This window comes from Marinomonas fungiae, assembly GCF_001418205.1.
Taxonomy (GTDB): Bacteria; Pseudomonadota; Gammaproteobacteria; order Pseudomonadales; family Marinomonadaceae; genus Marinomonas; species Marinomonas fungiae.
In genome coordinates this window covers 148,168-204,676 of sequence record NZ_LIQF01000007.1, presented here as the reverse complement: position 1 = coordinate 204,676, position 56,509 = coordinate 148,168, and the positions used below count along the sequence as shown (strand labels likewise).

At 48.3% G+C, this 56,509-nt stretch carries 63 protein-coding genes (2 of these 63 running past the window's edge); 31 read left to right on the top strand and 32 right to left on the bottom strand.

The annotated features are described in order from the left end of the window. The 3 genes in view from ASC49_RS12355 to ASC49_RS12345 are tightly spaced (at most 1 nt apart) and all read right to left on the bottom strand, a layout consistent with a single transcriptional unit that may run on beyond the window. On the bottom strand, positions 1-357 hold the 5' end (the start) of the coding sequence (locus ASC49_RS12355; protein ID WP_055463559.1) for a type II and III secretion system protein. The gene continues 843 nt to the left of window position 1, outside the view; only the first 357 of its 1,200 coding nucleotides appear in the window; its start codon is at positions 355-357; the stop codon falls past the left edge of the window. A gap of 1 nt (position 358) precedes the next feature. Then, positions 359-1,039 carry a hypothetical protein gene (locus ASC49_RS12350; protein WP_055463558.1) on the bottom strand — a complete coding sequence of 227 codons (681 nt, stop codon included), beginning with the start codon at positions 1,037-1,039 and terminating at the stop codon, positions 359-361. Next, positions 1,036-1,908, bottom strand: coding sequence for a hypothetical protein (locus ASC49_RS12345; RefSeq protein WP_055463557.1), 873 nt, complete (start codon positions 1,906-1,908; stop codon positions 1,036-1,038). The genes ASC49_RS12350 and ASC49_RS12345 overlap by 4 nt, the downstream gene beginning before the upstream one ends. 189 nt (positions 1,909-2,097) lie before the next feature. Here ASC49_RS12345 and ASC49_RS12340 point away from each other — a divergent pair, with 189 nt between their 5' ends. After that, entirely contained in the window at positions 2,098-4,545 is a 2,448-nt protein-coding gene (locus tag ASC49_RS12340) for a penicillin-binding protein 1A (protein WP_055463556.1), read from the top strand. Positions 4,546-4,621: 76 nt separating this feature from the next. Here ASC49_RS12340 and ASC49_RS12335 read toward each other — a convergent pair whose 3' ends face one another. From ASC49_RS12335 to ASC49_RS12290, 10 genes are all read right to left on the bottom strand, one after another. Further along, positions 4,622-5,416: an HAD family hydrolase gene (locus ASC49_RS12335; RefSeq protein ID WP_055463555.1), complete on the bottom strand. Its 795-nt coding sequence runs from the start codon at positions 5,414-5,416 to the stop codon at positions 4,622-4,624. Further along, positions 5,403-6,179 (bottom strand): DeoR/GlpR family DNA-binding transcription regulator, encoded by a 777-nt coding sequence (locus ASC49_RS12330; protein WP_055463554.1) that lies wholly within the window; start codon positions 6,177-6,179, stop codon positions 5,403-5,405. The genes ASC49_RS12335 and ASC49_RS12330 overlap by 14 nt, the downstream gene beginning before the upstream one ends. A 1-nt stretch (position 6,180) precedes the next feature. Next, positions 6,181-6,912: a glycerophosphoryl diester phosphodiesterase gene (locus ASC49_RS12325; RefSeq protein ID WP_055463553.1), complete on the bottom strand. Its 732-nt coding sequence runs from the start codon at positions 6,910-6,912 to the stop codon at positions 6,181-6,183. Next, positions 6,909-7,982, bottom strand: a complete 1,074-nt coding sequence (locus ASC49_RS12320; RefSeq protein ID WP_055463552.1) for a sn-glycerol-3-phosphate import ATP-binding protein UgpC — start codon at positions 7,980-7,982, stop codon at positions 6,909-6,911. The genes ASC49_RS12325 and ASC49_RS12320 overlap by 4 nt, the downstream gene beginning before the upstream one ends. Before the next feature lies 1 nt (position 7,983). After that, on the bottom strand, positions 7,984-8,826 hold the full coding sequence (gene ugpE, locus ASC49_RS12315) for a sn-glycerol-3-phosphate ABC transporter permease UgpE (RefSeq protein ID WP_055463551.1): 843 nt from the start codon (positions 8,824-8,826) through the stop codon (positions 7,984-7,986). After that, positions 8,826-9,701 carry a sn-glycerol-3-phosphate ABC transporter permease UgpA gene (ugpA, locus tag ASC49_RS12310; protein WP_055463550.1) on the bottom strand — a complete coding sequence of 292 codons (876 nt, stop codon included), beginning with the start codon at positions 9,699-9,701 and terminating at the stop codon, positions 8,826-8,828. The genes ugpE and ugpA overlap by 1 nt, the downstream gene beginning before the upstream one ends. 92 nt (positions 9,702-9,793) lie before the next feature. After that, the gene (gene ugpB / locus ASC49_RS12305; protein ID WP_055463549.1) at positions 9,794-11,092 is read right to left on the bottom strand and encodes a sn-glycerol-3-phosphate ABC transporter substrate-binding protein UgpB; all 1,299 of its coding nucleotides are present in this window, start codon (positions 11,090-11,092) and stop codon (positions 9,794-9,796) included. Between the two features lie 119 nt (positions 11,093-11,211). Continuing rightward, entirely contained in the window at positions 11,212-11,562 is a 351-nt protein-coding gene (locus ASC49_RS12300; RefSeq protein ID WP_055463548.1) for a DMT family protein, read from the bottom strand. 45 nt (positions 11,563-11,607) lie between these two features. Then, a complete protein-coding gene (locus ASC49_RS12295; protein ID WP_141656842.1) occupies positions 11,608-11,958 on the bottom strand; it encodes a hypothetical protein in 351 nt (116 codons plus the stop codon). After that, complete coding sequence (locus ASC49_RS12290) at positions 11,958-12,533, bottom strand: DUF502 domain-containing protein (RefSeq protein ID WP_055463546.1); 576 nt, start codon at positions 12,531-12,533, stop codon at positions 11,958-11,960. Before ASC49_RS12290 ends, ASC49_RS12295 begins: the two co-directional genes overlap by 1 nt. 183 nt (positions 12,534-12,716) lie before the next feature. Between ASC49_RS12290 and ASC49_RS12285 the strand changes: the two genes are divergently transcribed. From ASC49_RS12285 to ASC49_RS12220, 14 genes are all read left to right on the top strand, one after another. Beyond that, complete coding sequence (locus ASC49_RS12285) at positions 12,717-13,619, top strand: LysR family transcriptional regulator (RefSeq protein ID WP_055463545.1); 903 nt, start codon at positions 12,717-12,719, stop codon at positions 13,617-13,619. 106 nt (positions 13,620-13,725) lie between these two features. After that, entirely contained in the window at positions 13,726-14,526 is an 801-nt protein-coding gene (locus ASC49_RS12280) for a putative hydro-lyase (RefSeq protein WP_055463544.1), read from the top strand. A gap of 91 nt (positions 14,527-14,617) precedes the next feature. Continuing rightward, entirely contained in the window at positions 14,618-15,580 is a 963-nt protein-coding gene (locus ASC49_RS12275) for a TRAP transporter substrate-binding protein (protein ID WP_055463543.1), read from the top strand. A gap of 70 nt (positions 15,581-15,650) precedes the next feature. Further along, positions 15,651-16,166, top strand: coding sequence for a TRAP transporter small permease (locus tag ASC49_RS12270; RefSeq protein ID WP_055463542.1), 516 nt, complete (start codon positions 15,651-15,653; stop codon positions 16,164-16,166). Between the two features lie 2 nt (positions 16,167-16,168). After that, complete coding sequence (locus tag ASC49_RS12265) at positions 16,169-17,476, top strand: TRAP transporter large permease (protein ID WP_055463541.1); 1,308 nt, start codon at positions 16,169-16,171, stop codon at positions 17,474-17,476. Between the two features lie 11 nt (positions 17,477-17,487). After that, on the top strand, positions 17,488-18,222 hold the full coding sequence (locus ASC49_RS12260; protein WP_055463540.1) for a 5-oxoprolinase subunit PxpA: 735 nt from the start codon (positions 17,488-17,490) through the stop codon (positions 18,220-18,222). Position 18,223: 1 nt separating this feature from the next. Then, a complete protein-coding gene (pxpB, locus tag ASC49_RS12255; RefSeq protein WP_055463539.1) occupies positions 18,224-18,934 on the top strand; it encodes a 5-oxoprolinase subunit PxpB in 711 nt (236 codons plus the stop codon). Further along, a complete protein-coding gene (locus ASC49_RS12250) occupies positions 18,924-19,847 on the top strand; it encodes a 5-oxoprolinase subunit C family protein (protein ID WP_055463538.1) in 924 nt (307 codons plus the stop codon). The genes pxpB and ASC49_RS12250 overlap by 11 nt, the downstream gene beginning before the upstream one ends. A 278-nt stretch (positions 19,848-20,125) precedes the next feature. Further along, entirely contained in the window at positions 20,126-23,974 is a 3,849-nt protein-coding gene (locus ASC49_RS12245; RefSeq protein WP_055463537.1) for a response regulator, read from the top strand. An 11-nt stretch (positions 23,975-23,985) separates the two neighbouring features. Next, positions 23,986-25,053 (top strand): HD domain-containing phosphohydrolase, encoded by a 1,068-nt coding sequence (locus ASC49_RS12240; protein ID WP_055463536.1) that lies wholly within the window; start codon positions 23,986-23,988, stop codon positions 25,051-25,053. Positions 25,054-25,186: 133 nt separating this feature from the next. Further along, positions 25,187-25,744 (top strand): alkyl hydroperoxide reductase subunit C, encoded by a 558-nt coding sequence (gene ahpC / locus ASC49_RS12235; RefSeq protein ID WP_055463535.1) that lies wholly within the window; start codon positions 25,187-25,189, stop codon positions 25,742-25,744. Between the two features lie 201 nt (positions 25,745-25,945). Next, on the top strand, positions 25,946-27,493 hold the full coding sequence (gene ahpF, locus ASC49_RS12230; protein WP_055463534.1) for an alkyl hydroperoxide reductase subunit F: 1,548 nt from the start codon (positions 25,946-25,948) through the stop codon (positions 27,491-27,493). Positions 27,494-27,606: 113 nt separating this feature from the next. Further along, positions 27,607-27,999: a DUF3465 domain-containing protein gene (locus ASC49_RS12225; protein ID WP_055463533.1), complete on the top strand. Its 393-nt coding sequence runs from the start codon at positions 27,607-27,609 to the stop codon at positions 27,997-27,999. A 121-nt stretch (positions 28,000-28,120) separates the two neighbouring features. Continuing rightward, positions 28,121-28,789, top strand: coding sequence for a YoaK family protein (locus tag ASC49_RS12220; protein ID WP_055463532.1), 669 nt, complete (start codon positions 28,121-28,123; stop codon positions 28,787-28,789). A gap of 17 nt (positions 28,790-28,806) precedes the next feature. Here the strand turns inward: ASC49_RS12220 and ASC49_RS20050 are convergent, their stop codons facing one another. The 3 genes from ASC49_RS20050 to ASC49_RS12210 are packed head-to-tail and all read right to left on the bottom strand — an operon-like array spanning position 28,807 to position 30,151. Continuing rightward, positions 28,807-29,415, bottom strand: a complete 609-nt coding sequence (locus tag ASC49_RS20050) for a protein kinase (RefSeq protein ID WP_245624705.1) — start codon at positions 29,413-29,415, stop codon at positions 28,807-28,809. Further along, positions 29,381-29,860: a leucine-rich repeat domain-containing protein gene (locus ASC49_RS20045; RefSeq protein WP_245624704.1), complete on the bottom strand. Its 480-nt coding sequence runs from the start codon at positions 29,858-29,860 to the stop codon at positions 29,381-29,383. Before ASC49_RS20045 ends, ASC49_RS20050 begins: the two co-directional genes overlap by 35 nt. Before the next feature lie 12 nt (positions 29,861-29,872). Next, a complete protein-coding gene (locus ASC49_RS12210) occupies positions 29,873-30,151 on the bottom strand; it encodes a hypothetical protein (protein WP_055463531.1) in 279 nt (92 codons plus the stop codon). 173 nt (positions 30,152-30,324) lie between these two features. Here ASC49_RS12210 and ASC49_RS12205 point away from each other — a divergent pair, with 173 nt between their 5' ends. Then, positions 30,325-31,227 carry a DMT family transporter gene (locus tag ASC49_RS12205; protein WP_055463530.1) on the top strand — a complete coding sequence of 301 codons (903 nt, stop codon included), beginning with the start codon at positions 30,325-30,327 and terminating at the stop codon, positions 31,225-31,227. A gap of 2 nt (positions 31,228-31,229) precedes the next feature. Here the strand turns inward: ASC49_RS12205 and ASC49_RS12200 are convergent, their stop codons facing one another. Further along, positions 31,230-32,297, bottom strand: a complete 1,068-nt coding sequence (locus tag ASC49_RS12200; RefSeq protein WP_055463529.1) for a helix-turn-helix domain-containing protein — start codon at positions 32,295-32,297, stop codon at positions 31,230-31,232. A gap of 141 nt (positions 32,298-32,438) precedes the next feature. Between ASC49_RS12200 and ASC49_RS12195 the strand changes: the two genes are divergently transcribed. Further along, positions 32,439-32,786: a DUF805 domain-containing protein gene (locus ASC49_RS12195; RefSeq protein WP_055463528.1), complete on the top strand. Its 348-nt coding sequence runs from the start codon at positions 32,439-32,441 to the stop codon at positions 32,784-32,786. Then, the gene (locus tag ASC49_RS12190) at positions 32,783-33,298 is read left to right on the top strand and encodes a hypothetical protein (protein WP_055463527.1); all 516 of its coding nucleotides are present in this window, start codon (positions 32,783-32,785) and stop codon (positions 33,296-33,298) included. The genes ASC49_RS12195 and ASC49_RS12190 overlap by 4 nt, the downstream gene beginning before the upstream one ends. Here the strand turns inward: ASC49_RS12190 and ASC49_RS12185 are convergent. Together ASC49_RS12185 and ASC49_RS12180 are read right to left on the bottom strand one after the other, a co-directional pair. Beyond that, complete coding sequence (locus ASC49_RS12185; RefSeq protein ID WP_055463526.1) at positions 33,295-34,548, bottom strand: MFS transporter; 1,254 nt, start codon at positions 34,546-34,548, stop codon at positions 33,295-33,297. The two genes, ASC49_RS12190 and ASC49_RS12185, sit on opposite strands and share 4 nt — an antisense overlap. 126 nt (positions 34,549-34,674) lie before the next feature. After that, positions 34,675-35,181, bottom strand: coding sequence for a glycine cleavage system protein R (locus ASC49_RS12180; RefSeq protein ID WP_055463525.1), 507 nt, complete (start codon positions 35,179-35,181; stop codon positions 34,675-34,677). Positions 35,182-35,506: 325 nt separating this feature from the next. Between ASC49_RS12180 and ASC49_RS12175 the strand changes: the two genes are divergently transcribed. Together ASC49_RS12175 and ASC49_RS12170 are read left to right on the top strand one after the other, a co-directional pair. Further along, positions 35,507-37,417 (top strand): putative bifunctional diguanylate cyclase/phosphodiesterase, encoded by a 1,911-nt coding sequence (locus ASC49_RS12175; RefSeq protein WP_055463524.1) that lies wholly within the window; start codon positions 35,507-35,509, stop codon positions 37,415-37,417. A 97-nt stretch (positions 37,418-37,514) separates the two neighbouring features. Further along, complete coding sequence (locus ASC49_RS12170; RefSeq protein ID WP_055463523.1) at positions 37,515-38,045, top strand: DUF3750 domain-containing protein; 531 nt, start codon at positions 37,515-37,517, stop codon at positions 38,043-38,045. Between the two features lie 21 nt (positions 38,046-38,066). On the opposite strand, the gene ASC49_RS12165 is transcribed toward ASC49_RS12170, so the two are convergent. Next, positions 38,067-38,327 carry a YheV family putative zinc ribbon protein gene (locus tag ASC49_RS12165; protein ID WP_055463522.1) on the bottom strand — a complete coding sequence of 87 codons (261 nt, stop codon included), beginning with the start codon at positions 38,325-38,327 and terminating at the stop codon, positions 38,067-38,069. A 369-nt stretch (positions 38,328-38,696) separates the two neighbouring features. Continuing rightward, entirely contained in the window at positions 38,697-40,727 is a 2,031-nt protein-coding gene (gene prlC / locus ASC49_RS12160; protein ID WP_055463521.1) for an oligopeptidase A, read from the bottom strand. A gap of 166 nt (positions 40,728-40,893) precedes the next feature. On the opposite strand from prlC, the gene ASC49_RS12155 reads away from it, so the two are divergent. The 4 genes from ASC49_RS12155 to ASC49_RS12140 all read left to right on the top strand — a co-directional run bounded on the left by ASC49_RS12155 (position 40,894) and on the right by ASC49_RS12140 (position 42,817). After that, positions 40,894-41,445: a gamma carbonic anhydrase family protein gene (locus tag ASC49_RS12155; RefSeq protein WP_055463520.1), complete on the top strand. Its 552-nt coding sequence runs from the start codon at positions 40,894-40,896 to the stop codon at positions 41,443-41,445. After that, positions 41,445-41,897 carry a hypothetical protein gene (locus ASC49_RS12150; protein ID WP_055463519.1) on the top strand — a complete coding sequence of 151 codons (453 nt, stop codon included), beginning with the start codon at positions 41,445-41,447 and terminating at the stop codon, positions 41,895-41,897. The genes ASC49_RS12155 and ASC49_RS12150 overlap by 1 nt, the downstream gene beginning before the upstream one ends. A 102-nt stretch (positions 41,898-41,999) precedes the next feature. Next, entirely contained in the window at positions 42,000-42,626 is a 627-nt protein-coding gene (locus ASC49_RS12145) for an RNA polymerase factor sigma-70 (protein ID WP_055463518.1), read from the top strand. After that, a complete protein-coding gene (locus tag ASC49_RS12140; RefSeq protein ID WP_055463517.1) occupies positions 42,623-42,817 on the top strand; it encodes a zf-HC2 domain-containing protein in 195 nt (64 codons plus the stop codon). Before ASC49_RS12145 ends, ASC49_RS12140 begins: the two co-directional genes overlap by 4 nt. A gap of 66 nt (positions 42,818-42,883) precedes the next feature. Here ASC49_RS12140 and ASC49_RS19895 read toward each other — a convergent pair whose 3' ends face one another. Beyond that, positions 42,884-43,021 carry a hypothetical protein gene (locus ASC49_RS19895; RefSeq protein WP_169787812.1) on the bottom strand — a complete coding sequence of 46 codons (138 nt, stop codon included), beginning with the start codon at positions 43,019-43,021 and terminating at the stop codon, positions 42,884-42,886. Positions 43,022-43,278: 257 nt separating this feature from the next. Between ASC49_RS19895 and ASC49_RS12135 the strand changes: the two genes are divergently transcribed. The 4 genes from ASC49_RS12135 to ASC49_RS12120 are packed head-to-tail and all read left to right on the top strand — an operon-like array spanning position 43,279 to position 45,682. After that, positions 43,279-43,554 (top strand): BufA1 family periplasmic bufferin-type metallophore, encoded by a 276-nt coding sequence (locus ASC49_RS12135; RefSeq protein ID WP_055463516.1) that lies wholly within the window; start codon positions 43,279-43,281, stop codon positions 43,552-43,554. Positions 43,555-43,563: 9 nt separating this feature from the next. Further along, positions 43,564-44,460: an MNIO family bufferin maturase gene (gene bufB, locus ASC49_RS12130; protein WP_055463515.1), complete on the top strand. Its 897-nt coding sequence runs from the start codon at positions 43,564-43,566 to the stop codon at positions 44,458-44,460. Next, positions 44,444-45,202, top strand: coding sequence for an HvfC/BufC N-terminal domain-containing protein (locus ASC49_RS12125; RefSeq protein ID WP_055463514.1), 759 nt, complete (start codon positions 44,444-44,446; stop codon positions 45,200-45,202). Before bufB ends, ASC49_RS12125 begins: the two co-directional genes overlap by 17 nt. Positions 45,203-45,211: 9 nt before the next feature. Continuing rightward, entirely contained in the window at positions 45,212-45,682 is a 471-nt protein-coding gene (locus tag ASC49_RS12120) for a DoxX family protein (protein WP_055463513.1), read from the top strand. Between the two features lie 104 nt (positions 45,683-45,786). Here ASC49_RS12120 and ASC49_RS12115 read toward each other — a convergent pair whose 3' ends face one another. Together ASC49_RS12115 and ASC49_RS12110 are read right to left on the bottom strand one after the other, a co-directional pair. After that, positions 45,787-46,464 (bottom strand): type 1 glutamine amidotransferase domain-containing protein, encoded by a 678-nt coding sequence (locus tag ASC49_RS12115; protein ID WP_055463512.1) that lies wholly within the window; start codon positions 46,462-46,464, stop codon positions 45,787-45,789. A 35-nt stretch (positions 46,465-46,499) separates the two neighbouring features. Next, on the bottom strand, positions 46,500-47,918 hold the full coding sequence (locus tag ASC49_RS12110) for a coniferyl aldehyde dehydrogenase (RefSeq protein WP_055463511.1): 1,419 nt from the start codon (positions 47,916-47,918) through the stop codon (positions 46,500-46,502). Between the two features lie 115 nt (positions 47,919-48,033). Between ASC49_RS12110 and ASC49_RS12105 the strand changes: the two genes are divergently transcribed. Beyond that, positions 48,034-48,936: a LysR family transcriptional regulator gene (locus ASC49_RS12105; protein ID WP_055463510.1), complete on the top strand. Its 903-nt coding sequence runs from the start codon at positions 48,034-48,036 to the stop codon at positions 48,934-48,936. An 82-nt stretch (positions 48,937-49,018) separates the two neighbouring features. On the opposite strand, the gene znuB is transcribed toward ASC49_RS12105, so the two are convergent. The 8 genes from znuB to ASC49_RS12065 form a co-directional block, all read right to left on the bottom strand. Beyond that, positions 49,019-49,810 (bottom strand): zinc ABC transporter permease subunit ZnuB, encoded by a 792-nt coding sequence (znuB, locus tag ASC49_RS12100; protein WP_055463509.1) that lies wholly within the window; start codon positions 49,808-49,810, stop codon positions 49,019-49,021. An 18-nt stretch (positions 49,811-49,828) separates the two neighbouring features. Continuing rightward, complete coding sequence (znuC, locus tag ASC49_RS12095) at positions 49,829-50,611, bottom strand: zinc ABC transporter ATP-binding protein ZnuC (protein ID WP_055463508.1); 783 nt, start codon at positions 50,609-50,611, stop codon at positions 49,829-49,831. After that, a complete protein-coding gene (locus ASC49_RS12090; protein ID WP_055463507.1) occupies positions 50,608-51,105 on the bottom strand; it encodes a Fur family transcriptional regulator in 498 nt (165 codons plus the stop codon). The genes znuC and ASC49_RS12090 overlap by 4 nt, the downstream gene beginning before the upstream one ends. Beyond that, the gene (locus ASC49_RS12085; protein WP_055463506.1) at positions 51,105-52,067 is read right to left on the bottom strand and encodes a nickel/cobalt transporter; all 963 of its coding nucleotides are present in this window, start codon (positions 52,065-52,067) and stop codon (positions 51,105-51,107) included. The genes ASC49_RS12090 and ASC49_RS12085 overlap by 1 nt, the downstream gene beginning before the upstream one ends. Positions 52,068-52,139: 72 nt before the next feature. Beyond that, the gene (locus tag ASC49_RS12080) at positions 52,140-52,751 is read right to left on the bottom strand and encodes a MarC family protein (RefSeq protein WP_055463505.1); all 612 of its coding nucleotides are present in this window, start codon (positions 52,749-52,751) and stop codon (positions 52,140-52,142) included. 34 nt (positions 52,752-52,785) lie between these two features. Continuing rightward, entirely contained in the window at positions 52,786-53,418 is a 633-nt protein-coding gene (locus ASC49_RS12075) for a LysE family translocator (RefSeq protein ID WP_055463504.1), read from the bottom strand. A gap of 61 nt (positions 53,419-53,479) precedes the next feature. Then, the gene (locus ASC49_RS12070) at positions 53,480-54,052 is read right to left on the bottom strand and encodes a DUF1007 family protein (RefSeq protein ID WP_055463503.1); all 573 of its coding nucleotides are present in this window, start codon (positions 54,050-54,052) and stop codon (positions 53,480-53,482) included. A gap of 3 nt (positions 54,053-54,055) precedes the next feature. Further along, positions 54,056-55,018, bottom strand: a complete 963-nt coding sequence (locus ASC49_RS12065; protein ID WP_055463502.1) for a homoserine kinase — start codon at positions 55,016-55,018, stop codon at positions 54,056-54,058. Positions 55,019-55,256: 238 nt separating this feature from the next. On the opposite strand from ASC49_RS12065, the gene ASC49_RS12060 reads away from it, so the two are divergent. Further along, positions 55,257-56,333, top strand: coding sequence for a GGDEF domain-containing protein (locus ASC49_RS12060; RefSeq protein WP_055463501.1), 1,077 nt, complete (start codon positions 55,257-55,259; stop codon positions 56,331-56,333). 123 nt (positions 56,334-56,456) lie between these two features. Further along, positions 56,457-56,509 carry the 5' portion of a DNA polymerase I gene (gene polA, locus ASC49_RS12055; protein WP_082443833.1) on the top strand. The gene runs 2,677 nt beyond the window's last position, so only the first 53 of its 2,730 coding nucleotides appear in the window; the start codon lies at positions 56,457-56,459; the stop codon falls past the right edge of the window.

Sequence of the window (56,509 nt, the reverse complement as noted above, 5' to 3'; positions counted from 1 at the left end):
CCAGATGCGATCCTCACAGTTTTCGTCTTGCGCCATCTCTGACTCAGCCTTGTTTAACCGCTCGGGCGCTTTCGACAAAATAGCAATCTCATCTTGCCAATGCAGGTCCAGTCCGAGTTGCTGTGACACCGCTGACAACACCTGTTCCCAACTGGCATCTCGAATCGATAAGGTCACATCGTCATCTATCTTAGGGTCTAGTACCACACTGGTGCCCAGCTCTGCGGCTAACTGTGGCAATATCTGCTGCACTGGTTGCTGGCGAACAAACACATCTAAAGCAAATACTGGCATAGCGTTCCATAGACATCCCAATACCACGCTTATCAGTGCGCTATGCCTCAATAAGAAGCGCATATTAAGGCTCCTTAGCAAGGCGGACGCCCGAGTAACTGGTCGTACCCAAATGCAGCTGGCGAGTATCCCCTTGAATATTTTGCAACACGACGTACTCTTGCTTGACTTGGGCTAAGGTTGCCTGCAATTGCGGCAGCCAACTCCCCTCATACAACCACATTTCTTCTTGGTTTATTCTAATTAAGGCGGCAGAACGCTGACCATGCAAAGTACTGACTAAGGTACCCAGTACAGGCCAATCTTGATGCCGCTCGAAAGGTAAGATATTGACGTCTGGTTTGAGCACACTTGGGCGAACAAAATGCCACGTAATATCGGCAAACCACTGATAACCTTCCCGACGCCATTCAACCGCGGTGGGGGTGAGCCAAAAACGTTTATGCAATTCATCAATCAAAGCTCGCCAATCGTTCAATTCCATTGTTTGCTGCAAACGTAGGCCAACAACGGTGTCATCTTGATACTGCATTTGTGCAGGTAAATCATGTGGAATGACGCTGATTGCTTGACTTAATGAGCGCCATTGATTCTCTTCGAATTGGTAATAACCTAACGAACGTTCATTATCATTTTTATGCTGCCACAAGGCATGTAGACCCCACAGTGCTACGGAACATTCGAGCAGCAATAGCCACTTTAAGTACTTACTAGAGGTAAGGCATTGAATCATATCTGACTTCATATTGGCCCCTGCCCATTTAGCATGATTTGTAGCGGCGGCAACTGCTTTGGCCAATTGGCTTGCCAAAGTTGTAAGTCCTCAGCATTGCCCGTCACAGACAGATGAATATGCTCTAGGCTAATACGCACATCATCTAGCCTTAACGTGGCGGGCAAAGTACGTAAATAAGTCAGACTGCTAATCACATCCATACGGCTTTTATCATTACTCGGCCAAGGCCATTGAAAGTCCGCTACGGGCTCTGGGGTATGCTTGACAAGATCCATCGCAAACCAACTACTCGATAGAGCGACTAAGGCAATCAAAATGGCCAGCGTATTACGATGACGCCGCTCTGTTTGACGTTCTAAATAGTCTTCTTCATAAGATGCAAACGGCCGCATCAAGTAACTTAAACTACGCCACGAACTTAGGTTATTGCGTAACACTAAGCCTTCACTGTAAAGCCGGCTAATGCCTAGTTGGGCAAACGCATCGAAATAGGTTTTTGGTAAGGTCGCTACATGCATAACGGTCGATGGGGTGCGCTTTGCCATATAGCTAATCATTTGTACCGAGCTCTCTCGTACAAACATCTGCCCAGCTTGAGTTTGCGCCGCCAAAAAATGCAATGGTTGAGGTAGTTCTGCGTCGAATGCGGATTCACTGAGTTCTACCCAAGCGTCCGGTAACAAGACTGCGGTCGGCTTTCGTTTACGTTGTCTCAATAAAGAAGCCAACTGATGCAGTGCCTCATCTAGCGAGCTTTCAGGTAAGGCGCTCTGTGAGCGATCTGCAGTCTGTTGCTGCTGGAAATACTGATGCTTCGACAAGGCTAGCCAAGCATTGTCGCGCCAGATCAACAAATAGGGTCGAGAAAAAAAAGACATGTTCCCTCCATGAACTGAATTTAGCCTTCCGTGGCTTGCACATAAATGTGCCATGTATTTGAACTAGTTTTTTGCAATCTGCATCATTATCTTTACAACAAGATAACATGAAATTTCAACCCAAGAAGCCTACATGGGCAACTCAAGTCAGGTATAATCGCCCGAACACTAAATAACCAGTGACCTAACATGGCCAAAACATTCAAAATTCTCTTTATTCTTGCTTTGCTCGGAGCCTTGGCGGCAGCCGGTATTACCTATGCCGTATACCAACAGGTAAAAGATAGCATTCCAACTAAGGAAGAAATGAAAGCCATCGAATTACAGATCCCGCTGCGCATCTACACTCGAGATGAACAGTTGATCGGTGAATTTGGTGAACAGCGTCGTACCCCTATTCGCTACGAAGACATTCCGCTGGATCTTGAGAATGCCGTATTAGCCGCCGAAGACAGTAACTTCTACCATCACCCCGGCGTCGACTTCATGGGCCTACTTCGTGCGGCATACCAATTAGTGTCTACTGGGGAAATTCAAAGTGGTGGTAGTACCATCACCATGCAGGTTGCGCGTAACTATTTCTTATCTTTCGAACAGACTTTCATGCGTAAATTCACTGAGATTTTTATCTCGTTGAAAATGGAACAAGAACTGTCCAAGCATGAAATCCTTGAACTTTATATGAACAAGATTTACTTGGGGAAACGCGCCTACGGTTTTGATGCCGCGGCCCAAGTATATTACGGCAAACATCTTAGCGAACTGACGTTAGCGCAATACGCTATGATTGCAGGCTTGCCCAAAGCGCCATCCCGCTTTAACCCTGTTGCAAACCCTTCTCGTGCTTTGATCCGTCGTAACTGGATTCTACAACGCATGCTGAGCCTCGGTATGATCGAGAAAGAAGCCTACCAAGCAGCCGTTGAAGCACCTGTCACAGCAAAGAACTACGGCATTCAAGCCGATGTAGAAGCTAACTATGTGGCTGAAATGGTTCGTCACGAACTGTACCAAACCTATGGCGATAAGCTATACAGCGAAGGGTTAGTGGTGTACACCACAATCAACTCCGAGCGTCAACGCAATGCCAACAAAGCTGTTTATGATGGTGTATTAGATTATGATGAGCGCCACGGTTACCGAGGCACTTTAGATACACGTAAAGATCTACTGGATAAGGATTTATCCACACAGCAAGAAGCCCTAGAGAGCTTCGATAATATTCCTAACTGGACCATGGCTCTGGTGCTAAAAACATCTGCCGATAGCGCATCCTTGCGCTTAAAAGACGGCAGCGCTTTCGAATTGCCATTCTCTGCCATGAGCTGGGCTGCGCCTTACTTAAATGAAAACGCCCGTGGCAAAAAACCTGAAAGCGTTTCGGGTGTCATGGTGGCTGGCGACATTATTCAGCTTCGCCCTCATGCCGATAGCACTTGGCGTCTAGCCCAAACACCGACGGTACAAAGCGCCCTAGTCTCACTTGACAGTAAAGATGGTGCGATTGAATCCTTGGTCGGCGGCTTTAACTTCTTTGCCAACAAGTTCAACCGTATTACGCAATCAAAACGCCAACCTGGGTCGAACTTTAAGCCATTCATTTACTCAAGTGCCCTATCCAATGGCTACACTGCCGCCAGCATCATTAACGATGCGCCTGTGGTGTTCCATGACAGTAACTTGACTAGCGCATGGCGTCCGACCAACGATGGTGGCAAATTCTATGGACCAACCCGCTTGCGCCAAGCCCTTTATCGTTCGCAAAACGTGGTATCGGTACGTTTATTAGATGAAATGGGCATTCGTCCGACATTGAACTTTGTTGAGCGCTTTGGCTTTGATCAAAACGAGCTGCCGCACAATTTATCGCTGTCTTTAGGAAGTGCGAACTTATCGCCATTACAAATTGCTTCCGGTTACACCGTCTTCTCTAATGGCGGCTTCCGTGTTCAGCCTTATCTGATTGATCGTATTGAAGATCGTAACGGTGACGTGATTTTCCAATCTGAGCCCGTAACGGTTTGCAAAGACTGCACGCTATTGGAAAAAAGCGCTGATAATATGCAAAGCAAAGGTCTATTTGATACCCCACAGGGTGTCGTAGAACTGCCCGTGGCACCGCGTGTATTAGACGAAGAAGTCGCTTATATCATGTACGATATCATGCGTGATGTGATCACGCTGGGAACCGGCCGTCGTGCTCGTGTACTGGAACGTGACGATATTGCTGGTAAAACAGGTACCACCAACGATGGCCGCGACGCTTGGTTCTCGGGCTTTAATGGCGAGGTGGTAACGACTGTTTGGACGGGGTTTGACGACATGTCACCGCTAGGTCGTGGTGAATGGGGTGGCTCTGCCTCTTTGCCGACTTGGATTGATTACATGCGTCCAACACTGGCCGACTTAGCACCAAGCTATGTTCATAAGCCGTCGTCACTGGTGACAGTGCGGATTGATCCTAATACCGGTGAACGCGCTTTCCCAGGCCAGAAAAACGCGATTTTTGAAATCTTCCGCCGAGATCACGTGCCTGCCGCAAACATCGCTGCGCGCCCAGAAACACCTGACTCCAACGGCAACGATTCTGGCCAGAGTTCACCATCGGCCAATACGGCACTAGAAAACTTGTTCTAAAACCTTTCAATAAAAAACGCCACCTTTGCGTCCCAAAGTGTGGCGTTTTTTATTTTTAAGCCCGCTAATCAATTTTCTAAAGCAGTTTCTCAGCTAGCTCAGCAAAACCTCCACCACCTTCAGACTCAGTAATAAAAGCAGGCGTATGTTTTAATGCCGGAAGATGCTTGGCAATGTTCGCCACCCCCACACTCAGAGGGAACTGGGCAAACATACTCTCATCATTGGGAGCATCGCCAACATACAACACCTGTTGTTTCGCCACCGCAGCCGACACATTGAAAAACTCGCGCAGCACACGTTCGGTCATAGCGTATTTATCCACACCGTCTTGGCAGATATTGATATGAATAGATGAGGCTTTAGCGTTTAACCCTGCGCCCAGTAACTCAGCAAGCAACGCGTCCTTTTCCTGCACGGCAGGAGGAGCAATCTCTTGCGCATAATCAACTGCCACATCGGTGAGTCGATAGGCTTGATCACGAGTAAGCTTAAGCGCTTCGAAGCGTTTTAGCCGTGGCTGAAGCATCGCTAGCAGCTCTGCTTGCTTGGCACGCATAGCGGCTTCATCCTGAAAAAAATGATACGCAACAGAGCGGCCTTTTGGCTGTAAAAATACGCCCCCGCCCTCACTAATCACACCCGCAACAGGCAGTACACGTACCATCATGTCAGACCAACCAGCACATCCGCCGGTCACAGGGATAACTTTAATACCGGCTTTTTCCAATGCCTGTAGCGCATTGAGAGTGACAGCTGGCAGACGTCCATGCAGGGTAAGGGTGTCATCAAAATCGGTAAACACGTAACGTACCGAGCGCAATGCTGCGGCACTCATAGCACTTAAAGGCTGCGGCCTAAGCTCCATCATTCACATCCTGTGTTCCTTGGACGACAACGCCTTGCCTAACAAGCAGTTGGCGTTGCTCAGTACTGATTTCATCCGTAAATAAGCATTCAACCCGGTCAAAACTCGCCACACGGGCACTGGCTTTACGCCCCCATTTATATTGGTCTGCAACCAGCAGCGCATGGCGACTTTGCTCGATTAATACACGACTTAGATTGGCCTCATCAGGGTCAAAATCCAGAATACCGAAGGCTTCATGCAAACCACCACAACCTAGCACACCATAATCGAACACATACTTGCGCATACTCTCTAAGGCATCCGAACCCACTAAGTCGCAATGGCGATGACGCATCCGGCCGGCCGTCAGGCGCACCGGAATGTCGGGACGATCAGCAAACAAAGTCGCCACCATCAGGTTATTGGTAAAAATCTGCAACGCTTGGTGAGACAACAACGCTTTGGCAACAAACTCCACCGTGGTTCCAATACCGAGAAACACCGAGGCTCCGTTTGGAATGGTCTTAGCAACCCGTTCTGCTATGGATTGCTTCGCTTCGCTGTTGAGCGACTGGCGATTCGCGAACGACAAATTCTCCGCCGTTGACACGGGGGCAATACCACCATGTTGACGACGCACCAAATGCCTCTCCGCCAGCTGATTGATGTCTTTGCGAATCGTCTGGGAAGAGACACCAAAGCGTTCCACCATTTCCTCGACCAACAACAGGTCGCATTGCTGCACCCAGTTCAAAATATGCGACTGACGCTCGTTTAAACTCAAGCTAAGACTCCAATGCCATAAATTGATTAGGGTCGTCGGTGATCACAGTATCCATGCCCCACGCCCAATGCTCTGTGACCTCGGCTGGGTCGTTGGCGGTGTAACACAGCAATTTGTATCCCGCTGCTTTAACGGCTCTGGCCTGTTGCTCAGTTAACGGCAAGTAATAGCAATTCAAACTGTAGGCATCAATGGCAGAGAGTTTCTCTTGCCAATCCGCGGGTACCTCTTCCACTAAATAGCCCAAGGCGATATTTGGCTGAAGACGATGACAAACCTGCAGCGCTGGATAATTAAAGCTTGAGATCATCAATTTCTTAGGTTGGTGCCACTTGGCTTCAAGCATGGCAAGGATCGGCGGCACCACGCTGTCCACATCACTGCCTTCGTATTTGATCTCAAGGTTTAAGCCTAGTCTCAACTCCTGAATACAGTCCAATGCTTGTTCCAAGGTTGGCACCGCTTCGCCACGAAATGACTCACTAAACCAAGCGCCCGCATCCAGCGATAACACCGTTTCGAGCTGGCTCTGCTCGGTCACACCTGAGCCGTTCGTACAACGATCTAAGGTGTCATCATGAAAGATAATCAGACCGCCTTGCGCAATCGGGTAAACATCAATTTCAACCCACTTCACCCCTGTGGCCGCAGCGGCTCGGATCGAAGCCAAGGTATTTTCCGGCGCCAACAAGGCAGCGCCGCGGTGGCCCATCACTTTGCTTAATTCAATCATGCTTCAATCCTCTTTGTCGTTTGCGCATCAAACAAATGCCATGCCTGACTTGGCAAGGTTAACCCCAATGTTTCACCACCCTCAAAGTGATGGTGACCTGCTACTCTAACGATAAACGCGGGGGTATTACCATCGCCAAGTTGTAATACTCCGTGCACTAAGGTTTCCGCTCCCAACGCTTCTACCGCTTTAACGATAAAGGGCACATCGGCCTGATCCAAGGGCGAGATATCCACATGCTCCGGTCGAATACCAAACATCACCGATTGTGCTGAAACATGTGGACAATCAAGTTGGATATCCACACTTAACTGCAATTTGCCCTGTTCCACTCGGCTGGGGATAAGATTCATCGACGGCGAACCAATAAACTCAGCCACAAAGGTCGATGCTGGTCGCAGATACAATTCCATTGGTGTGCCGATTTGTTCAGCATGACCTTTGTTTAAAACCACCAAACGATCGGCCAAGGTCATAGCCTCCACTTGATCATGGGTCACATACAAGGTCGTCGTACCGAGCTTGCGTTGCAGTTCACGGATCTCCACACGCATTTGCACACGTAGCTTTGCATCTAGGTTCGACAGAGGCTCATCAAACAAAAAGACTTTCGGGTCACGCACCATGGCACGTCCCATAGCGACTCGCTGACGCTGACCACCGGATAATTGCTTTGGCCTGCGTGTAAGTAGCTCTTCTAAACCCAGCATTTGCGCCACCGCACTGACTTTAGTGGCAATCTCTGCTTTGGCAACACCTCGATTTTTCAAACCATAGGCCATGTTGTCATACACCGTCATATGGGGATACAGAGCATAGTTTTGAAACACCATGGCAATATCACGATCCGCCGGCTCTTTATTATTTACCTGATCGCCTTTGATCAACAGCTCACCTTGGCTAATGCCTTCCAACCCCGCTACCATCCGCAGCAAGGTAGACTTACCGCACCCCGAGGGGCCAACCAGCACAATAAACTCGCCTTCTTCGATCGTAAGATCAATGCTTGGAATGGCTTGGTAGCCGTTTGAGTAAGTTTTACCGATATTTTGAAGTACTAAATCTGACATCTTATTTCTCCGTTTCCACCAAGCCTTTGACGAACAATTTCTGCATGCCGATGACCACCAACACCGGTGGAATCATCGCTAACAAGGTCGACACCATCACTTGATTCCAAGCAATATCGCCATCAGATACCGACAACATACGTTTTACACTCATCACTAAGGTGTAATAGGCATCATCCGTGGTCACAATCAGCGGCCACAGATACTGGTTCCAACCATAAATAAACAAAATCACAAACAGCGCTGCGATATTGGTGCGTGACAGTGGTAGCAAGATATCGAAGAAAAATCGGATCGGGCCTGCGCCATCAATGCGCGCCGCTTCTACCAATTCACCTGGGATACTCATAAAACACTGGCGGAATAAGAAGGTTGCCGTAGCACTGGCAATCAAGGGCAGTGTTAAACCGGTATAGCTGTTCAGCAAATCAAGGTTCGCGACCACCTCATAGGTCGGCACAATACGCACTTCGACAGGCAGCATTAGCGTAAAGAAAATCACCCAGAACGCCGCACTACGAAACGGAAAGCGAAAGAAAACAATGGCATACGCCGACAACAACGAAATCAAGATTTTACCGAACGTAATACCCAGCGCCATAATCAGAGAATTCACAGTCATGCGCAGTAAATCGGATGCTTGCCCCTCTTTACCCACTAACGCTTGTTGCCAATTGGCGAGTGCCTGATCGCCAAACCACATGGGAATTGAACCCGAACCAAACGCACTGGATGGATGGGTAGACGCCACTAATGCGACCCATACAGGCAAAGCCACAATGAATACACCAAGTAACAACACCAAATGACTGCAAACAGTCAACCAAGGACGATTTTCAATCATTAGTACTGCACCTTACGTTCGATATAGCGAAACTGAATGACAGTCATCAAAGCAACGATGACCATCAGCACGACCGATTGTGCGGCAGAGCTGCCCAGATCCAAGCCCACAAAACCATCGTTAAACACCTTGTACACCATGGTCGTGGTGCTTTGCCCTGGACCTCCTTGCGTGGTCGCGTCAATCACCCCGAAGGTATCAAAAAAGGCATATACCAAATTGACGACTAATAAGAAAAACGTCGTTGGTGATAACAATGGAAAGACAATACCCCAAAAACGTTTACTAGGACCTGCGCCATCAATCGCCGCTGCTTCCAGCAAAGAGCGAGGAATCGCCTGCAAGCCCGCTAAGAAAAATAAGAAGTTGTAGCTAATTTGCTTCCAAGTTGCGGAAATCACTACCAAAATCATCGCCTGATCACCGTTTACAAAATGGTTCCAATCTAGGCCAATCGCATCCAAAGCAAGCGCCACAGGCCCCATGCTGGGATCAAATAGAATCCACCACAATACTCCTGCTAAAGCGGGAGCCACGGCGTAAGGCCAAATTAATAACGTTTGATAAACCATCGCACCACGGATCACGCGATCCGCCATCACGGCCAACCAAAGCGCCACGGCCAAGCCTAAAAAAGCCACCGAAAAACTAAACACCATAGTGGTGAGCAACGAGGCGAAGTACTCAGGACTGGTAAAGAGTTCAATAAAGTTATCTAAGCCCACAAATTCACGACTTAAACCAAAGGCATCCTCTTGATAGAACGCCTGCTCGACCGCCTGTCCAGCGGGCCAGAGAAAGAACACAGCAGTCACCAGCAGTTGTGGTAACAGCAATAGATAGGGCAAATACTTTTGCGGAAAATACACCGACATAACACGCTCTTACGATCGTTCGACAAAACTCACTAAAAAAAGCCTCCCCACGAATGGGGAGGCACCCTCACTAGGAGGAAGTGATGATCGGATTATTGGTTTGCTTTCTCGAATTTACGTAGCTGAACATTGCCACGTTCAACCGCCGCATCAAGCGCCACTTGAGCGGTTTTCTTGCCAGACCAAACGGCTTCTAACTCTTCGTTGATGATGTCTCGAATTTGAACAGCGTTACCGAGACGTAGACCTTTGGAGTTCTCCGTTGGAGCGACCGAAGTCATTTGTTTCACTGCCACATCGGTGCCTGGATTGGCGTCATAAAAACCTTGTTGCTTGGTTAGCTCATAAGCCGCTGTGGTAATCGGCAAGTAACCGGAGAATTGGTGCCAGTCGGCTTGAACGTCAGCACGAGAGAGGAAGCTAAGGAAGCTTGCTACGCCTTGGTATTCTGCTTGGCTCTTGCCTTGCAGCACCCACAATGACGCGCCACCGATGATGGTATTTTGCGGTGTTTTGATTACATTCGAATCGTATGGTAGCTCGGATACACCAAAGTCGAACTGGGCGTTACGTTTGACGCCAGCATAGCCTGCGGAGGATTCCATATGCATAGCGCATTCTTGGCTGTAGAACTTAGACGCTGAGTCACTACGACGGCCGCCATAACTAAAAATACCGTTTTGCTGCCATTCGCTCATTTTTTCAATATGTGCCACTTGTGCAGGGCCATTAAACTTAAGCTCAGTGTCCATGCCTGCAAAGCCGTTCGCTTGTGAAGCAAAAGGCAGGTTGTGTCGGGCACTAAAGTTTTCTAACTGAACCCAAGATTGCCAAGAGGTAGTGAAACCACATTTCACCCCACTGTCCAACAACTTTTGTGACACTGTCTCCACTTCTTGCCATGTTTTTGGCGCCGTTACGCCAGCTTTGGCAAAGAGCTCTTTATTGTAGTACAGCACTGGCGTTGAGCTGTTGAATGGCATAGACAGCATATTGCCATCTTTATCCGTGTAATAGCCGGTAACGGCACTGAGGTAATCCTCTTGATTGAATGGCTGCTTGGTATCCGCCATCAGTTTGTAGACTGGGTAAACGGCCCCTTCTGCCGCCATCATACTTGCAGTACCCACTTCAAAGACTTGCACAATGGCAGGCTGCTGCTTAGCACGGAACGCGGCAATCGCAGAGGTCATTGTCTCTGTGTAGTTACCCTTGAACACAGGCTTAACTTGGTAAGCATCTTGCGATGCATTAAAAGCTGCGGCGATTTCATCAACTTTTTCACCGTTGGCACCACCCATGGCATGCCACCACTCAATCTGCGTTGCTGATAAAGCCGAACCCGATGCCGCCAGACCTGCGACCATAGAAACTAAAGCTAACTTACGCATGGAGCGTTTCCTCGTAACAAAACTGGATAATAGAAGTGTCAAACGAGGTTTACATTACGCCGAAATTGTTTCACTTTAGTGATAATTACATTTCAAATGAAACTAAAACACTTTCACTTCTAACCGAGCTTCGAACGAAACACAAAGTATACCGCGCCCATTAAGCACAGCCCTGCCCATAGATAATCGAGTTTTAGCGATTCTTTCAGATAAAAAATAGAGAAAGGAACAAACACCAGTAGCGTGATGACTTCCTGCATGATCTTGAGCTGCCCGACGTTTAAAGCGGTGTAACCAATACGGTTGGCGGGGACTTGCAATAGATATTCAAACAACGCGATGCCCCAGCTTACCAACGCCGCGATGATCCAAGGCTTATTATTCAGCTCCTTTAAATGGGCGTACCAAGCAAAGGTCATAAAGACATTACTACAGATTAAAAGACTGATGCTGATGACAACTGGATTCATGAAAAATCGCCCACCAAAGAAAGGATGGGCGAATAATAAGAGGACTTACTTGGATTGACTAGCGTCCCGTAAAATCGCCTCAATTTCTGCTTTTTTACGGCGCGATTTTACGAAGTTAGCAATCACTGAGGCTGCCGTAATACCAATTAGAGCGGACAACATATCGTCATTACCAAAGCTGACGACAAAACTGTAAATCAGCAACACGATTCCCACCAATAAGATCATCGGTTGATAAGACAGCTTCAGTTCACCGGTTTTTTCGTTTTGTACTATGCTGACCCCATAGAAAGAACCAAGCGAGCCGACATAAACACGTCTAGGAAACGTTTTCAGTTTGGCCGGATAGCCTTTTTCTTCTAATAATTCAGTAACTTGCTCTAATTTCATCATCATTAATTCTTCGATTGTACGCCGCCAGTGACCGCAATACGCATGGCTTCTTCCATCGAAATATCCAGCGGTGTGAGCTTTTCACGTGAAACATAGACCGTCATACCACCGATTTGGTAACTCAATGGTAAGTACACGCCGACTAAATCTTGGTCGCCAAATAGACGCTGCCCCATTTTTTCGCCAGTAACAAACCCAATCAACTGCATGCCTTGGATGTCCAGCGTGACAACGCTTTGCTTGCCGGTTTTTTTGGACAGGTTGAAAACCGTCATCATGTCTTGCAAAGCACCGTAAATGGACTTCACCAAGGGTATTTTTTCAAACAAGCGCTGGCTTAACTTCATTAGGTAGCGAATACCGTAAAAGTTCACTACCAGACCCACAACCGCTAAGACTAATAAGCTGGTTAACACACCAAGACCGACAAAGTAATCCTGCTCAGGCCAGACCAGCAATACCAGTGGGCGTGCCAATTCTTCCGCCGTGCTAAACAGCCAATATAAGAAGTACACCGTCAGGCCAATCGGCACAACCGCAGCCAAGCCTTTCAATATTAAGGTAATCAGTTTATTCATGACTCTCTCCACTAGGATAGTGAGAGCATACAAAAGCCGTACCAGCATAGATAGATCTATCCTTGCAATGTTTCGTCAAAAACTCGAAGGACATATTTACACTCTGTCTGGATCTCGTTAATCACTGGCTATGGCCCATAAAGCCCGTTATTCTGCAGCTCAAGGTATAAAGGGAGAAGTTCATTGAATTACAAACGCTTAGAGACTTTTGTTTGGGTCGCATCACTCGGTAGTTTTCGTAAAGCCGCAGAGCGCATGCACACCACTCAACCCGCCATTTCCGCTCGAATCTCAGCGTTGGAATCAGAGCTAGGCGTTAAATTATTCGAGCGAGAAGTTGGCTCAGCCCCTATTGCCTTAACTGCTAAAGGCAAAGACTTACTCCCCTACGTAGAGAAAATTTTGTACCAATCGGAGCAGCTTCGTAAGCGAGCAGAAAGTACAACCGCCTACTCAGGTGTGATTCGCATTGGCGTTTCAGAAACCATTGCTCACACTTGGTTGTCGACGTTTTTATCCCGTTTGCACAATGAAATGCCCAAGCTGGATGTGGAACTCACCGTCGAAGTCACCACCGTGTTATCCTCCGGCATCAAAGATCGTTCTATCGATCTTGGTCTCTTGATGGGCCCCATCAACGAACCCAGCATTGTAAATTTAGACTTGTGCACCTTCTCATTGTCTTGGGCCGCTAGTCCCGCACTCAATCTGCCTGATCGCTTACTGTATTTAGAAGAGCTGTCACCGTGGCCCATTATTTCCTATGCTCGAAACAGTAAGCCTTATGCCGAAATCTCCCAAAAATTCAGGGAGTTAGAAGGCCAGCCCGCCCACTTCTTTGCTTCCACATCGTTAGCCGCTTGCCGGAGTTTGGCCCTAGATGCGGTGGGGGTGGCAACCATGCCAGACGTTATGATCGAACAGGATATTCAAGCCGGAACTCTCAAACGTATCCGCGCGATTTGGACACCTTCAGAATTAAAATTTACCGCTTCCTATTCCGATGAACCGTTTAACCCCATTGCAGAAGTGGCAGCGAAAATCGCTGTTGAAACGGCGAATGAATATGCACAGAAGAATGCTTGATAAATAAATTTGATCAAAAAGCCCAAAAAAACACGATTAGACTTTTTATAGGGACTACTTCTACTCTTGATTTATCTCAACTGTGATAATAATTAGGAAAGCAGCCATGTCCCAGTCATCGTTAACCTTGTTGCAACAGACTTCGGAACTCCGCCAAGCCATTCGTCGTAAAGAGCACACTGGCCCCACCAGTGGCTTAGCAACCGGAGTGATGCAAGGCAATGTCGTTATTCTGCCTGCGGACTATGCCAATGAATTTTTACTATTTTGCCAAAACAACCCGGTTTCTTGCCCACTGATTGGTGTTTCGGAGATAGGCGATTACAGCATGCCGATGCTGGGCAAAGACATCGACATGCGTCACGATATTCCTGAGTACTATGTCTATCGCAACGGTGACAAAGTAGAAAGTCGCACCGATATTGAAGCCCTTTGGCAAGACGACATGGTCGCGTTTATCTTAGGCTGTTCTTTTTCCTTTGAGCACGCCTTATCACAGGCAGGATTAACGCCTCGTAATATTGAAGAAGGCGTCAATGTATCCATGTTTGAAACCAATATTGCCACCACCCCCGCTGGACGTTTCCATGGCAACACGGTGGTCACCATGCGCCCTTATGTCCCTAAAGACGCAATTCGCGCTATTCAAATCACCAGTCGCTTCCCCAAAGCCCATGGCGCGCCACTTCACTTCGGCACCCCTGAAGCCATCGGCATCAAGGACTTATCAAAACCAGAGTTTGGGGATGCAGTTAGCCTTCGTGAGGGTGAAGTGCCTGTATTTTGGGCATGTGGCGTCACACCTCAGCTGGCGATTCGCAATGCCAAACCACCGATTTGTATCACCCATGCGCCAGGCAAGATGCTGGTCACCGACATTCTCGATACCGACCTAGCGGTCTTTTAGTTCTGCTTTACCGTGCTGACGTCCTAACTCTGCACGGCGATTTTCATAATCAAAAATAAATCTAACCTTCACTTCGAAAGGACCAGGAACAATGAAAAAAATCACAACAGCATTAGTATTCGGCAGTTTACTCTCTACCTCGGCAATAGCAGACAAATGGCATATGCCTACTCCTTACGGGGACGGTAACCTGCCAACGCAGATTGCTTATGGCTTTGCCGAAGAAATTAAAGATAAAACCGGTGGTGAATTAGACATTACCGTTCACTCTGCGGGTTCTTTGGTGAAACACACAGAAATCCCTCGTGCGGTAAAAACAGGACAAGTGCAAATCGGCGAAGTGTTCTTAGGTATTTTGGGTAACGAGCATCCTGTATTTAAGCACGACAATATCCCTTTCCTAGCCACGTCATTTGAACAGGCCAAAGCCCTTTGGGAAGCGGCTAAACCTTCGGTTGAAAAGCAGCTCGATAAAAGCGGTTTGCAACTACTTTATACTGTTGCATGGCCAGCACAGAGTCTATACACAAAGATGCCAGTCTCACAGCTAAGCGATCTTGAAGGTTCAAAAATGCGTGCTTATAGCCCTTCGACTTCTCGCCTAGCCGACCTAATGGGCACCACACCAACGACAATTCAGGTACCAGACATTCCGCAAGCGTTCAGCACTGGCATTATCCAAGCTATGATCACCTCACCTTCTACGGGTGTGGACAGCCAAGCTTGGGACTACGTAAATTACTACACCGATGTTAAAGCCTGGATTCCAAAAAACATTATCGTTGTTAACAAACGAGCTTTCCGTCGTTTGGACAAAGCGACACAGACCGCTATCCTAGACGCCGCAAAACATGCTGAAGCACTAGGCTGGGAGAAAGTCGCAGAGCGTGCAGCAAATGATAAGCAGAAGCTAATCGACAATGGTATGAATGTGACAGATCCATCCGAAACCTTGGTAAAAGAACTTCAGGCGATCGGTACTACCATGGTGGCTGAATGGAAAGCAGAAGACCCTCAAGAAGTTGGCGCCATTCTAGAGCGTTACCAACCATAAGAATTACTTTCGAATCTCCAGTCTCCCTCTACGCTTAAAGGGGGGAGACACCTTTCAAAAAGAGAACTCCATGAAAGATTTCAAAGACACTTGCTACCGCATGTCGGGTTGGCTTTCTGGCCTGTGCATCGTCATGATTACCTTACTGCTGTTGGCTCAGATTATCGGACGATTATTTGGCTTCATCGTCCCTTCTGCGGAAGATTTTGCTGGCTTTGCATTGGCTGCATCGACCTTTTTCGGTCTTGCCTACACATTTCATCAAGGAGGGCATATTCGTGTTACCCTTCTCATACAACGCTTAAACAAGGGTCCACGCAAGCTTCAAGAAGCACTGGTGCTAACCCTTGGTTTGTTACTCGCTGTTTTTATCGCCTTCGCTTGCAGCTACATGGTGTATGAATCTTACATTTATGAAGAGGTCTCATACGGCTACATACCCGTGCCACTCTGGATACCGCAACTGACTGTCGCGCTAGGATCCATTGCCCTAGTACTTGCGGTCTTTGATGCTTGGTTCAGCGCTATTCGTGGTCAATCCCCACACTATATTCGTCATGAAGACGAGCTGTCTCTGGAGGAGTAACCATGGACTTAACACTTATTTCTATCATTCTTGCCGTGGGCATGCTTGCCATGCTGGCGTTAGGAGTTTGGGTATCCTTTACTCTGATTTTTATTGGTGGTTTGGGACTAATCCTGTCTGAGAATTATCAAATTGGATTATTGTTTTCGACCTCATCTTGGGGCGCCAGCACTGCTTGGTCTCTAACAGCACTGCCACTCTTTATTTGGATGGGCGAAGTACTGTTCCGCACCCGTTTATCCGAAGACTTATTTAAAGGCTTATCACCGTGGTTAGGGGGCGTTCCAGGCAAGCTCTTTCACGTGAATATTTTAAGCTGCGGCATTTTTGCAGCAGTATCAGGCTCTTCGGCAGCCACCGCTGCGACCATTGGCCGTATGACCCTACCAGAGCTGAAAAAACAAGGTTACAGCGAGCGCATGGCGATCGGAACCTTAGCAGGATCCGGTACGTTAGGTCTGTTAATTCCGCCTTCAATTATCTTGATCGTCTATGGCGTCGCCGCAGAAGTCTCTATTGCACGTCTCTTTATCGCAGGAGCGTTACCAGGCTTATTATTAGTAGCATTATTCATGGGCTACACCATGATTTGGGGCTTGATGCACAAAGATGAATTGCCGCAGCAAACCCGAGAGCAAGTCAGTTGGAGCGTTAAAATCAAAGCCCTAAAACAACTATTACCAGTTGTGGGGTTGATTGGGTTTGTGCTGGGCTCCATATACGGCGGTATCACCACGCCCACAGAGGCCGCTGCGATTGGTGTTACGGGAGCGTTAATTATCGCCGCGGTAACTGGCTCACTGAACATGAATAGTTTCATGGAAAGCCTGATGGGCGCCGTAAAGAGCTCCTGTATGATCACTTTTATCTTGATTGGTGCCCACTTCCTGACCCTAGCCATGGGCTTTTTAGGCATACCTAAAGAGCTTGCGGTATGGATTGGCGGCATGGATTTATCGCCCATGGAGCTGATTCTATATCTAACGGTTTTATTTGTGATACTAGGCTGCTTTCTGGACGGGATATCCGTTGTGGTACTGACCGTTGCCGTGGTACTACCGATGGTCGATGCCGCAGGAATAGATCTACTTTGGTTTGGCATATTTATCGTGCTTGTCGTGGAGATGTCGCAGATTACCCCGCCGGTTGGTTTTAACTTATTCGTGATCCAGTCCTTAACGGGGCGCAATATTATCTATGTAGCCCGAGCTGCGTTACCATTCTTCCTACTTATCGGAGCAGCGATTGTCTTGGTGACTCTGTTCCCTGAAATCGTCACTTACTTACCGACGACGATGTCGCAACGCTAATGGAGGCCGCTATGAAATTAAACTGTGATATGGGTGAAGCGTTTGGCGCTTGGGCAATGGGCTTAGACGAAGACATTATGCCGTTTGTCGATCAAGCGAACATTGCCTGCGGCTTTCATGCTTCTGACCCGTTCACCATGAGTAAAACCGTGGCGCTTGCGAAAAAGCATAATGTCACCATTGGCGCCCATCCGGCGTATCCAGACTTGGTTGGCTTTGGTCGCCGCAATATGGACATTGCTCCCGACGAACTGAAAGCCATTATCCAGTACCAAATCGGTGCCTTACAGGGCATTTGCCAAGCACACGGCACTAAGGTCACTTACGTAAAACCCCACGGCGCACTGTACAACACCATGATGGCCAACTTCCATGTGTTAGAAACTGTGATGCAAGCCGTATGTGAACTAGATAACTCACTGATTTTGATGGTAATGGCGATCCCTGAAGCGGAGCAAGTCAAAGCCCTCGCAAAACAATACAACCTTGCGCTTTGGTTTGAAGCTTTCTCTGATCGTTTGTATACCGATGACGGTCGTTTGACACCACGTAAGCAGGCCAACGCGGTACATAAAAACTTTGATCTGATCGAGCAACAAGTTCTGCAACTTAGTGAGCAAGGCACCCTGATCACTGAATCTGGCAAAACGTTAGCCGTACACGCCGACACTATTTGTGTGCATGGTGATGGCGATCATGCGTTAGAAGCAGTACAACGTATTCGCTCAGTGGTAGGAAAACGCTAACATGATAGCCCCGTTAATTTATCCCCCGCAGTTGGATCTGGTCAGTGATCATGCTTGCTTGCTGACCTTTTCCAAGGTCATAGACGATACGGTTGCCGATGTTATTGCACAGGTGACAAAAGCTTTACGCACTTGTGAAGGCATTATTGATCTGGTGCCGTCTTACACTACTTTATTAGTTATTTTCGATACCGATCATTACGACCGTTTCAAAATCACCAATAAAATCAAATCGTTATCAGCCAGCGTTGACCTTAATACGATTGGCAACAATGAGCGTCGTGAAGTCATTATTCCCGTCTACTATGATCCTGAAGTGGGTCCAGATCTTGAGGAAGTCGCGACGCAATGCCAACTCAGTATTGAGGATGTTATCCGACTGCACAGCAGCACACGTTATCGCGCTTTTGCTATTGGCTTCTCTCCTGGCTTTGCTTTTTTAGGCAATACGCCCGAAGCGATTCGCATGCCACGTAAAACCACACCACGCTTAAAAGTTCCGTTAGGTAGTGTTGCCATCGCCGAACAACAAACGGCGGTTTATCCCAGTATTACACCAGGCGGCTGGCAGATCTTGGGACGTACGCCGATAGCTCTAGTCGATTGGCAAAGCGAGAGTTTAGCGCTGATTGAAGTGGGGGATATGGTGCGCTTTGATCCCATCACACGGGATGAATTTTTAGCTCAAGGAGGCCAACTCAATGGCTTTTAAGGTCATCCAACCCGGTATGTTGGCATTGCTACAGGATTTGGGGCGTCATGGTTATCAGCACCTTGGTATCACCTCTGGCGGCCCGATGGACGAGCTGGCGTTTCGCTGGGCTAACGCCCTACTTGATAATGACAGTAATGCGGCACAAATTGAAATCACCTTTGGGATGTTTACGCTTGAAGCGCAAGCCAGCACAAGTATTGCCATCACTGGGGCGGATTTGAGAGCTACGTTGAATGACAAAGTTATTTTACCCTGGCAAACCTACCCCATTCACAAGGGCGATGTACTAGCGTTTCATCAGCCAAGGTTTGGCCTGCGAGCTTATCTGGCTGTTAAAGGCGGCTTTTTGGCTCAGCCTGTACTTGGTAGTGTTGCTACCGTGATGCGCGAAAAACTAGGTGGACTAACAGGCGCTGGCGATAAACTTAGTAAAGGAAATCTACTTCCATTTCACGCCACTACCCAGCACCAACAACGCGCAGTGCCGCGCTTGGCGCTACCTAACTATGATCAAGTAGAAATCGATGTGGTAACGGGTTATCAGTTTAAGCACTTTTCCGGTTTGGATCGGGCACGTTTTTTCAGTAGCACTTACACGTTGAGCCAGCACTGCGACCGTATGGGCTATCGCTTAACGGGGGCCGCTGTCGGCCGAGATCAAAAGGGGATCATTTCTGAAGGTATTGCCTATGGCGCCATCCAGATCCCCAGTGATGGGCAGCCAATTGTGCTGTTGAGAGACCGTCAAACCATCGGCGGCTACCCGAAAATTGGCTGTGTGACTAACTTTTCTGGAGCCTTGTTGTCCCAGAAAAAGCCAGACGACAGCATAGGGTTTCGCTACATCAGCGTCGATCAAGCAGAGCGAGAGCGGCATTTACAAATGGCTCGCATTCATCAATGGCGCTAATCAGCGCCTTGATAGCTCATTACATTCAGTGACATATTTACTGCCGCTGTTTACATGGATTTCCTCTACACTAATCGTTAACTGGCTGAGGGCTCGATGATATCGGGGCGAGCGCCCGCCTTGTTCGCGGCGGTATCTTTATTCGCAAAGCTCATCACTGGTAATTCCTGATGAAATGGAGCATTCTCAATATTCTATATCGTAAGCATTACAAGACTTAAACAATCAACACTGTTATTGCGGCAACTCTCTATCCCTGAATTTTTCCGAGGTAGCCTATGAGTAAGACGGGGCAATTCCAATCTGCAATTTCGCCACTGGTTTGGCTAATGGCTGTGTTTAGCCTATTTGCAATTGTTATTGGTGCCACCACCTTATCTCATACTGCGAGCGATCTTAAAAAGCAACAAGCCGCGATTCGTAATCAGCAAGCCTCCATGGTTGGAGCGATTACCGAGCTCAAAGAAGTTACCCCTACCTTGCGTAATCGTCTGCGCGAAACCTTGGTGGAGGACATCAATACGTCTTACCTAGACCAGCAATTGATGTCCCGCTTAGAACATTCCACGGATGCGCTTGTGCAAGCATCGCGACAGGATTCTGACCTGATTGAGTTAGGCGATGAAGTGCGTCTTAAAATCCATCATATCTACAGTCTCATCGGTAAAGTGGATGCTTGGCTCAAGGAAAGAGAAGAATTTACCACCCAATCAGAGCGTAATGACCTCATGCAAAATACTCTGGTTAGTGTTGGAACCCTGACAGCACAATTGCGTGCGCTGAACAGCCGCCATCGCTTACAAGAAGGCGTATTCCTGTTCCAATATCGCAGTGCCTCTGCAGCAGAGAAACAGGATTTAAGTGAGCGTTACATGATGCTGCGTGCCAGCGCCATAGAAAACTCACTTTCCTCCGCCTTAGAAGACACGTTACAGCTAGAGCTTGCCATAAATAGCTTAATCCTAGCCGTTAGCCAATCCCAGCTTTCCGATCTACTTAACAACCGCATCTCACCGACATTTGAACGTCTAGATTATTCCATCTCACAGGCGAAGATTCAGTTTCCCGAGGCTTATAACAGCCTCCAGTCAGAGTCAGATAAACTCAAAAATCTGCTATATGGTGCTGGCTATTACTACAACGACTTGAATGCTGTTGAACTTGGCACAACGGGTTTATTAAATGAACGTTTCGCCTTCATTTCGATCAATAATCAACGCGATGTAATCAGCAGTGAAATCGATGCGATATTCTCTCCACTATCACGACTACTAGACAATATTAGCCAAACCGTTCAAAACGAAACCCACACGCTTGATCGTCTCATTGAGCAAGAGCTGTACCGTCTAAGTACCGCTATTGTTTGGGTCGGTGTGCTAACCGGTGTGATCATTTTGATACTCGCTTGGGCCATTTCACAACGTGTAAAACGTCAGCTGAATACCTTATTGGAAAGTGAAGACCGCTTTCGTTCCATCTTTGAATCATCGCCCGATCCTGCTTGGATTCTGCGTAATGCAGCCATTATTGAATGCAATGAGGCTGCCTCGGCAGTACTCGGTTATCCATCCGCCACACAGCTATTGAATATTCCGATGAGCGAGCTATCACCGGTGACACAGTCAGGTAGTAGCCCGTCTACTGAGCAGCTAGCTATCCTTTTTGAGCAAGCCAGAGAGCAAGGTCACGCCTTTCAAGAGTGGATCTTTAAAGATTACAACAACAACCTTATTTATGCGGATTTAACCATGATTTCCGTCGTTTTGGAGGACGAACCCGCCATTATCTGTACTTGGCGCGATATTTCAGAACGCCACAAATACCAGCTGTCGCTGCAAAACTACAAACAAGAGCTAGAGCTAGAGATTGCCGAGCAGACCCAAGAGCTCACCGTCGCAAAAGAGAATGCCGAGCAAGCCAACCTAGCCAAGAGTAATTTTTTAGCCAATATGAGCCACGAGATTCGTACACCAATGAATTCCATCATTGGTATGTCTTACCTCGCCTTGCAAACAGGCTTAGATCATCGCCAACGTAACTATATCCAGAATGTACTTAATTCAGCAGAGTCCTTATTAGCGATCATCAATGACATACTCGACTTTTCTAAGATCGAAGCTGGTAAAGTTGAACTCGAAAGAGCCCCCTTCTATTTGCAAGACATACTGAATGACGTTGCCAATGTACTCACGGTGAAAGTGGAAGAGCGCGACCTAGAGCTGGTCTTTGATATTGATGAAAATTTGCCTCAAGTGTTCTGCGGTGACGCCACCCGCTTACGTCAAGTACTGATCAATCTCGGCAACAATGCACTGAAGTTCACATCCCAAGGTGAGGTGGTGATCAAAGCCCGCTATAAACAGCACACTCATGATCGCCTTGAAGTACACTTCTCTGTTACCGACACAGGCATAGGCATTAGCAAAGAAAACCAAAAGCACCTATTTCGTTCTTTCTCACAAGCAGACTCCTCTACTACACGGCGTTTTGGGGGAACAGGGCTGGGCTTGGCCATCTCCAAACAATTGGTGGAACTGATGGACGGCCGCATCTGGCTCGAAAGTGAAGAAGGCCAAGGTAGCACATTTCATTTTTCGGCGGTGTTTGAACGTGTTGAGGACGAAATTCCTCTCAATTACTGGTCTAGTTCTTTAAAGATTCGCCATGTATTGATTGTGGATGACAACGACAGCGCTAGAGAAGTGTTAAAGGCTAATATTCGGGCACTGGGTCTCAATTGCCACATGGCCAGTAATGGCTACGATGCGCTGGATATGATTAAACGCGCCGATCAGCTCCAGCAACCATACGATTTAGTGTTGGTGGACTGGAAAATGCCGGAATTAAATGGTGTCGAAACTTGTCGCCAAATCATTGAAAACTCACCGCATAAATATCCGACCATGATCATGGTCACCGCATACAATCTGGACAAAGCGAAAGAAGCCGCTCAAGATATTGATATTTCAGGTTTTTTAACCAAGCCCATCACCATATCAAGTTTATTCGACGCGATTGCTAACAGTTATGGCGCCAATGCTATAGCACCGTCCAAGAGCGACCATACTGAGCCACTTGTTCACGCTTACGACGCCCTCAAAGGCGCGACTGTGTTACTGGTCGAAGACAATGAGATTAACCGCGAACTGGCGATCGAACTACTGACCCAGCAAGACATGCAAGTCGTCATCGCATGCAATGGCGAAGAAGCCTTAGAGCGCCTCAATGAAAATGACTTCGACCTCGTATTAATGGATTGCCAAATGCCCATTATGGATGGCTATCAAGCCACACGAAGCATTCGCCAAATGCCGCAATACGCTGACCTGCCAATCATTGCTATGACAGCTAATGTCCTAACGCAAGATATTGAGAGAGCAATGCAAGCGGGCATGAATGATCTGATTGCCAAACCGATTCACATCGAGCAGATGTTTGCTACCTTAGAACGCTGGATGCCGAGCCAAAAAGTTCAAGCCGAGCACTCGCCAACAACATGGGCTAACCCAAATAAATACGCGGATACGGCAGCCATACAGTTGCCCCAGTCAAAGCACATCAATACCACTATTGGGTTACAACACACTCAAGGGTTGAGCCTATATATGCGTTTATTAAGCCGCTTTGCCTGCACCAATAAAGACTTTGAAAGCCATCTAAAAAATGCTCTTGATGCCGAACAGTACCATGAGGCCACGCTTTTAGTGCATACGTTGAAAGGAACCTCTGGCACCTTGGGCATGACACACCTAGCTGGACTTGCAGCAACCCTTGAGGAACAACTGGAATGCCATGGCTATTTGCCCGCAACGATGGGCGAGATAATTGACGAATTACAAGCTATTCTAGAAGAGCTAGACAGTTGGCAAAACCACTCAACTAACGTGGCGCCACAACAAAGTGACGCATTAAGCACGGAGGAGAAGCAAGAGCAGTTAAGGACTCTGCTAAAGTACCTTGAACAAAATCTTTCTGAAGCAGGTGATATCGCAGAGCAGCTGGCCCCACACTTCCAAGACACTGAAGAACAAGCGTTAATGGATGCTCTTACAAACGCAGTTGCTCTGTATGATTTTGATAGCGCATTAGAACATGCCAAAAGTTTGTTAGTTCGCATTACGGATTAGACGAGTGATATATGGTAGAAAATGACGCAAGCATAACAACAGTCTCTGAAGATGAACTCTACAGCAAACCAACCCTATTAGTCGTTGATGATATCCCTGAAAATATCGACGTTTTGGTCGCATCGCTAAGAGAAGAGTTCCGCATAAAAGTCGCCTTAAACGGCCCTCGCGCGTTGTCTATTGCCAAACAAAGTCCTAAACCCGACCTTATTCTACTGGATGTGATGATGCCAGATATGGATGGTTACGAGGTTTGTCGCAGACTGAAAGCCGACCCTGTTACAGCAAATATCCCAGTCATTTTCGTTACCGCCAAGCACGATGTACAGGACGAAGAAAGAGGCTTTGCCATTGGTGCGGCGGACTATATTGCTAAGCCCATCAGCCCGCCATTGGTTAGAGCTCGGGTACGCAACCAAATTGCCTTATACAATCAGAACCGTCAATTAATGCAGAAAGTCCGGGAACGTACTAAAGAACTGCATGACAGCAAGGTGCGCATTATTCATCACCTAGGCCGTGCCGTGGAGTACAAAGACAACGAAACGGGAGCCCATGTCGTGCGCATGAGCTACATATCCAAACTGATTGCTGAGCAATGTGTGGATGACCCAGAATGGGTAGAGCGTGTCTTCCTCGCTGCGCCAATGCACGATGTGGGTAAAATAGGCATTGCCGATGCCATTCTTCTTAAACCCGGCAAACTCGATCCAGACGAATGGCAAGAGATGAAGAAGCATACGATATTCGGTGCAGAGATCTTATACGTCGAAGGCGACCCTCTTTTAGAAATGGCACGCACGATTGCTTTAACTCACCATGAACGCTGGGATGGCAAAGGCTATCCTGCAGGCCTAAAGGGTGAAGAAATCCCGCTAGAAGGTCGTATCGTTGCCTTAGCAGACGTTATCGACGCCCTCCTTTCCAATCGTCCTTACAAGAAAGCTTGGAGCACAGAACAAACTTTTGCTTATGTTCAAGATCAAGCTGGTGGTCATTTTGATCCCAAGTTAGCGGAGATTGCGCTAGATTTGATGGTGCAAATCACCGATGTGCGCGCTCAATACCCTGACGAATAGCTTTTACCTATTCCTGATAGTTTTTTTTTATCTAAGTTTTAGTAAAACACAATTTCAATTCGTCACATCGGCCCCATATTATAGACACTGTTGGTAACGCAAATAGCGAAACACATTTACTAAGGAGCAATACATGATTAACACTCAAATCAAGCCATTCAATGCAACAGCATTCAAACAAGGCGAATTCGTTGAGATTTCTGAAAAAGACGTACTAGGCAAATGGGCCGTATTTTTCTTCTACCCAGCTGACTTCACTTTCGTTTGCCCAACTGAGCTTGAAGACCTAGCGAGCAAGTACGAAGAACTACAATCTATGGGTGTTGAAGTATTCTCTGTATCGACAGACACTCACTTCTGTCACAAAGCTTGGCACGACACGTCTGCAGCAATCGGCAAAATCAACTACTACATGGTAGGCGACCAAACTGCGACCATCACGAACAACTTCGGTGTTCTACGTGAAGGTCAAGGCCTAGCTGACCGTGCGACTTTCTTGATCGATCCAGAAGGTACTATCCAAGCAATGGAAATCACTGCTGAAGGCATCGGCCGTGACGCAGAAGACCTAATGCGTAAAGTGAAAGCTGCACAATACGTAGCAGCACACCCTGGTGAAGTTTGCCCAGCTAAATGGAAAGAAGGTGAAGCGACTCTTGCTCCATCTCTAGACCTAGTAGGCAAAATCTAAGACGCCTCCTCCTTTGTTGGGCGCTTAGCGCCCAACATCGGGCTTTGCCTTCCAGTGCAAGGCGTTGAAAGCCCAACATTGAACTTTTTCGAGCCATGGTACCTCACGCCTCACTCTCTTACAGAAGACAGGTGCTGACCTCACTCGCCCGAAATTTATAGGCACTGTAATCAAACTCAACTATATGACGGATTAAAAATTATGTTAGACGCAAATATGAAACAACAGTTGGGCACATACCTTCAAAACATCGTTAGTCCGATTGCGATTACTGTGTCCTCAAATGGCAATGCAAAATCAGAAGAATTGTTAGAGTTGGCTCGTGAAATCACCGAGCTGAACCAAGCAAAAATTTCTATGTCTGTGGACGAAGCACCGCAAGGCCGCGCCCCACAAATGTCGGTTGGCCCGAAAGATAGCCAAGCGCGCGTGCATTTCGCAGGCATCCCGATGGGACACGAATTCACCTCTCTTGTACTTGCCCTACTGCAAGCGGGTGGCCACCCATCGAAAGCCGCACCAGAAGTGCTGCAACAAATTAAAGACTTGGACACTGAGCTGAACTTTGAAGTGTACATCTCATTGTCATGTCACAACTGTCCAGACGTGGTTCAAGCGGTCAACTTGATGGCCACATTGAACCCGAAAGTGACCGCAACCATGATCGATGGTGGTCTGTTCCCACAAGAAATCGAAGATCGCAAGATCATGGGCGTACCAGCGGTATTCCTAAACGGTGAACATTTCGGCCAAGGCCGCATGACGCTGGACGAGATTCTTAATAAAGTCGACACTGGCGCGGAAGCGAAACAAGCCGCAGCCCTGGCCGAGAAAGAAGCCTACGACGTATTAGTTGTTGGTGGCGGCCCAGCAGGCGCCGCCGCAGCCATCTACGCAGCGCGTAAAGGTATCCGTACTGGTGTCGTAGCAGAACGTTTCGGTGGTCAGGTATCTGACACTATGGCAATTGAGAACTTTATCTCTGTGAAAGCCACTGATGGTCCAAAGCTGGTCGCAGGTCTTGAACAACACGTCCTAGATTACGATGTGGATCTAATGAAAACGCAAAAAGCGGTTCGCGTTGAGAAGAAAGAGCTGATCGAAGTGGAGCTGGAAAACGGTGCCGTACTGAAGAGTAAAACCGTTGTGCTAGCGACCGGTGCACGCTGGAGAGAGATGAACGTTCCTGGTGAGCAAGAATACAAAACCAAAGGTGTGGCGTACTGCCCGCACTGTGACGGCCCACTGTTCAAAGGTAAGAAAACGGCCGTGATCGGTGGTGGTAACTCAGGTATCGAAGCCGCCATCGACCTAGCAGGTTTGGTAGAGCACGTAACAGTTCTAGAATTTAGCGACAAGCTACGTGCGGACGACGTGTTGGTTAAGAAAGCCAAATCATTGCCTAACGTGACCATCATTACCGAAGCGCAAACCACTGAAGTATTGGGTAACGGCGAGCACGTTACTGGCCTAGCGTACACCGACCGTAAAACAGGTGAAGCGCACAAACTAGAGCTAGCAGGTATCTTCGTACAGATCGGTCTAGTGCCAAACAGTGAGTTCCTAAAAGGCTCGCTAGAACTAACGGAACGTGGTGAAGTGATCATCGACACTCACGGCCGTACCTCAATGGAAGGTGTGTTTGCCGCTGGTGACGTTACCAACGTACCCTACAAACAAATCATCATCTCCATGGGCGCAGGTGCAACCGCAGCCCTAGGCGCTTTCGACCACTTGATCCGCAACTAAGCGCATCAGAGAAACGCTGAAAAACCAACCGCCCTCAGGCAACTGAGGGCGGTTTTTTTATGTCTCATCTCTCACAACTGCTAGACTCACCTTTTTTATACGTTAGGTTTGCTATGAAATATTGCCTCGCCCTATTACTGGTTCTCTTTGGTCTCTCAACGCCGGTCTTGGCCGATGATGTTCGCCTACAACAAGCCTTTGCAACGCAACAAAGCGATCTGCAAATACAAGGCAGCGGTATGGTTTTAAAAGTACTCAAGGACGATACCAAAGGCTCAAAACATCAGCGTTTTATCTTAAAGCTGGATAGCGGACAGACCTTGCTGGTAGCGCATAATATTGATCTTGCGCCACGTATCCCAAATCTTAAAGTGGGCGACACGGTGGAGTTTTATGGGGAATACGAATGGAATAAAAAAGGTGGTGTAATGCACTGGACCCACCATGACCCACGTGGCCGTCATGCCAATGGCTGGCTTAAGCACAATGGTCAAATGTATCAATAATCGCCAGCAAGCCTAGCGGATGGAAATCCGATGCGATGATTATGACGACAAATAACTTATAGTAATTCCCTGAATTTCGGTTAGGTTATTTATTACGTATTCGGCATAGGAAGTGGTTATCGTGATTTCACAATTACCAAAATGGGTTGAGCTTGGGGCATTTATCCTAGCGTTGGTCGCTGGGTCAGTGAATGCTATTGGCTTGCTGGGATTTGAGCATCAATCGGTATCTCACCTATCGGGTACGGCAACGCTGTTGGGAACCGGGCTGATTAATCACTCTTTTCATACCGCTTTGCATCTTGTCGGTGTGATGGTTTTCTTTGTTGTCGGCGCTGCTACGGCGGGATTTCTGCTGCACGGTTCCACACTAAAGCTTGGACGTCACTATGATACGGCGCTGTTCATAGAAGCGGGCCTATTGTTAACGGCTTTGGGATTTCTTTCACAAAACTCATTTTATGGACACTTCTTTGCCTCCGCTGCTTGCGGCTTACAAAACGCGCTGGCAACCACCTATAGCGGTGCCATCATTCGTACTACACATTTAACAGGCATCTTTACGGATTTGGGGATTATGCTAGGGAGTTTGTGTAAAGGTAAGCCGCTCGATGCTCGAAAAGCAAAGCTGTTTACCCTGATTATTGTGGGATTTATTGTTGGCAGCAGCTTAGGTGCGCTGTTGTTTATACGACTCAAGTTTACCGCATTATTATTTCCCGCCGCCATTTGCTGCCTACTCGCACTGACTTATCGCATTTACGTGCGAAGGCTTCAGCCTACAGACTAGCGAATACGCGTGCAAAGCTAAGATTGAGACACTAGCCCAAGTATATCTTGTTCAAAATAGGTCAAAGCACGGCGCTCGATACGGCGAATGCCCGACTGCTGCTCAGCCGACAAATGCGCGTATTTTGATGCCGCACCAAAATCACCAAACAGAATATGACCGTCACGATTGATTAGTACATTATGAGCATACAAGTCACCATGACAGACTTTTTTGGCTTCCAAGTGCGCAACTAAGTCATGCATTTGTTCAATAATGTATGCCGCTTGTGACGCGTTAAAAGACTGGCCCTGCGTAAAAGTATCTCGAGTACAGGAGGCTAAGCTGGGTGGCTGACCGAGATTGTTATAGTCAGCTGGAATTAAATCCATCACGAGTGCAGTGCAATCAGGTTCAAGAATATGTGCCAATGGCGTGATTAAATTCTGATGAACACCAGCGGTCAAACAAGCATCTAATTCATCTGCAGGGTAGCCATCACTGGTAACTTCGCCTTTATAGATTTTGATCGCAATATGTTCTGGGAAACGATGTGGGTTGTTCAACCAAGTGGCACGAGAAATAACACCGGAGGCTCCCTGCCCTAGCTCTTCATAACATTGGATGTCCGAAGAAGGCAGCTGCATGAACTCCTGATGCTGACTCCTTGGCGCGCAGTCGATTCCCCGCCAGCATCAATTTCTCTAATCGTTCAAGCCGCCCAATCCCATTAGGCAAGGTTTCAATGCGATTATCTGTTAGAATTAGCCAACGTGTTTTGGCTGGCAAACACTGCTCTGAAACCGTTTTAATCTGACAGGATTTAAAGCCTATCATCTCCAGTTCTGGCATTTCCCCTAATACTTCAGGCACATGAGTAAAGGGGTTATTGGAGCCAAACAAGATTTTTAGTTTGGTTAAGCGAAAGAAGTCCGATGGCAAGTCCGTCAGCTGATTGCCTGACAGATCGAGCACTTCAAGGGTGTCGGCGAGACTGTAAATTTCCTCGGGAACTTCAGTCAGTTGCTCACTCAGTTTAAGACGGGTTGCACCTTGGCATTCACCACGGCGCAATTGTTCCAGCGTATGCACGCGCCCCAAGACCTAGTTTTGAAATGCGCTTGGCAGCATATAAAAGATCACAAAGAGAAACCATACCACGGCAAATACACCGGCGACCCACATAATCCAGCGCAGACCCAGTGGCTTTTTGGCTTTCTGTTCAGGGTTCGCTGCACGAAACTGAGCAATCGCCTGATCCGCATTTTCCGCTTCAAATGGTCCCGCATTCAGATAGCCACACAGCGTTAGCTGCTGAATAGTCTCAGCATCTTGCTCAGCACGAATCAGGTCTTCTCGCTTTAAAACGGTATAAATTGGCATGACATGGTCTCTAGTAGCGCTATTTTTCAAAGGAGCAAATGCTACCATTTCTCAACTATGATAGGGAGTCACTTTGTGCGGTTTCTCTCGTGTTAGAGAGGAATCTGCGCCTATAAAAGACCACAACAGCTGCTACAATGTTCCCTAACTCCGATTTAAATGGACTTAAGATTATGCCGTTTTTATTTGTTCTTCTGGTTGCCATCTGGTCAACAGGCTTTATTACCGGCAAATTTATAGTGGGTTTTATTGACCCCAATGTTTATCTAACCATTCGCTTTGCCCTTGCTGGCGCTATCTTTGTCGTACTGGCTTTAATCTTTAAGCGCCCGTTTCCAAGCCGCTCAGAGTGGCCGAAACATGTTATCGCGGGAGCCTTACTGAATGCCTTTTATCTTAGTTTCGCCTACGTCGCATTGGCTCAAGGATTGCCAGCGGGTGTCATGGCGCTCATTGGATCGGTGCAACCAATTCTAGTAACGCTTCTGGCATTTCTATTCATCAAGGAGAAAACTAGCTTACTAGGAATCCTTGGTATGCTGATCGCGATTGCCGGCTTACTGCTGGTCATCAGCCCGTCTATTTTACACACATCAAGCACCGAGACTTTTAGCTTCTGGCTAGCCATCATGGGCTTAGCAGGTGTCATCAGCCTAGCGTTAGGCTCTATTTATCAAAAAATGTCCATTTCTGGCTCGGATATTATTGCTTCCATGGCGATTCAGAACCTCTCTGCCGCGGTGGTTTCAGGTGGCTTTATGTTAGCGTTAAAAGAAACACTGTTGGTGCCGAGTCTTATCAGCTATGCGCTGATTGCTTGGGGGGTGATCGTTTTATCCTGTGGCGGTGTATTCTTATTAGTGTGGCTGCTGCGCAAAATTCCAGCCGCACAAGTATCAACTCTGATGTTACTCGTACCTCCGTTAGCCGCCATCGAGGGCTACTTACTCTTTGACGAAGCGCTCTCAACGCTGCAACTGATTGGCGTAGTCACCACTCTTTTTGGTGTCTACATGAGTCGCATAAGGTGGCCTGCACCCAAACCGCAAGCGGTACCTGAAAACAATGTGTCGTAAGCTCAGAGACTTTGACGATATTGCGAAGGTGTCATACCCATAATCCGTGAAAATTCACGATGAAAGTTGGATTTGGTTTGAAAGCCAGAGTCCAAATAAATCTGAGTAATCGTATCTTCGCTGCTGATCAAGCGTTGCGTCGCATACTCGATTCGATACTGATTGACCCATTGAGAAATATTTTGCCCCATAACTCGATTGATCGCTGCAGAGATCTGTCGAGCGGGTATGCCACTTTTACGCGCAATACGAGCCAACGTCAGGTCTGGATCGAGAAACAGCTGCTGAGTGACGACCACCTGTTTGACTTGGGTAATAATGCTTTGATCCGCTAGCTCGATTTGTTTCGAGTCATAACTGGCACCACCAGAATCACACCGCTCCGGCTCCTCGCAGCTCGATACTGAACGTTGCTCTGTTTCAGCAGAGTGCGGCACGTCAGATTCTTCAGTGGTCGCTAAACTTAACCCCATCACCGCTAATGACAAGGTGGGCAGCAAAAGCGCATGGCCGATCGATAAAATCCATAAAGCATGCTGTCCCTGTGCCAACATAAAATCCAACGTCAGCGCACCATCAATCACAGCCGAAAACAACAGCATTAACGCCGCAATTCGCTGGGCTCGAATCGCCCACTCCCAATCACTTAAGCGCACGTATTCTGGGGGTTGTCGATCACTATTCGACGAGTGCCAGAGCAGTCCAAAATAAAGCACGTACTGGGCGGTAATCATTACATCAAGCGGCGGCTCCCAGAGTGGGTACGTTAGCGAGGCAATGGTGACCATGAGCGGCACAATAGCATGCCACCATGAGGGGGCTCGGGCGCTTTTGGTTTGAGCAAAAACCCACCAAGCGGCGACCGGTATTACGCTGGCAAAAATCGACTGAAGCATGCGTAGAAACGCTAAATCATAGGCCCAACGTAGCCCAACTAGACAGGTCGTTGTCGCGCACAGCAATAAAAACAGACACGGCCATAAAACTAAATGGCGGCGCTGTATCCATAGGCTGCCCGCTAGCACCAACAACAGTAACGACACCACAAACGGCAATGGAATCGCCAGCATAATATCCCCTCCTACATTCCTCTTGTTCTTGGCCCATTATGTCCTAAGTCGCAAAGCAAGACGTCCTAAATCCTGATTCAGGACGCGCCTGCGCGCTTTCTGCACCATCTTTGGCAGTGTTTGTAACACAGGAGAAAGGTTATGTATTGGTATATCGAAGCGTTGAAACATTATGTGGATTTTCGCGGAGTGGCTCATCGTCGAGCATTTTGGATGTTTATATTCGTCAATCTGGTGTTCAGCGTAATCATTGCCATGATTGAAACACTCACCAACAATCCGGGGTGGTTGGACGCCGTGTACTCACTGTTGACCATCACGCCTTTTTTAGCCCTAGCAACACGACGCCTACGTGATACGGGACTGCCGCTTTGGAGCTTTCTGGTCCTTCTCATCCCCATGATTGGCGTTTTAATTTTGATCTATTTTCTGTGTTTGCCCAGTCAACCACGCACGCTACTCATGGACAAAGAAGGAGCAAAAGTATGAACCGGTTAGCACATAGTATTTTCTTTGCGATCTTGTCCTTACTACTTCAAAGCCCAACAGTCGTCGCGCAAACGATTCCTAATGGAGCGCTTGGTGTTGTGTCTATTGATTTTGTTAAGGTTGGTCATTTGCCCTTCTTATATGGATTAAAAGGGGAAGGCCGCTACCTCACCTATGGCAAAGAAGGTGAGCTTTGCCAAGTGGCCCATGTGCCTCTCGTCGCTGGCAGCTTTAACAGCCAAGAAATAGGCTTTGGTGCGGGGGGAGCGATTGAATTAATCATTTATAACGCGGAGTTATCCGAACGCCTAAAGACCGGACAAAAAGCGGTTAGCGCTCACTACAACGTCTCCATTCCGAGCATGATGCAGCAAGGTGACATTGAAATAGTCAGCGGTTTAACGCTTGCAGAAGGCTTTGTCTTACATCCACGTAAAGCATGGTCAAGTTGGTTTGGCTATCACCCTAAGCCGCTAACCTGCGAGCCAGTTTATCAACACAAGAGTCTTTAAGGCTCCTGTGTTGATGCTGCTTGGGATGCCAATTTCGCTAAGTAGTAGCGACGATAATAGACCTGTCCAACACTGAAGGCGAGCAACGCTGAAAGGCTGCTGATACCAATCGACCAGCGGGCTCCAAACGTATCTGCAATCCAGCCCACTAATGGCGCCCCCAATGCGGTACTGCCCAGCATAGTGGCCAAGGCAATCGCCATCACACGACCACGATACATTTTCACGGTCGATAGCTGAATAAAGGTAAACGACGATATGGTAAGCAGTTGTATGGAAAAGCCTAATACGCTCATCATCAACGCAAACGTTAAAAAGCTTGGGGCAAACGCTAGAATCGCGGAACTAATAGCCACACCAGCAGGCAAACACACAAGGAAGCCTAGTGTTGGTTGTTGACGACTAGCAGTAATCAGTGCTCCCGCAATGGAGCCAATTGCCATCATTGAAATTAACAGACCGTATTGCCCTGCATGTCCAGCAAACACTTGCACCGTCATGGCGGATAAGTATACCGGGAAGTTCATCGCCAATGCCGTAATCATAGCAACCATGCCTAAAACAACAATCATTTCACGGTGCTGATTTAGATAACGAAAGCCATCCAAAAAGCCGGTTTTTTGTGACGTCTCGGTTTTGCCTTCTTTACCAATCAGCGTGCGTTGACCCAATAAGTACAGCGCAATCAATAAAGGCCCAAAGGTTGCCACATTGATCACAAATACCCAACCGGCGCCCACCGCAGCAATCAAGATTCCGGCAATGGCTGGGCCAATTAAACGCGCAGAATGGAACGACATAGAATTCAATGACACCGCATTTGGCACTTCCTTTTCAGACACCACATCGGAAACGAAAGCATGGCGAGCAGGTGCATCAAACGCTGCGACAATACCTAGCCCTAAGGCACAGGCATAGACATGCCACAGCTCAATTATTCCTGAGATGGCTAATACACCTAAAATAAATGCCAACAGCGCCATGGCGATTTGCGTGCCAAGCAGCAGCCTACGACGATCAATACGGTCTGCCGCCCAGCCGGTGATCGGCAGTAAAATGATTTGCGGAATAAATTGCAGGAACACCACCACACCGACGGCGGCGGCATTGTGATCAGACAATTCAGAAATAACGATCCAATCCTGCGCGGTACGTTGCAGCCAAGTACCAATATTAGAAACGAATGCAGCCAGCACCCAAAGGCGAAAGTTTGTATTAGATAAAGCGCGGAAGGTGGCGGGTAATTGCATATCGCTGAAGGGATCCTGTTTCAATAATCATCACACTATTGAAACAGGTTCTAAGAAAGCTGCAATGGAAAGCAGATAATTTCCCTGAAACGCAGCAAAAATACTTATTTCAGTACGCAATGAGCGTCAGTCCGCTAATTCAACAACCAAGTCACTACTGATCGCTTCGATCGCTTTTTCCAAGGCTTCCAAAGAACAATCACTTGGCAGCAAGACTTCCAGCTCCGCTTTGAATAACATTTCCGAGCTCATTGGCGCAGGTTCGCAGTAGCTATTCAAATCCACCACGTTCGCACCCAACATACTGAGGGTTTTTGATACTTCTCGAATAATGCCCGTGCGATCATTGCCCATCACAGACAACACTACGACTTCGCCAGACGCCACATGCTTATTTGCTACTTCGACAGAGACTTTTAAGCCAACTGAGGACAACTCTTGTAAAGCTTTGATTAAAGAGGTTTCGTTATCTTTAGGCACTTCAACAGTGACGATACCTGCAAATTTATCCGCCAGATGCGCCATACGGCTCTCGCTCCAGCTCGCCTGATGCTCGGCAATCACATGGGATAAGGCTTCAACCAGCCCTGGACGATCATCACCAATTACCGTTAACACTAAATGCTGTGTCATAAGGCCATCCTTTCAATTATTACTGCATACGATGGCTTCAGTATAAACCTGTCTTTTAACGTACGTCAGCAAGAAAAACACTTTCCTAAACCCCATTACACCGATACTTGATCTGAGAGCTGGCAAGCGGTTTTCGTCTCAACCACTCTCCTGTTCGATAACTTTCTCTAAACAAACTTCAAGATTCAGCCTCCTCTCCCGATAAATTGGATATAATTAAACGGTACTTTTAGCATGATGCTGTCTAGACCGCATCATGCTAAGTTCATGGACCGACATTGATGCGGCGTGTGGCGCATTATCTAGAGAATAAATACGGACCCCTATGCTCCCAACAGAATTATCGCAAGTGGAACAAAAAGACGCCGTAAACCTACTCTACAGCAATGTAGGCATGGGTTTACTGGTTACGCTTCTATCTTCGGCGGTCCTAGTCTTTACGTTTCCACATGAAGGAACGCAGCGTGTCACGCAGTTGATCTGGTGGGGGGCTACCCTTGCCACGATACTGTTTCGTCTTGTTGATCTCGCCTACTTTTTCTTTAAAACACGCCACCGAGACAGCTTTGCCTATGGTCGCGCCCTGTCTCGATTTAGCTTCGGTGCACTAACGGCCGGGGCACTATGGAGTATTTACTCTGTTATCGTCGTGCAAAACAACAATTGGGCAGAACTGGCCATCACTTGCATTAATGTTGCTGCGTTCTCAGGTGGCTCAGTCACTTTCTTATCGGGGGCTCGCAAATTATCCATGTTCTATTGTGGCATGCTGCTGTTACCCCTTGGTGTCGCATTACTGCTATCCGACCAAGAAGGCTACGATACCCTAGGCTACCTTTCGATTGCCTTCTTTTTTGTCATGGTGACAGGTGCCAGCAAAGCAGCACGCTATACCTCTCGTTCAATACATTTAAAACACCAGAACGATCACTTGCTCTCTCATATGGAGCAAGAAGTGGTCAAACGTACCCAAGAGATTTACTCACTATCGAATATTGACCCCTTAACCGGTCTCTACAACCGCAAAGCTTTTTCGGAAAAGCTTGAGTACCGTTTACAGACACAGCCCAACTCAAAACTGGCGGTGCTGTTCATTGATTTAGACGGTTTCAAAAGCATTAATGACTCACTGGGACATGAAACCGGAGACCATGTCATCCGTGAAGTCAGTAAACGTATTCAGCAGAATATTGAGCCTTCCGACTTACTTTGTCGCTGGGGCGGCGACGAATTTCTATTGGCAGTTGAACAACATGAAGAACTGCTAGAAAACGCACAGGAGATCATTGACCTAATCTCCATCCCGTACCTCATTGATGGCTCCAAACTTTCGCTTGGAGCGACTATTGGGATCGCCTACTATCCACAGCATGGCAGCCAACATGAACGTTTAATCCAGCGTGCTGATATGGCCATGTACAATCAAAAGCGTACTAAAAAAGGCCGCGTAGGTGTCTTCGATGAATCCCTACGTGAACAGCTCTTACGCGAAATTCGCTTACGTGATCATTTAGAAAATGCCATCCATCGCCATGAGCTATTTTTGGTCTATCAACCGATCATTGCATCGGAGACGGGACAAATAGACGCCGTTGAAGCACTGCTGCGCTGGCGTTTGGACGATGAAATGATTCCACCGGACGAGTTTATTGGCATTGCTGAGCAATACGGTTTTATCCGCGCTATTGGCCTCTGGGTATTAGGTGAAGCCTGTTTGGCAGGCAAACGTATGCAAATCCTGCAAGAGGGCCTAGGGATCAGCGTGAACGTTTCTATCCAGCAGTTATTGGACGATGATTTTCCTACGGAAGTCGCCGCGACCCTAAAACGTACAGGCTTCCCCGCCCACTGCTTGGATCTAGAAATCACAGAATCTCTATTTGCCCACGATAAGCACCGCTTGATCGACAATATTAAGCGTTTAAAAGAGCTTGGTGTACAAGTCTCCATTGACGACTTTGGTACAGGCTACTCCTCTTTATCGGTCATGCAAGAATTCGACGTGGACTATGTCAAAATCGACCGCTCCTTTATCTGGACTATGGACACTGGCGGCCGCGCTATTGTGGAAGCTGTTTCGCAAATCGCCTCCGCCTTTGACTATAAAGTGGTGGCTGAGGGCGTCGAAACCGAAGATCAACGCCGACTGCTCACCAATATGGGCATTGAGTATTTGCAAGGTTACTTATTTCTTCCTCCCGTGCCTGAAGATGAGCTGATGCAGCACCTAGGATAAATGCGATACAGATTATGAATTAAATCTGAATCTCTTTTGCAGGAGCGCCAATGGCGCTCTTTTTTTGTCAAACTGAAAAGATGACAAGGAGATGATCATGAAGAAACGCTTAACCATTCTCGCTTTAGCGGCACTCATCAGTGCCTGCTCTAATTCCGACTGGCGTACAGCCAGCAGAGAACCTGCGGGCATTGCCCCCGACCCGCAGCAGGAACAAGCAGCCGTCATTGAAGTTTACGGTGCAGACGCCTTCAGCTGGCGCGGTTGGTTTGCTATCCACACATGGATCGCCACCAAAGAGGCCGGAGCAGATCAATATAAAGTCCATGAAGTGGTTGGTTGGCGAGTACAGCGTGGTCAGTCAGCCTTATACAGCTATAACACAGCCACTCCAGACCGTTATTGGTTTGGCGCGAAGCCAGAGAAGCTATTATCCATTAAAGGTGAGAAAGCGGCCGAGCTGATTCCGAAGATTGATAAAGCAGTGGAAGACTACCCTTGGAAAAATGAGTATAAGGTTTTCCCAGGCCCCAACAGTAATACCTTTCCCGCCTGGATTGGCCAGAAAGTACCAGAATTAGGCTTGGACCTTCCCTTTAGCGCCATCGGCAGTGGCTACGCTGACTAGCGTAGTCACCACTTACGAGGATCAGTGCTTTGTTGCACCCGGATTCGGTACAAAGTTAATCACGGCCGCATCGCCTTCTGGAGCAGAGGAATGTGGTTGGTTTACACGGGTGGCGATTTCTTGTGGTTGCGCTTGCACCACGGTGGATTGCTCATCTTCATAACCACAAGCTACACATTCACGGTACTGCTTCTCAGCCTCATCATCACGCCATGCGCGAATCTTATCCATCTCGTTACAGCGTGGGCACACCGCCCCCGCGATAAAGCGTTTAGTTGTCATTCTTAACCTCGGTTATTGGTATTGGCTCGATGCTTTTTACCTTTGTGACGCTCGCTTTTTAGCTTGGCTTCACTTGGTTCCTTTGCACTCGGGCGTGGTGCATCCCCGCACCAGAGCCCTCGCGCCACCCTCCTTGGTGGCTGTTTAAAAGGAACACAAGTGACGCCTAACCAGATCACTGAATCGAATCCTTAAACTTATTTGATTGAGCTATCGATTACTCAAAAGCAGACGCCATGGATGGCGTCGACCGACCGTCTGGGGCAGGGATGCCCCAGACGGTCGGCGTTGAGTAATAACTGCTCAAGCGCCCTCTGCTTCTTTCGTCGAGACAAAAGGGTGTGGATCAACGAGCTATCAGCGGACTTACTAAGCCGCAATGCCACTATGGCGAAGTAGCGCATCGACACTTGGTTCACGGCCACGGAAGGCTTCAAATAGCTCGGCCGCTGGGCGTGAACCGCCGTTTGCCAATATGGTATCACGGAAGTGGGCGCCAGTTTCAGTGTTGAAAATGCCATCTTCCTCGAATTTTGAGAAGGCATCCGCAGACAATACTTCGGCCCACTTGTAGCTGTAATAACCCGCTGCGTAGCCACCTGCAAAAATATGCGTAAAGCTATTTTGGAAGCGGTTAAATGCAGGCGGTACGGTAACAGCCACTTGGCTACGCACTTCATCTAAGATGTCCTGAGCTTTTAAGCCAGTTTTGTATTCACGGTGCAAACGGAAGTCGAACAAAGAGAATTCCAACTGACGCACCATCTGCATACCCGACTGGAAGTTCTTCGCCGCCAGCATTTTGTCTAATAGATCCTGAGGCAATGGCTCGTTGGTTTCAAAGTGACCCGCAATATGCGCTAGGGCTTCCGGTTCCCAACACCAGTTTTCCATAAACTGGCTTGGTAGTTCGACCGCATCCCACGCCACGCCATTGATGCCTGATACAGACGACACTTCCACTTGCGTCAGCATGTGGTGCAAGCCATGGCCAAATTCGTGGAATAACGTCGTCACTTCATCGTGAGTTAACAACGCCGGCTTATCACCGATTGGTTGAGTGAAGTTACACACTAGGTACGCCACTGGCAGTTGTAGACGACCATCGTCTAGGCGGCGACGTACACGACACTCGTCCATCCACGCGCCGCCACGCTTGCCTTCGCGAGCGTATGGGTCAAGGAAGAAACGCGCGATATCTTCGCCATTTTTCGAGATGGTAAAAAGCTGTACATCTTTATGGTAAGTATCGAAACCAGACTCTTCACGAATATCGACACCAAACAAGGTTTGCGCGGTGTAGAACAAGCCTGATAGGACTTTGTTGATTGGGAAGTAAGGGCGTAGCACTTCTTGAGAAATCGAGTATTTCTTCTCACGCAGTTTCTCTGCGTAGTAGCCCACATCCCAAGAATTTAACGCTTCTACGCCATGCTCTGCTTTGGCAAAGGCTTTTAGATCGGCCAGATCCGTTTCTGCAGAAGGCTTCGACTTCACAGCAAGATCTGTCAAGAAGTCCACTACTTGCTGACCGTTCTCTGCCATTTTCGTCGCAACGGATAATTCAGCGTAGTTTTCAAAACCAAGGATCTGCGCCATTTCATGACGCAGCGCTAGGATTTCATCAATCAAAGGGGCATTGTCGAATTTGCCTTCACAGCTTAGCTCCGAAGCACGGGTTGCGTAGGCGGTGTACATTTCCTCGCGCAATGCTTGGCTGTCGGCGTAATTCATCACTGGCAGGTAAGAAGGAATGTCCAAAGTGAACAACCAGCCCTCTTGCTCTTTTGCTTCGGCCATTTGCTTTGCTTGCGCTAGAGCTGATTCAGGCAGACCAGCAAGCTCTGCTTCGTCGCTGATCAACTTGCTCCACGCACGGGTCGAGTCCAATACATTTTCACCAAACTGGCTGCTAAGCTCAGACAAACGCGAGCTGATTTCGCCGTAACGTTTCTTTGGCTCGCCTTCTAGGCCCACACCCGAAAGCTCAAAGTCACGGATGGTTTGCGTCAAGGCTTCCGTTTGCGCAGGCGTTAGGGATTTCGCTTCTTCACTTTCCGCTAGGGCTTTGTAAGCTTCGTACAAGGCTTTGTTTTGGCCCAACTCAGTGTAGTAGTCGCTCAGTTTTGGTAAACAAGCATTGTAGGCTTCTCGAATCTCTGGAGTGTTTTGCACTGAGTTTAGGTGACTGATCGGCGACCAAAATTGACCTAGGCGATCGTGAATTTCATCCAAAGGTGTCACGAAGCTCGACCACGTTGGCTGAGCGTTCTTTTCTACCACCGCGGCGATGTCCGCGCGATTTTTTTCCAGTAGAGCTTCCAAGTCGGCAACGATGTTCTTAGGCTCGACCTTGGAAAATTCAGGCAATGTGGTAGCGTCCCATACGGATTGTGTCATATCGTGATATCCTTTTTGGCGTTTGCAGGATGCCATAGCACCCTTGCAGAAATAGGTTTAGTACTGATCTATAAGATATGTGGTCTTGGCGCTTTTTCAATGGGTAAACGCTGATCACGTCCATAGCTTTCATTAATACTGCACGGTATGTGCTAAGGAAGAGACAATGGCAATTAAGACATTTCGTGGCCATACACCAACGTTTGGCGCTCGTGTTTGGGTCGATGACAGTGCGGTAATCATCGGCGATGTGGAAATCGGTGACGACAGTTCGGTTTGGCCATTAGTTGCGATTCGTGGCGATATGCACCGCATTCGTATCGGTCAGCGTACCAGCATCCAAGACAACTCTTGCCTGCACATCACTCACGCCAGCACCTACAAACCAGAAGGCCACCCACTGGAAATCGGGGACGATGTGACCGTCGGCCACATGGCGATGTTGCACGGCTGTAAGATCGGTAACAAGGTATTAGTCGGCATGGGCACCACGATTCTGGACGGCGCCGTCGTCGAAGACGAAGTCATTATCGGCGCGGGCTCCTTAGTACCACCGGGTAAACGCCTTGAATCCGGTTACCTGTACATGGGCTCGCCAGTGAAACAAGCTCGCCCACTAACAGAAAAAGAGATTGAGTACTTCCAGTACGCTGGCTTGAACTACGTCAAACTGAAAGACGAGTATCTAGCCGAAGCTGAGGCCGCGGGAGACGCTTAATGAGTCGTCTAACCGCTTCCTTTATTGGTGTGGCCTTGGTCGCAGGTGCCTTCTGGGTGGCGACTCAGTCCTATCAAAAGAACTTCTCAGGCCCAGTGTTAGATGAAGCCAGACAAGCGCAACTGGGCATTCAGCTGATTGAATTTCCACGCCAAGTACCGCTAATTGAGCGCTTAGAACAAGGCCAGTGGCAACTGATCAGCTTGCAACCAAGTCTCTGTGATGCCGTGTGCCAAGGACAAATGGCACAGCAAGCGGCGGCTGGGATTCATGTGGTGCCACCACACCAAGCGGCCTATCAAGACCTTGAACAAGTCACCAGTGCAGAGAATTACATTGGCCATCAAGGCCATGCGCTGCTGCTGAATAAAGAAGGGCGCTTTGCTGGCTCACTGTGGCCGCCATACACCAAAGCACGTGTGAACGCGGCTCTCGATGCGCTCAACCGCTAAATTTTTCCAGTTTTTTCTAAAACAAGTGTAAGAAATCCTCGGCTTGTGACGTCTAGTTAGCTACATTGCTAATTAACCTTTTTCGACAAGCCGAGATTTTACATGACACAAGCCTTATCTCGCTCCACCGAACACCTCCCAGGGCAGCTGTTCCACGACACTGTTTTTATGGAGGACTTACGCCGACAAATGCTTAAGTTTGCTATGTTACAAGTGCGCAACGAAGTCATCGCGGAAGACGCGGTGCAAGACGCCATGTTGTCGGCCTATCAAAATATCGAGCGTTTTAATCGCCAAGCGGCCTTAAAAACTTGGGTATTCGCTATTCTAAAAAATAAGCTGATTGATATTTTGCGCAAGGAAAAGCGCTACACCAGCGCCAGTATTCTGGAGGAAGGCGCCAGTCGCAACGACGAAGCCCTACTGGATGAGCTGTTTACGGAAAAGGGTCATTGGCAAAAAGAGCAACGTCCACAAAAATGGGACGAGCCAGATCATGACTTAGAAAGCCATCACTTTTGGCGCATCTTCGATACCTGTCTAGATGCTCTACCTGCAAAGTACAGTCGCCTATTTATGATGCGAGAGTTCTTAGAGCTGGACAGCAATGAGATTTGCGACAACGAAGAAGTCTCTGTCAGCAACCTAAACACCACCCTATTTCGAGCTCGCCTACGGTTGCGCGAATGCCTTGAAGACAATTGGTTTGAAAGGGAGAAAGCCACATGATGAAGTGTACCGAAGCCACACAACTGCTGTCGGAGAAGATGGATCGTCCGTTATCAAACAAAGAAAAGCTCAATTTGGGAATCCATACGGCCATGTGTCCTGCGTGCCGTCAGTTTGGCAAACACATGTTATCGCTGCGGGAGATTAGCCAACAGTACGTCAAACAAAATGACGCGTCAGAAAAAGGTTAACATCTAAAAGGATATAGCGGCGGAGCCTTGTGGGCTCCGCTACAGGAAGGTTTACTAACGCTGAGCTTACTTCTTAGAAGCTTTCTTGTCAGACGCTTTTTTCAGGGACTTTTTCAGCTTAGAAATCTTATCTTTTTGCTTCGCTACTTTTTCTTTACGCGCTTTGATTTCGGCTTTCAGTGCTTTCACTTCTTTCTTAGACATATCCATAGTCTCCTAATGTTTAGTATTTCTCATGAATGTGAGTTATTTACCATACGCACCAAAACTCGAGAACGATACCCAAAATGGCACATTGTCATAAAAACTTAATACTTAGATCATAAAAACGCCACATTCCTTATTTTTCAGCAAGTTTCTAAAATTTTTTTAAATATTTTTTGAAAGTGCTGTAAGAAAGCGCAAATCGACCACGTCCAAAGAAGGTAATTAACAAAATGTTCCTTTGGAGGATCCAAATTATGTCTACTAAAAACACATCCCTAGCACTAGCACTTGGTACAGCCGTTGCCCTTTCAGCCGTTGCTCTTCCAGCGCAAGCAGCTGATAAAGAAAAATGCTACGGTGTTGCCCTAGCCGGTCAAAATGATTGCGCTGCTGGCCCAGGCACTTCTTGTGCAGGAACATCAAAAATGGACCACCAAGGCAACGCTTGGAAACTGGTCCCAGCAGGCACTTGTATGAACATGGAATCACCAACTTCTCCGACGGGTCACGGCAAATTGGAAGCCTTCTAAGGGTTCCTGATGAACACTTATTTGAAACAGCAAACCGAGGGTAGCTCGCTACCCTCGGGCTTTGCCCAGCGCACTGGCATTAGCCTAAAGCCCAGCTACTACGAGCAAATTTTGCAGGAACGGCCTGAAGTGGGTTTCTTTGAAATCCACGCTGAAAATTATCTCAGCCCTGGCGGTCCCGCTCATTACTATCTGGAGCGTATTCGCGAGCATTATGAGCTTACGGTACACGGCGTCGGTCTATCGCTAGGCGGTGAAGAGCCGCTCAATCTTGAACATTTAGAGCGTGTTGCACAACTTGTAGAACGGGTACAGCCTGCGGTGTTTTCCGAGCATTTGGCTTGGTCGACGCATCAGCAGAACTTCCTCAATGATTTGTTGCCCGTGCCCTACACCGAGGTGCGTTTGGCAGTTTTGTGTGAACATGTTGATCAAGTACAAAGCCATCTACAGCGACAGATCTTGATTGAGAATCCATCCACCTATTTTGAATTTAATTCCAGCGCTATGAGCGAAACAGACTTTATTTCAGAGCTGGTGAAACGCACAGGATGTGGCTTATTACTGGATGTAAACAACGTCGAAGTCTCTTGTTTTAACCACCAACGCAGTGCCGCTGAATACCTACGCCAATTTCCGATGCAGGCGGTTCGTCAAATCCATTTAGCAGGTTATACCCTAGATGAGGGTGCTCAGCCTCGTCTCAAAATAGATTCGCACGATCAAGCCGTTGCCCACGAGGTCTGGCAGCTCTATCAACATGCGTTAGAACTGATTGGTGATTGCCCTACGCTGATCGAGCGAGATGGGAATTTTCCAGAGCTGTCGACCCTACTGCAAGAAGCCGCCCAAGCGAACCAAATACGTCATTTGGTTAAGGAGATAGACCATGCAGCAGCCATTTAAGCAAGCTCTGCTCTCCACTCATCCCGACACGGAGCAGGCACTACTCAACGATATTCGCGGCGCAGATGTCACAGAGCGTCAGCAGCGTTTAAATGTCTATCGAAATAATGTGATCGTGTCACTGATGGAGGCTCTTGGTGATATTTTTCCAGTCTGCAAACAAGTGGTCGGAGAAGCCTTTTTTAATGCCATGGCACGACAATATATAGAACGCCATCCGCCCACTTCACCGGTGTTAAGCGGCTATGGCGACCAATTTAGCGAGTTTGTGCGTGACTTCTTCCCGGCGCAGTCACTGCCATACTTACCTTATTTATGCGATCTTGAGTATCGTTTACTGCAACTTACGCACACTGCCGAGGTGCCAACCCTAAGCTTAAGCTGCGCCCAACAACGCTTAAGCCAAGTGCAGAACCCCGAAGCACTGGCCTTGCATTTAAGCCCCCAGTGTAAATTGTTGCGCGTGCCTTTTGCGGTCGGCTCTTTATATCTTGCCCACCAAACAGACACGCCGAATCTCAGCCAGCTCAACATTGCACAAACGGAATATTTACTACTCGCCAAGGCGAGCTTATATGGGCGCATGTACTTGATCAGCGCCGCCGAGTTCGACTTTTTAAAAGCCCTACAAGACGAACCAAATTTAAGCCAAGCACTGCCCGACCATGAAGCGTTTGACCTCGGACAGACCTTAGCAAAGCTCATGACTTGGCAAGTTTTGCACGCTATTGAAGAATCCTAGGAGCCCCTTATGATGATGCCGAGTCGCTCTTCGCAACAAATGTTACGCGCCATTCCCGAATCCTTGGTGCTGTTTTTAGCACGCTTTGCGTTAGCCGCCACCTTTTGGCTTTCGGGGCAAACGAAGATCGAAGGCTTTGCCTTCAACCCTTTTGCGGGGCATTTTGAGTTTGGCTGGCCTTCCCTAAAAGAAAGCACCTTTTATCTGTTTGAATACGAATACGCACTGCCGATTATTCCACCGGAACTCGCCGCCTACATGGCGACAGCAGCCGAACATGTGCTACCAATCCTATTATTGTTCGGTATTTTAACCCGCCTCAGTGCATTGGGTATTTTTATGATGACCTTAGTCATAGAGATATTTGTTTATCCAGAAGCCTACGCCCTACATGCCACTTGGGCCGCACTGGCATTGCTGATTATGCGCCAAGGTCCAGGAAGAGTATCTATAGACGCCTTGGCCAAACGCTCGGGTTAGGCCTCGCATTGTGCGCGATTTCAAGATAGAAAGCCGGTCACTAAGCATCACTCGCATGCGTCTTTACCATAAAAACGCATGCGAGCATTTTTCACGCCTTAGCGTTATGACAATTGTTTTAGCAGGGCTTCTGCCACCGCTTCAGAGCTCGCAGGGTTTTGACCTGTGATTAAACGGCCATCTTCGACCACAAAGGTCTGCCAATCAGGGCCTTTTTCATAGAGTCCACCTAAACGCTGGAACTCATCTTCAATCAAGAAAGGCACCACTTCCGTCAACTGTACTCCCGCTTCTTCACCGTTAGTAAAGCCAGTTACTTTGCGGTTTTTAATTAAAGGCTCACCATTTTCGGCTTTCACATGGCGCAATACGCCCGGCGCATGACAAACAAAGCTGATTGGTTTGCCGGCCTGCACAAATCCTTCAATCAATGCAATCGACACGTCCGACTCTGCCAAATCCCAAAGTGGGCCATGCCCTCCAGGGTAGAAGACCGCATCAAAATCAGCAGGCGACACCTCAGCCAGCTTAACCGTATTGGCTAAGGCTTGCTGGGCGTGATCGTCTTGCTTAAAACGCTCAGTGGCCGATGTTTGAAAATCAGGCAAATCACTCTTTGGATCTAGTGGCGGCTGCCCACCTAAAGGAGACGCTAAAACCAGCTCCGCGCCAGCATCTAAGAAAGTGTAATAAGGCGCGGCAAATTCCTCTAGCCAAAAACCGGTTTTTTCACCCGTATTACCAAGCGTGTCGTGTGACGTCAGTACCATTAAAATCTTCATAAATAACCTCTCGTCCAATTCAATATTTGCTGTTATTAGTTGTTAAAAAAAGCGTCGATTGCCGCTAACTTGTCATCATAAGGAGCACGTAAGCGTAAGTTTGAAACACCCGCTTCGCTTTGCACCACCACAGGTTTAGCGTGTGAGAACTGACGGAAACCATGAATGCCGTGGTATGCCCCCATACCGGAAGCGCCCACCCCACCAAATGGCAATTCATCAATGGACACATGGGTCATCACATCGTTGATCACTAAAGCGCCAGAGGTCGTCTGCTGAGCAAATTGCTGTTGTGCATCAGCGTCTTCACCAAAGTAATACGCGGCCAAAGGTCTTGGATGTGCATTAATGTAATGCACGGCCTCAGCTTCCTCTTGATAAAAGCGCACCGGAAGTAAAGGACCAAAAATTTCTTCTTGCATGATGGCCATTTCATCGTTCGCCCCCAGCACCAAGTGCGGTGCAATTTTGCGGCTATTGCCATCGTAGGCAGGCTCACCCGAAGGCCCCAGATTGACAATTTCCGCCCCTTTCTGACGAGCATCTTCGAGTAAGCTCAGCAAACGCTGATAATGACGCTCGTTAATAATAGCAGTGTAATCAGGGTTAATTTGGATGCTAGGGAAAGTAGCTGCCAAAAACTCGATCGACTGCTTTTTGAAGGCATGGCGCTGCTCTTCTGGCAACAGCACGTAATCAGGTGACAAACAAATTTGGCCTGCATTAAAAGTTTTAATGGTCCACGTACGTTCTACCGCTTTGCTAAGGTCTGCATGTTTCGCCACCATCACAGGAGACTTACCTCCCAGCTCTAATGTAACAGGCACTAGGTTTTCTGCCGCGGCACGCATGACATGTCTGCCGACCGCAGTACTGCCCGTGAATACTAGATGATCAAAGGGTAGGCTGCTAAAAGCCTGGCCCACATCCGCATCGCCAAGCACAACGGTTAATTCACTAGGGCTGAAATAACGGCCAACAAGCTCAGCCAACAACTCAGAGGTTTTCGGCGTTAATTCAGACGGTTTCAGCATGGCCGTGTTACCCGCCGCAAAGATACCGGCCAAAGGACCAAACGCTAGGTTAATGGGGAAGTTCCATGGGCTGATCACTCCGATCACCCCCAAAGGCTGATATTGAATCTCGGTGCGCATTTCTGGGTCGGGGGCAGTCGTTTGCTCCGCTTGCATCCAACCGTCTAGGTTATCGATGGCATGCTGTAGCATCTTGCACGTGGTCACCATGTCCGCAACATTGGATTGATATAAGCTGCGCTGACCAAAGTCTTCATTCATCGCTTGAGCCAATGCTTTATGGTTTTCGCGGATCAATTTTAAGCTGCGCTGGAGGCGGTCTTTACGCACCTTTGAAGAGACAGGAGCCGCCGCCAATTGCTGCTGCTTCATGCCATTTAGAAGCGTCATTAGATCCTGCTGAATCGTACTGCTGGACATACATTCTCCTTTCTCTGGGTGGTTTGTTTTCGTTACCAACATAGTAGGTGTGATTGCGATGTCAGGGGTAACAATGCTATTTTGCATGAGGCATAAATAAATTTATGGGGGCTGTATGTCGTTACCAAGAATGCGAACGTTTATGGAAGTGTATCGTCAGCGTTCGATCAGTGCCGCCGCCCGCTCTCTGAACCTGACCCAGCCTGCCGTGTCGCAACACATCGCCGGTTTGGAGGTGGCAGTAGGACGCCCCTTGTTTGAGCGTTCACCGACAGGGGTTATCCCCACCTCCGCCGCCGAAGAATTAGCGCTGGACATTGGCGATAAACTGGATGCGGTAGAAGCCGCTCTAGCCGCCGCGCGTGCCCGCTCCATGGACATAACAGGTGTTCTGCAAATCGTCGGCCATGCGGACTTTATGGCCGAGATTCTCAGTGAGCGCTTATTACCACTACTCCAGTCGGGCATAAAAGTTCGGATGCATACCGGTAACGGCAATATGGTCGCCAGCATGCTGCTTGAGGGGCATTGTGACTTGGGGGTCTCAGCCCACCCAGTGACCGACAGCCGTCTTAAGAGTGAGCGGATTTATACCAGTCGAGTGTTACCAGTTGCTTCACCACAGGTCGTTGCACGATTAACCTCAGCGCCAGACTTTGCCACCGCGATACGTGAAGAACCCTTACTGGCATACAACTTGGAGTTGTCTTTGGTGGAACCATGGCTGCAGAAAAACCGCATCAGCGTTGAGGGCATCGTACCGGCAGTAGTCGGCCAAGATTTACGAGCCCAGCGTAAGCTGCTCACACAAGGCTTTGGCTGGTCAGTGATGCCCGAGTTTCTATGCCAAGAACACATCAGCAATGGACAGCTCATGGAAATCCCTTCTCCGATCGGAACACGGGAGATCCAATATTTCTTAATTTGGCTACCCAGTGCCTTGCGTAAAGTACGTGTTGCCCACGCAAGACAAACCTTACTGACCATGCTGCGCGAATCAGAAAACCCGCCCTTATAAGCCACCACCTTTGAGATCATGACGACGGTACAAAAAAGGCCACGCGGGATTCCCAACGTGGCCTTTAACAAATTTGAAGCCGTTATTGAATACGTCTAAGGGGCAAGCTGTAAGCAATCAAGAACAGCAATGCGGCACACACCACCACACTTGGGCCAGTCGGCGTATCCCAATGATAAGAGGCCCACAGACCACCACAGACGGACAAGCAGCCAAGCACACCGGCAAAAGTTGCCATCTGTACTGGCGTCTGCGACAGCTTACGTGAGGTCGCCGCAGGAATGATCATCAAAGAGGTAATCAGCAACACACCGACGATCTTCATCGCCACAGCAATCACCACCGCCACCAACAACATCAGTAATAGACGAATCGCTTCCACCGGATAACCTTCGACCTTGGCTAATTCTTCATTCACAGTCAGTGCCAGCAACGGACGCCAGAAGGTCACCAGCAAGGTCATCACCACAACGCCACCACCATAAATCCAATACAGATCGGTTTGGCTAATGGCAAGCAAATCACCGAACAAATAGGCCATCAGGTCAATGCGGATATTGTCCAAAAAGCTCACCGCCACGAGACCAAGGGACAACGCCGAGTGCGCTAAAATGCCCAGCAAAGTATCTGTGGCGATGATCTGCTTTTTCTGCAACGCCACCAACACCAATGCCAAACCGACACACAACACCACAATGGCAAAGTTCAAATTGATATCAAGCAAGAAACCCAGCGCCACACCCAACAATGCCGAGTGCGCTAAGGTATCGCCAAAGTAAGCCATACGCCGCCACACCACGAACGCCCCCAAAGGGCCAGCCACTGCCGCGACCCCAAGGCCGCCGATCAGCGCGCGCATCAACAGTTCTAACATGGTTTTACTTTCTCCGAGTTAATGAGCGTGATGATTGCAGTTCGGGCCGTGCACATGGCCTTCTTCCACCACTTCACCGCTGTCATCGTGGACATGATCGTGTTGGTGCGAGTAAATCGCCAAGGACTCATCCGCCCCAGGAATACCAAACAATGCTTTGTAGGCAGGATGGCCTTTCACATGTTGCGGAGAACCCGAGCAGCATACATGCTGATTGATACAGACCACGGTATCGGTCTGCGCCATGACCAAGTGCAAATCGTGGGAAATCATAAACACACCACAGTTAAGCTCTTGGCGAATGGTATTGATGAGATTGTAAATCTCCACCTGACCACTGACATCGACACCTTGCACAGGCTCATCAAGAACCAACAAAGTCGGACGGTTTAATAATGCGCGCGCCAATAACAAACGCTGTGTTTCACCACCGGACAAGACATGCACTTGGGAGTTTTCCAAGTGTGGAATGCCAACCTTGTTCAGAGTAGGTCGAATGTCTTTTTTATTTACCCCACGCACCAGACCCAAGAAATGCTTGACCGTCAATGGCAAGGTTGGATCGATGTGTAGCTTCTGCGGCATATAGCCAATGCGCAGCGTATTGTGCCGAATCACCTTTCCAGAAGTCGGTTCCTGAAGTCCCAACAAGGTACGAATCAGAGTGCTTTTACCACTGCCATTGGGGCCAATCAAAGTGACGATCTCCCCTTGGTGTAGGGTGATGTTGATATTGCTCAACAACTGTCGGTCGCCAAAGCGAATGCCAATCTCTTGCAGTTCTGCTAATCGGGTGCTCATGATGCTGGCGTTTCCTGAGCTCGACAGTCGGCACACAGTCCCGTCAACTCGATAGTTTCAGCGCGCAGCTCAAAACCTTGCTCTTGTGCTTTTTTGATCAAGGACTGATGGATGTCTTGGTAATCAAATTCCATGACATTCTGACATTCATCACAGATCAGAAAGTAGCCCTTGTGCGGTTTGTCCGCGTGGGCACAGCCTAGGTAGGCGTTCATAGACTCTACCTTGTGAATCAAGCCCGCCGATATTAAGAAGTCCAAAGCACGATAAACCGTTGGTGGCGCTGAGTTAAAGCCTTCTTCAGCCAGCTTAGCTAGCAATTGATACGCCCCCAATGGACGATGACTTTGCCAGATAAGCTCTAGGGCACGACGGCGAATCTTCGTCAATCGTTGACCCTGCTCAGAACACACGGTCTCCGCAGTTTCTAGCGCTTGCTCAATACACACGTCATGGTTATGCGCGTGTTCGTGAGAATGATGATGTTCGGTCATTAGAATGCCCGCCCTGCTACCTGTAGGTCACTGTAAATCATGGTGACACTGATAAAAATTAAGGCGCACGCTGCGATCACTCCCAACACTTGGGTAACGCGGCGACGCCATGCACTGGGGCTTAAGGCAAAACTACCGTCACGCACGAGGACACTCAACAGTGCCAAGGCCGATACGGTGATGCCCGTGCCTAGCGACATCACTAATGTCGCCAGCACTCCCCATTGAAATATTCCGGTACTGGTGGCAAACAGCAACACCAGCACCGCCCCCGTACAGGGACGAATACCAATCGCAGATACCATGGCTAGGGTGCTGCGCTTGGCGGTTTGAATCTCATTGTTTGGCAAATCCAATGCCTTGACCGACTCATCATGTGAGTGGTCATGATGGCACCCTTGATGATGAGCGCAATCGTGGTGGTGATCATGTTCATGGTGATGCAGGTGATCTTGGCTATGATCATGACCACAGCTCGATTTGCCACGCGCAATGCGCCACAGCATCCACACGCCAATCAGACCAATCGCACCATAGGACGCCAGCTCCAGAATTTGCGTGGTTTCGGTGATGGCACCAGCCAAATCTAAGATTTGCGCCAGCACCCACACCAAAGCAATCGCTACCACACCCTGCGCCAATGCTGATAAAAATGACAGTTGAATGCCTTTACGTAAGGGCGCTTTGGTGGCTAATAAATAGGAACCGATCACGGCTTTGCCATGACCAGGGCCTGCGTCGTGAAACACACCATAAAGAAAACTCGCCACCAACAAACTGCCCAACAGCGCAGGATTTTCTTGTTTGGCGAGCATCTGAACCAAGCGCGCCAGCTCACGGTGAAAATCCCGTTGCTGCTCCATCACCCAGCGGCTAATTTCAAAGATCATGGTTTGATCTGCGGCCCAAGCACAGCTGGACAGCAATAACCCTAGAACACCTAACCACTTTGCAATGCGCACACTTGGCTCCAGCTTAACCCAACACAAACATTGTTATATTATAACAAACATTCAAAAGTAGATAGGGTCGGGCTAGCTTGCAATAGGTGCCAAAAAGCCCATCACACCGCCCATAAAGATCTGTGCTGCCATGGCCGCCAAAATCAGGCCAGTAATCTTAGATAGGATATTCAGACCGGTACGTCCCAAAAGCTTCTCAATTAACGAGCTGGAATAGAGCAATACCGCTAGCGTCAGCAAGGCACCGACCAAGCCCATAACGCTGACCACGAACTCCCAACCTTGAAACTCAGCACCGTATACTAGAATCGTACCTATGGTGGCCGGGCCAATAATGGTCGGTACCGCTAATGGCACTACAGAAATATCATCACGCTCTTCATTTGGCATCCCCGTCGCATGGTTTCGAGTACCGTCTTTAACCAAGCTAATGGCAGACATAAACAACAAGATACCCGCACCGATACGGAACGAATCCAGCGTAATGCCCAGTACTTCAAACAAGGCACCGCCAAAAAACATCAGCACTAAGGCAATCGCCAATGCCGCAACGATCGACTTATTCGCCACATGACGACGGGCGGCAGGGGTTTCGCCACGGGTCAACGCCAAGAACATCGACAACACGAAAAACGGCGCAAATAGAAAGAAGAACTTAATCCAGGTGGAAATCAATAAACTCATGATAGGTCATACCCATAACGACACCTTCACGCGATCAGCGCTGAGTCAGTGCCAATTTAATGCCAAAGCCCACTAGCAATACGCCCGTTAGGCTATCCAAGACTTGCGCCACTTTTGGTCGCGCCAGCCATACCCTTGCTCGGTGAACCACCACCGCAAGAAACGTTTGCCACGCCATCGCTATGATAAAGTGAAGGGCAGCCATAAACAGAGATTGCGCGATTGCCGAGTATTCAGGGTTAATAAATTGCGGCAAAAACGCCATGTAAAACACGATGGTTTTTGGGTTTAAAATATTCGATAAAATGCCCTGACGAAACGCCGTTTTCGCTGTCATTTGACGACCTTCTGGCAAGTTCAGGGTTAAACCTTTAGGGTGCCATGCACTGCGTAAGGCTTGAATACCTAGGTAAACCAGATACAAAGCACCAGCGATTTTGAAGGCGGTAAATAAGGTCGCTGAGCCGAGCAGAATCACCGACAAGCCCAATGCAGAAACCGTCGCATGGGCAAATAAGCCCAAGCAAATGCCTAGACTACAGACAAAACCAACCCGCCAACCTGCCACGGCAGAGCTGCGCAACACCAACAAGGTATCCACGCCTGGACTCATGGTTAGAACGGTAATCGCCAACAAAAAAGGTAACCACTGAAAATGCTCTAACATAAGATGCCTCTAAGGTAAGGTTGGAATCACATAATCGTCAGTTGAGGGTGAAAAGTGGAAATCAGGCATCGCAGCTCAGATCAACCCAACCTTCCATATAAATCTCTTCTGCGTCGGCTTCCGTCGGGGTACAAGTCTCCGCCAGCATACCAGTCAGTTTAATCAGTCCAGCATCCGGGATCACCATAGCAAAGTAATTTTCCACATCGCCAAAACCTAGACGCAGTGTGTTTTGTTGCAGGTTCACGGATTCATCAAGAGTAATGCCCAAACGCACGGTCATGGCTTGATCCACCACCCCCACATCCAACACATCTACGCGGGCGGGTGTTAGCTCGCGGCCAGCCACTTGGATTTTTAAGAAGTATCCGTATTGCGCCAAGTTATTCATGGCCTGAGCCGCATCGACTTTCTCTGCGCCGAGCAATTGCCCATCGGCGTTTTTATCGAACTCCATCAGCATATCGACACTGGAAAACACATCGAACTGCCAATAGGCCTCTAAAGTACGGATCTTAGGTGAGGAAACGTTGACCTGATAATAAGAGTCGATCCAAATATGCGGATGCGCTAACGCCTGCCCTGCTCCCAGCCACAATACTATTGCCGCACACCACTGACGCCAGCGCTGCATAGCTTAGTTTTCCGTTAGGCTCGGCGCGTGACGTACGCGAGATTCCAAAATACGTTGAAATTCCATTGGATCATGCTGCTGTGCCAAACGCTCAGGATCGTCTTTGGCGCCGTGCCATGCTTCTAGACGTGACAACCAGAAACGCAACGCAGCGATTTTCAGCATATGTGGCCAAGACATGATTTCAGCAGCACTGGGCTGACGCTCGTGAATGTAGGCATTAACCATGGCATGGTATTTATCCATATCTAACTCGCCAGTGCTCATGTCAGAACACCAGTCATTCACTACGATCGCTAGGTCGTACATCAACCAAGAGTGACACGCATTGTAGAAGTCGATAATCGCCGATAGCTCTTCGCCTTCAAACAAGGTGTTGTTGAAAAATAGATCGCCGTGTACCGTGCCTTTCGCCAATTGATCATCGTATTGCTCAATAAACTGATCAAATTCAGACACTTGCTCAAGCAACAGATGCGCTTGATGGCTTTCCAGCTCAGACGCAATGCTTTTCGACGTTGCACGCCACCAGTCGATACCACGGTGGCTTGGACGATGATCAGGAAAATCCATACCAGCAGTGTGCAGCTGCGCCAACACCGAGCCCATCAAACGGCAGGATTCCACTGTGGTTTCTTCTAGCAGGCCGCCGGGGAAACAATCCACGATAATCGCTGGACGGTTTTGCACTACGCGAAGGCGCTCGCCTTCGGCATCCACCAACGCTGCTGGCACATTAAAGCCCTTGGCCTGTAAATGCGATACCACATCCAAAAAGTATGGCACCTCGTCAAACTCAAACTCTTCAAACAGGGTCAGTACGTACTTACCCGTGGTGGTGGTGAGAAAATAGTTGGTGTTTTCAACGCCACCAGAAATGCCTTGAAAAGACACTAATTCACCTAAGTTGTAATCGGCCACAAGGCCGCGCATGTCAGAGTCCGAGAGAGAAGTGTAAACAGCCAAAATCTGTACCTAATTGTATTAAATTCGCGCAATATCGCATTTAGCCGCTAATGCTCCACAATCAGAGCAAAAAGGTCAATTGGTTATCGCCAAAACCTCGTTTGCGCGGCGCGATTTAGCACATCCACACTACATCTTTATACACAACACCTGTATAAAAATTGCCACTGTACTACTAACATTCTCTAGAGAGCTTCGGAATACTCTTCACACGACGACATGCTGCAGGAACATAGCTATGCAACAATCCTTATTCTCTATAAGAGCAACATACATCGCACTGTGCTTTTACTGCGTATTTGGAGCCATTGTTGGCATTTCCTACCTAGCTATTAATACCGATCATTTCATTGATTTTGTAGTACCAATATCTAGCAGCGTATTGCTTGCAGGCTTATTGCTCTATTTTCACCACGATCCAAGGGGCAGACACACCCAGTCCATCAAATACTTATTTTTCATAACAGCCTACTCTTTCGTGACACCCGCTTGGTACTACACTATTGGCTCCGTTATACATAACTGGGTGCTAGTAGAGGTGTTCCCACCAATCAGCGGCGTCATTTTGATCGCGATATCAATCCTTACCGCCATGGTTCCCCATTCTTGGCTGCGCCATACGATGCTATTGTGGGGGGCTATTTGTGTACCCATATTGTTGTACTTGATCAGCCAGCCAAGTGAACTAAGTACCGCTCGAGGTAGAGAAATGATGGTCTTTTTTGGTCCTGGCGGAGCTTTGCTTTTTATCGTTCTGTCTTATCAACGAGACATTATGTTGCATTTTACGCGAGCAGAAGAACGCTTACGTAACTCACGTCGACAGGCCGACTACGATGAGTTAACCGACATCTGCAATCGCCGCGGTCTGATCTACTGGCTTTCGTCGAATGCGGGGGCGCAGCCCAATATCAGTAGCATCATCATCGACCTAGATCATTTCAAACAAATCAACGACAGCCATGGACACGAGACAGGCGATGCGGTTCTTAAGCAAGCGGCTAAGCTGTTGGAAAGCAGCCTACCAAAACAAAGTTGCCTTGCTCGCTGGGGTGGCGATGAATTCGTAGTACTGATGAATGGTTTGGCAGCGGAACAAGCAAAGCAGGTTGCCGATACCTGTTGGCGAACCATTCGTGACCATCCATTTCCCCTAGTCGGTCAACTTACATGCAGCCTTGGCGTCGCAACCAATATTCAATCCAATGATATCGACACCATTATCCGCAGCGCCGACGCTTGTCTGTATATCGCCAAACGACAAGGCCGTAACCAAGTGGTGACGCAGCCCCACGCGGGAACACACCAGCAATAAACCTTAGTCATCCCAAAAGAGCACTGTAAATTTCTGCCGAACGCCCTAGAATAGGCATCAATTATGGCGTTTTATAACAGAGGTTTTATTTTGGCTACGGACACATCAACAAGCACTTCCCCTATGGTTTTGGTTGACGGCTCGTCTTACCTATACCGTGCTTTTCACGCGATCCC

Excerpts from the sequence above, each read along its gene's own strand:
- ASC49_RS12350 (WP_055463558.1), bottom strand. The coding sequence starts at position 1,039 with ATGAAGTCAGATATGATTCAATGCCTTACCTCTAGTAAGTACTTAAAG.
- ASC49_RS12075 (WP_055463504.1), bottom strand. The coding sequence starts at position 53,418 with ATGTTAGAGCATTTTCAGTGGTTACCTTTTTTGTTGGCGATTACCGTT.
- ASC49_RS12250 (WP_055463538.1), top strand. The coding sequence starts at position 18,924 with ATGGCTTTTAAGGTCATCCAACCCGGTATGTTGGCATTGCTACAGGAT.
- pxpB (WP_055463539.1), top strand. The coding sequence starts at position 18,224 with ATGATAGCCCCGTTAATTTATCCCCCGCAGTTGGATCTGGTCAGTGAT.
- ASC49_RS12115 (WP_055463512.1), bottom strand. The coding sequence starts at position 46,464 with ATGAAGATTTTAATGGTACTGACGTCACACGACACGCTTGGTAATACG.
- ASC49_RS12090 (WP_055463507.1), bottom strand. The coding sequence starts at position 51,105 with ATGACCGAACATCATCATTCTCACGAACACGCGCATAACCATGACGTG.
- ASC49_RS12340 (WP_055463556.1), top strand. The coding sequence starts at position 2,098 with ATGGCCAAAACATTCAAAATTCTCTTTATTCTTGCTTTGCTCGGAGCC.
- znuC (WP_055463508.1), bottom strand. The coding sequence starts at position 50,611 with ATGAGCACCCGATTAGCAGAACTGCAAGAGATTGGCATTCGCTTTGGC.
- ASC49_RS12290 (WP_055463546.1), bottom strand. The coding sequence starts at position 12,533 with ATGAATAAACTGATTACCTTAATATTGAAAGGCTTGGCTGCGGTTGTG.
- ASC49_RS19895 (WP_169787812.1), bottom strand. The coding sequence starts at position 43,021 with ATGTCTAAGAAAGAAGTGAAAGCACTGAAAGCCGAAATCAAAGCGCGT.
- ASC49_RS12150 (WP_055463519.1), top strand. The coding sequence starts at position 41,445 with ATGAGTCGTCTAACCGCTTCCTTTATTGGTGTGGCCTTGGTCGCAGGT.
- ASC49_RS12320 (WP_055463552.1), bottom strand. The coding sequence starts at position 7,982 with ATGTCAGATTTAGTACTTCAAAATATCGGTAAAACTTACTCAAACGGC.
- ugpB (WP_055463549.1), bottom strand. The coding sequence starts at position 11,092 with ATGCGTAAGTTAGCTTTAGTTTCTATGGTCGCAGGTCTGGCGGCATCG.
- ahpC (WP_055463535.1), top strand. The coding sequence starts at position 25,187 with ATGATTAACACTCAAATCAAGCCATTCAATGCAACAGCATTCAAACAA.
- ASC49_RS12200 (WP_055463529.1), bottom strand. The coding sequence starts at position 32,297 with ATGCTGGCGATTCCATTGCCGTTTGTGGTGTCGTTACTGTTGTTGGTG.
- znuB (WP_055463509.1), bottom strand. The coding sequence starts at position 49,810 with ATGTTAGAACTGTTGATGCGCGCGCTGATCGGCGGCCTTGGGGTCGCG.
- ASC49_RS12170 (WP_055463523.1), top strand. The coding sequence starts at position 37,515 with ATGAAGAAACGCTTAACCATTCTCGCTTTAGCGGCACTCATCAGTGCC.
- ASC49_RS12195 (WP_055463528.1), top strand. The coding sequence starts at position 32,439 with ATGTATTGGTATATCGAAGCGTTGAAACATTATGTGGATTTTCGCGGA.
- ASC49_RS12180 (WP_055463525.1), bottom strand. The coding sequence starts at position 35,181 with ATGACACAGCATTTAGTGTTAACGGTAATTGGTGATGATCGTCCAGGG.
- ASC49_RS12125 (WP_055463514.1), top strand. The coding sequence starts at position 44,444 with ATGCAGCAGCCATTTAAGCAAGCTCTGCTCTCCACTCATCCCGACACG.
- ASC49_RS12145 (WP_055463518.1), top strand. The coding sequence starts at position 42,000 with ATGACACAAGCCTTATCTCGCTCCACCGAACACCTCCCAGGGCAGCTG.
- ASC49_RS12205 (WP_055463530.1), top strand. The coding sequence starts at position 30,325 with ATGCCGTTTTTATTTGTTCTTCTGGTTGCCATCTGGTCAACAGGCTTT.
- ASC49_RS12300 (WP_055463548.1), bottom strand. The coding sequence starts at position 11,562 with ATGAATCCAGTTGTCATCAGCATCAGTCTTTTAATCTGTAGTAATGTC.
- ASC49_RS12070 (WP_055463503.1), bottom strand. The coding sequence starts at position 54,052 with ATGCAGCGCTGGCGTCAGTGGTGTGCGGCAATAGTATTGTGGCTGGGA.
- ASC49_RS12060 (WP_055463501.1), top strand. The coding sequence starts at position 55,257 with ATGCAACAATCCTTATTCTCTATAAGAGCAACATACATCGCACTGTGC.
- ahpF (WP_055463534.1), top strand. The coding sequence starts at position 25,946 with ATGTTAGACGCAAATATGAAACAACAGTTGGGCACATACCTTCAAAAC.
- ASC49_RS12155 (WP_055463520.1), top strand. The coding sequence starts at position 40,894 with ATGGCAATTAAGACATTTCGTGGCCATACACCAACGTTTGGCGCTCGT.
- ASC49_RS12135 (WP_055463516.1), top strand. The coding sequence starts at position 43,279 with ATGTCTACTAAAAACACATCCCTAGCACTAGCACTTGGTACAGCCGTT.
- prlC (WP_055463521.1), bottom strand. The coding sequence starts at position 40,727 with ATGACACAATCCGTATGGGACGCTACCACATTGCCTGAATTTTCCAAG.
- ASC49_RS12325 (WP_055463553.1), bottom strand. The coding sequence starts at position 6,912 with ATGATTGAATTAAGCAAAGTGATGGGCCACCGCGGCGCTGCCTTGTTG.
- ASC49_RS12245 (WP_055463537.1), top strand. The coding sequence starts at position 20,126 with ATGAGTAAGACGGGGCAATTCCAATCTGCAATTTCGCCACTGGTTTGG.
- ASC49_RS12270 (WP_055463542.1), top strand. The coding sequence starts at position 15,651 with ATGAAAGATTTCAAAGACACTTGCTACCGCATGTCGGGTTGGCTTTCT.
- ASC49_RS12225 (WP_055463533.1), top strand. The coding sequence starts at position 27,607 with ATGAAATATTGCCTCGCCCTATTACTGGTTCTCTTTGGTCTCTCAACG.
- ASC49_RS12165 (WP_055463522.1), bottom strand. The coding sequence starts at position 38,327 with ATGACAACTAAACGCTTTATCGCGGGGGCGGTGTGCCCACGCTGTAAC.
- ASC49_RS12120 (WP_055463513.1), top strand. The coding sequence starts at position 45,212 with ATGATGATGCCGAGTCGCTCTTCGCAACAAATGTTACGCGCCATTCCC.
- ASC49_RS12275 (WP_055463543.1), top strand. The coding sequence starts at position 14,618 with ATGAAAAAAATCACAACAGCATTAGTATTCGGCAGTTTACTCTCTACC.
- ASC49_RS12210 (WP_055463531.1), bottom strand. The coding sequence starts at position 30,151 with ATGCCAATTTATACCGTTTTAAAGCGAGAAGACCTGATTCGTGCTGAG.
- ugpA (WP_055463550.1), bottom strand. The coding sequence starts at position 9,701 with ATGTCGGTGTATTTTCCGCAAAAGTATTTGCCCTATCTATTGCTGTTA.
- ASC49_RS12140 (WP_055463517.1), top strand. The coding sequence starts at position 42,623 with ATGATGAAGTGTACCGAAGCCACACAACTGCTGTCGGAGAAGATGGAT.
- ASC49_RS12240 (WP_055463536.1), top strand. The coding sequence starts at position 23,986 with ATGGTAGAAAATGACGCAAGCATAACAACAGTCTCTGAAGATGAACTC.
- bufB (WP_055463515.1), top strand. The coding sequence starts at position 43,564 with ATGAACACTTATTTGAAACAGCAAACCGAGGGTAGCTCGCTACCCTCG.
- ASC49_RS12260 (WP_055463540.1), top strand. The coding sequence starts at position 17,488 with ATGAAATTAAACTGTGATATGGGTGAAGCGTTTGGCGCTTGGGCAATG.
- ASC49_RS12280 (WP_055463544.1), top strand. The coding sequence starts at position 13,726 with ATGTCCCAGTCATCGTTAACCTTGTTGCAACAGACTTCGGAACTCCGC.
- ASC49_RS12185 (WP_055463526.1), bottom strand. The coding sequence starts at position 34,548 with ATGCAATTACCCGCCACCTTCCGCGCTTTATCTAATACAAACTTTCGC.
- ASC49_RS12295 (WP_141656842.1), bottom strand. The coding sequence starts at position 11,958 with ATGATGATGAAATTAGAGCAAGTTACTGAATTATTAGAAGAAAAAGGC.
- ASC49_RS20050 (WP_245624705.1), bottom strand. The coding sequence starts at position 29,415 with ATGCAGCTGCCTTCTTCGGACATCCAATGTTATGAAGAGCTAGGGCAG.
- ASC49_RS12345 (WP_055463557.1), bottom strand. The coding sequence starts at position 1,908 with ATGTCTTTTTTTTCTCGACCCTATTTGTTGATCTGGCGCGACAATGCT.
- ASC49_RS12110 (WP_055463511.1), bottom strand. The coding sequence starts at position 47,918 with ATGTCCAGCAGTACGATTCAGCAGGATCTAATGACGCTTCTAAATGGC.
- ASC49_RS12105 (WP_055463510.1), top strand. The coding sequence starts at position 48,034 with ATGTCGTTACCAAGAATGCGAACGTTTATGGAAGTGTATCGTCAGCGT.
- ugpE (WP_055463551.1), bottom strand. The coding sequence starts at position 8,826 with ATGATTGAAAATCGTCCTTGGTTGACTGTTTGCAGTCATTTGGTGTTG.
- ASC49_RS12335 (WP_055463555.1), bottom strand. The coding sequence starts at position 5,416 with ATGATGGAGCTTAGGCCGCAGCCTTTAAGTGCTATGAGTGCCGCAGCA.
- ASC49_RS12190 (WP_055463527.1), top strand. The coding sequence starts at position 32,783 with ATGAACCGGTTAGCACATAGTATTTTCTTTGCGATCTTGTCCTTACTA.
- ASC49_RS12265 (WP_055463541.1), top strand. The coding sequence starts at position 16,169 with ATGGACTTAACACTTATTTCTATCATTCTTGCCGTGGGCATGCTTGCC.
- ASC49_RS12080 (WP_055463505.1), bottom strand. The coding sequence starts at position 52,751 with ATGAGTTTATTGATTTCCACCTGGATTAAGTTCTTCTTTCTATTTGCG.
- ASC49_RS12175 (WP_055463524.1), top strand. The coding sequence starts at position 35,507 with ATGCTCCCAACAGAATTATCGCAAGTGGAACAAAAAGACGCCGTAAAC.